This window comes from Lentzea pudingi, assembly GCF_014646255.1.
Lineage (GTDB): Bacteria > Actinomycetota > Actinomycetes > Mycobacteriales > Pseudonocardiaceae > Lentzea > Lentzea pudingi.
Genome location: NZ_BMNC01000002.1, coordinates 949,131 through 1,004,489, shown reverse-complemented (window position 1 = coordinate 1,004,489; position 55,359 = coordinate 949,131). Strand labels below are relative to the sequence as shown.

Here is a 55,359-nt window from a genome sequence, read left to right as displayed (position 1 = left end):
AGGAATTTCAGCGGCCTAAGGTCGTTGACGTGGCAGTGGACATCTCGCTAACCCCACCGCAGTCCCGTCCGAGTGCGGCGGCCATGCGGCGTGCGCTGCGCAGGGCCGCCGACGGTGCCGTGCTCGACGCGACCGAGGCCTCCGTGTTGCTGCACGCGCGCGAGGACGACCTGGACTCGTTGCTGACAGCGGCGGGCAAGGTGAGGGACGCGCACCTGCTCGCCGAGGGGCGTGCCGGGATCGTCACGTACAGCCGGTCGGTGTTCATCCCGCTGACGAGGTTGTGCCGGGATCGGTGCCACTACTGCACGTTCGCGACCGTGCCGCACAAGCTTCCCGCCGCGTTCCTCGAACGCGACGAGGTGCTGGAGATCGCCCGCGCCGGCGCCGCGCAGGGGTGCAAGGAAGCGCTCTTCACGCTCGGCGACCGGCCGGAGGAACGCTGGCCCGCCGCGAAGGAGTGGCTGGAGGCGCGCGGTTACGAGTCCACTTTGGACTACGTGCGGGCCAGCGCCATCGCGGTGCTGGAGGAGACCGGGCTGCTGCCCCACCTCAACCCCGGCGTGCTGAGCTGGGAGGAGCTGACGCGGCTGCGGCCCGTCGCGTCCAGCATGGGCATGATGCTCGAGACCACGGCCGAGCGGCTGTGGAGCGAGAAGGGCGGCCCGCACTACGGCAGCCCCGACAAGGATCCCGCAGTCCGCCTGCGAGTCCTGACCGACGCCGGCCGCGTGAACGTCCCGTTCACCACCGGAATCCTCATCGGCATCGGGGAGACGATCACCGAGCGAGCCGAGTCGCTGCTCGCGATGCGTCAAGTCGCGAAGCAGTACGGGCACATCCAGGAAGTCATCATCCAGAACTTCCGCGCCAAGCCGGACACGGCGATGCGCGGCATGCCCGACGCCGACCTGACCGAGCTCGCGGCGACGATCGCCGTTGCGCGCCTTGTGATGCCGTCGACCGTGAGCGTGCAGGCACCGCCGAACCTCGTCGGCGGCGAGTTCGGCCTCATGCTGCGCGCGGGCGTCGACGACTGGGGCGGCGTCTCGCCGATCACGCCCGACCACGTGAACCCCGAGAAGCCGTGGCCGCAGGTCGACCAGCTCGTCGAGATCACCGGAGAAGCCGGTTTCTCCTTGCAGGAACGGCTGAACGTCTACCCGCGCTACGTCCGCGCGGCCGCGGGGCAGTGGATCGACACCCGGCTCACCGCGCACGTTTCCGCGCTGGCGCTGGAGAACGGCCTCGCGAACCCGGACGCCGCCGTGGTCGGCCGCGAGTGGCAGGAGCCCGACGGCGGGCTCGACACGTTCGGCCGTGCCGACCTCAACACCGCGATCGACACCGAGGGCCGCACGAGCGACCGCCGCGGCGACTTCGACGAGGTCTACGGCGACTGGGACGAGCTGAAGATCCCCGTTGCCCCGCAACGGCTTTCCGAAGACGTCCAACGTGGACTGAAGATCGCGGCGAACGACCCCGGCGCGTTGCTCGGCGACACCGACGCCGCGATGGCGTTGCTGACGGCCGACGGCGAGGCGCTGGAGGAGATGGTCCGCCTCGCCGACGACCTGCGGCGTGAGGTGGTGGGCGACGACGTCACGTACGTCGTCAACCGGAACATCAACTTCTCGAACGTCTGCTACGTCGGGTGCCGCTTCTGCGCGTTCGCCCAGCGCGAGCGCGACGCGGACGCGTTCCGGCTGTCGACCGAGGACGTCGCCGACCGCGCGCAGGAGGCGTGGGACGACGGCGCCACCGAGGTCTGCATGCAGGGTGGCATCGACCCCAAGCTGCCGGTGACCTACTACGCCGACGTCGTGCGCGCGATCAAGAAGCGCGTGCCCGGCATGCACGTCCACGCGTTCAGCCCGATGGAGATCGTCTCCGCCGCGGCGAAGGCGGGCGTGAGCGTCCGCGAGTGGCTCACGGAACTGAAGGAAGCCGGCCTCGACACGATCCCCGGCACGGCAGCCGAGATCCTCGACGACGACGTCCGCTGGGTGCTGACCAAGGGCAAGCTGCCGACCGCGACCTGGCTCGACGTCGTCGGCACGGCCCATGAGCTGGGCATTCGTTCGTCGTCGACGATGATGTACGGCCACGTGGACCACCCCGGCCACTGGCTCACGCACTTCCGGGTGCTCGCGGACCTGCAGGACCGGACCGGCGGGCTGACCGAGTTCGTCGCGCTGCCGTTCGTGCACCGCAACGCCCCGATCTACCTGGCGGGAGTGGCCCGTCCGGGTCCCAGCCGCCGCGACAACCGCGCCGTGCACGCGTTCGCACGGTTGGCGCTGCACGGACGTGTGGACAACATCCAGTGCTCGTGGGTGAAGCTCGGCGACGAGGGCACCGCGGAGATCCTCAACGGCGGTGCGAACGACATCGGCGGCACGTTGATGGAGGAGACCATCAGCCGCATGGCCGGGTCCGAGCACGGATCGGCGCGCACTGTGAGTGAGCTTGAAACCCTGGCATCACTAGCAGGGCGTAACGCGCGTCAGCGGACTACGACATATGGGCGAGTGCGATCCGATCATCCGTGACCGATAGTCTGATTCGGCGCATGAACGCTACCGGCCATCGGTAGCTTGGCGGCCAATCAGTCAGCAAGGTTCACCCGTTCCGGGGTGGGTCTGTGCCTTGGGGAGGCTCGGCAAGTGCACGGCATGAGTCTGGTTCTGAGCGCTGCGGTCGAAAGCAGCATGACCGGCACCGCTGCTGGTCCCGTCGGCCTGATCGCGGTCACCGCGGGCGTCGGCGGCATGGTGTACGGCCTGGTGAAGCGGCGCAAGCCGGCCCCGGTGATCGCTGCGAACCAGCGCATCGACCTGGTCCCGCAGGACACCACGCACAACTGATCCACCCCGGTCTGAGAAGATTTCGTCCGTGTCCACGGAGAACGCGCCTGCAGAGCCCGTAAAGCGCCCCCGCGTCCTGTCCGGCATCCAGCCGACGGCCGGGTCGTTCCACCTCGGCAACTACCTGGGTGCGGTGCGGCAGTGGGTGGCCCTGCAGGAGGCGCACGACGCGTTCTACTGCGTCGTCGACCTGCACGCGATCACCGTGGAGCAGAACCCGAAGGAACTGCGCCAGAACACGCGCGTCTCGGCCGCGCAGCTGCTCGCGCTGGGGATCGACCCGGATCGGGCGACCCTGTTCGTGCAGTCGCACGTCCCCGAGCACGCCCAGCTCGGCTGGATCATGCAGTGCATGACCGGCTTCGGCGAGGCGTCGCGGATGACGCAGTTCAAGGACAAGTCCGCACGCCAGGAGCAGTCCGTCGGCGTCGGCCTGTTCACGTACCCGATCCTGCAGGCCGCGGACATCCTGCTGTACCAGGCGCACTACGTGCCGGTCGGTGAGGACCAGCGCCAGCACCTGGAGCTGACCCGCGACCTGGCGACGCGCTTCAACTCGCGCTACGGCAAGACGTTCCGCCTGCCGGAGGCGTACATCGTCAAGGACACGGCCAAGATCTTCGACCTGCAGGAACCGACCGCGAAGATGAGCAAGTCGGTGCCCGGTGGCGTCGTCGAGCTGCTGGAGGACCCGAAGCGCTCGGCGAAGAAGATCCGGTCCGCGGTCACCGACACGGGCCGCGAGGTCGTCTTCGACGTCGAGAACAAGCCGGGCGTCTCGAACCTGCTGACGATCTACTCGGCGCTGACGGGCCGCACGGTCGAGTCGCTGGTCGCCGACTACGACGGCAAGGGCTACGGCGACCTGAAGAAGGACCTCGGCGAGGTCTTCACCGAGTGGGTCACGCCGGTGCAGGAACGCGTCCGCATGTACCTCGACGACGTGGCGTCGCTGGACAAGATCCTGGCCTCCGGCGCCGAGCGCGCCCGCGAGGTCGCCGCCGGCACGTTGCGCCGTACGTACGACAAGATCGGCTTTGTTCTGCCCGAGTAGTGCAAGTGCACTAGCGTTCTGCGCGTGGACAAGTGGCGGCAGAAGTACGCGTGGCTCGACCACATCTTCCGTGCGTACGAGCGGTTCGACCAGAGGTACGGAACCCAGCACGCCGCTGCGGTCACGTACTTCAGCGTGCTCTCGCTCGTGCCCATCCTGATGATCGGGTTCGCGGTCGCCGGTTTCGTGCTGCAGTCGCAGCCGGACCTGCTGGCCTCGCTGCGGAGCAGCATCGCCGAGGCGGTGCCCGACCAGCAGCTGCGCACCCAGATCAACGAGGCCGTGGACACCGCGCTCGAGTCCAAGGGCACCGTCGGCATCATCGGCCTGCTCGGTGCCGCCTACTCCGGCCTCGGCTGGATGAGCAACCTCCGCGACGCCCTGACCGCGCAGTGGGGTCAGGCGAAGGGGGATCTGCCGTTCCTCGGCACGCTGTGGCGCGACCTGCTGTCGTTGCTCGGCCTGGGGCTCGCGATCGTGCTGTCGTTCGGCATCACGGCGCTCGGCACCGGCTTCGCCGAGCAGGTGCTGGAGTGGATGGGCCTGGCCGAGGCGGGCTGGGCGCACGTCCTGTTGCGCATCGGCACGATCCTGCTGTCGCTGCTGGCGAACTGGATGGTCTTCCTGTGGGTGCTCGCGCGACTGCCGCGCAAGCCCGTGGGGTGGAAGAGCGCGCTGCGCGGCGCGCTGGCGGGTGCGATCGGCTTCGAGGTGCTCAAGCAGGCCGCCACGATCTTCCTGTCGTTCACGACGAAGTCACCGACCTCGGCCGCGTTCGGGTCGGTGATCGGTGTGCTGGTGTTCGCGAACCTCGTGGCGCAGTTCATCCTGTTCATCACGGCCTGGACGGCCACGGCCAGGGAGAACCGCGAGCCCGAGGTGGTGAAGGCGCCGCCGCCCGCGGTGATCCAGCCCGTGGTGTCGGTGCGGCAGGGTCCCTCGCCGTCGCTGATGGTCGGCGCCGGCGCGGTGCTCGGTGCGGTCCTCGGACTTCGGTGGCGCCGCAAGTAGCCCACAGAACGAAGAACGGCCCCAGCGCGCGTGCGCTGGGGCCGTCGTCGTTGGTGCCTCAGAAGCTCTGAGCCGCCTGCTGCGAGGCCTGACGGCGTGCCCTGGCCGCCTTGGCCCGCTTGTTGCGGACGACCAGCACGAGGCCGGCCAGCAGGCCGAGAACCGCGACCGCCGTGATCGGGAGGCCGACGGTGCCGAACGCGGTGGGCGTCGGGCGGCCCGTCTCCGCGTCGGCCGCCACGTCCGGGGAGTTGCTGTTGGAGCTCTGGGTGGGGACGACGTTCTGCTTCGGCTGCGGCGCGCCGTCGACGAGCTTGCCGACACCGCCGGGGCCCATGGCGAAGCCGTAGTCGAGGAGCTTGCCGGCCTGGCTGTCGATGCGCGTGGGCGTCTGCTGACCGCGCAGCAGCACCACGACGAGGCGGCGGCCGTTGCGTTCGGCCGCGCCCACGTAGGTGTGCTGCGAGTCGTCGGTGAAGCCGGTTTTGCCGCCGAGCGAGCCCTGGTAGTTCGTGAGCATGCGGTTGTCGTTCTGAAGCATGATCGTGCCGCCGTTGCGGCCGGGGAACTGCGACTGCTGCAGCTTGATGGCCTGCGCGAACTCGTCGTACTTCATCGCGCCGCGGAAGATCAGGCCGACGTCGTAGGCCGACGTGCTGGTGCCGGGGCCGTCGAGGCCCGACGGGGTCACGGCGCGGGTGTCGAGGGCGCCGAGCTCCTTGGCCATGGCGTTCATCTTGCGCAGGGCGTTCGGCACGCCGCCGAGCTGACGGGCCAGGGTGTGCGCCACGTCGTTGCCGGAGGTGAGCAGCAGGCCGTGCATCAGCTGGCGGACCGTGTACTGGCCGCCGTCCTTGAGGCCGACGCAGGTGCACTCCTGCTGCGTGTCCTCGGCGCTGGCGGTGACGACGAGGTCGCCCCGCAGTTCCTTGGCGACGACCATCGCGAGGAGCACCTTCATGATGCTCGCGGGGCGCTGACGGCCGTGCGGGTCGTACGCGGCGAGGACGGCGCCGCTGTCCATGTCCGCGAGCAACCACGAGGCCGCGGTGATGCCGCTGGGCGGCTGCGCCGAGTTCGGCGGCAGGATCAGGCCGCACTCGCCCAGCCGGTCGCCGCCGATGGGCTTCTCCGGCACCTCGAGCGGCGTCGGGGCCTTCTGACCGGGCGCCGGCTGCTCGGACGTGTCCACCGGTGGCGGCGGGGTCTCGCGGTTAGCGCACTGCGCCGAGCCGGCGGCCTGCTGTGCGGTGCTCGTCGGTGCGGCGAACGCGGCGGTGGCCGTTGCTAGGACCAGGGCGACGATGAGCCGTTTTGGGAAGGGCACACGTTCAGGCTATCCACCCCCGTTTCGCCGCCTGCACGCGCCACGTCTGATACTGGTGAACGTGAAGCTCTCGCGCCCGATGTCACTCTTCCTGGTGGCTTTCGGTGTGTGGTCGTGGGTGATCTGGCCCACGTTCCTCAGGAACATCTGGAAGGACCCGCGTTCGTTCAGCGACGGACCCACGGCCTTCTTCACCGTGCACCTGGTGCTCGTGATCGCCTCGCTCGTGTTCGGCACGGTCATCGGCGTGCTGGGCGTGCGGGGATTCCTCGCCACTCGACGTCGATAAGGAAACGCTGTGGATTTCGTACGGCTGCTGCTGGTGTTCCTGCACCTGCTCGGCATGGGCATGCTGGTCGCGATGATCATGTTGCAGGCGAAGGCCGGCAAGGACGCGCCCGTCAACAAGGGCTGGCTGCACGGTGCGGCTCTGCAACTGCTGACCGGTGTGGCACTGGTCGCCATCGACCCGCTGGTCGACGCGGTGAAGTACGACCACGTCAAGATCGGCGTCAAGCTGCTGGTCGTCGTCGCCATCGCCGCCGTCGTGGCGATCAACGTCGGCAAGCCGAAGGCACCGTCCTGGCTGCTGCCGACGGCCGCGTCGCTGGTCGTGCTGAACGTCGGTGTCGCCGTCTTCTGGACCTGATCGGGCGATGTAGTGATCACGCGCGGGTGACGTGAGCCTGCTTTTCCCCCGACGTGCTGTACCCGCGCGCAACCATCCGTGGCATGTCACGTATCGCCTATATCGGTGTGCTCGCCGCCGGGGCAGTGTTGACGGTCGTCTCACTGCACGGTGCCGCCCCGGAGGCCTCGGCCTCCGGGGATGGCCAGGTGTGCGCCGCTGCGTGGTGCCCGAAAGAACGTCCGGGATGGCGCGCGCCGTCGCCGCGAGGCGAAGAGCCTCCGTCGTCGACCACGACCACCCCGACGACGACCACCACGACTCCGTGCACGACGACCTCGACCACGACGACGACGCCGCCGGTGACCACCACCACGACCGAGTCCACGACAACGACGACTCCGGTGACCACCACCACTGAGTCCACGACCACCACGACGTCCACCCCGACGGACACGACGTCGACCACGACGGACACGACGTCGACCACCACGACCACGCCGACGTCGTCGACCACGACCTCGTCGTCGTCCACCACGACGCCGCCGACCTCGACGACGACGTCCGGCACCACCACGCCACCGGTGACGACCACCACCACGAAGCCGCGGCTCACGACGCCACCGGCGACCACCACCTCGGCCACGCCCCCGGTGCACCAGGACAACCGCCTGGCCAACACCGGCACCTCGCCGGTGTGGACACTGCTGCTCGGCGTGCTGATGCTCGTCGGCGGCTCGATCCTGATGCTGCTCGACCGCGCCAGGCGTCAGCCCAGGCGCTGACCGCCAGGAACTGTCGGTGCTCTTCGTCACACTGATGACGTGCGAATCGAACACCTGCGCGAACGCAGCGATCTCGGCGTCATCAGTGCCGGCACCCTGAAGTCACTGGGTGTCACCAATCCGTGGCGAAGATGCGCCCCGGGCGGGCCGTGGCAGCGCATGCACCCAGGCGTCGTGCTGCTGCACAACGGCCCGCCCACCCCGGACCAACAGCTGACCGCGGCCCTCCTGCGCGCAGGCCCAGGAGCCGTGGTCACCGGTGCCTGGGCCTGCCGCCTGCACGGCCTACCTGCCCGAGGCACCGACATCCACGTCCTGGTGCCGGGCTCGATGCGCGGCACCGGCACCCTGATCCTCGAACGAGCCTCCCCGGTACCCGCCGCCTCCGACCTGAACGGCTTCCCCGTGGTGTCCGCGGCCAGAGCCGTGGTGGACGCGTGCCGCTTCCTGCGCTCCGTGGACGAGGCGACGGCCCTGATAGCCGCCGCCATCCAACGAGGCCGCTGCACGCCCGCCGCACTGGCCTCAGAGGCCCGCACGAACCGCTTCGGCACCAAGCTTGTCCGCACAGTGCTGCGCGAACTGGGCCGCGCAGAATCAGTGGCCGAACGAGACGCCCGCCGCCTCTCCCGCAAGATCCGCCTGACCACCCCGCATTGGAACACCACGATCGCGGGCGCCGACGGCCTGGTCATCGCCAGACCGGACGCCTGGTACGACGACGTAGGGCTGGCGTGGGAGATCGACTCGAAGGCCTTCCACTACGGCCCGCGCGACTACGAACGCACCCTCGCCCGCAACAGTCGTTACGCGGCGGCGGGAATCCTCGTGGTGCAAACGCTTCCGACCCGCCTGCGCGACCACCCGGAGGCGGTGGCGCGAGAACTGAAGGCGGCACACAAGGCAGCAGCGGCAAGGCCACGGCCACCGGTGCACATCGTGGAGGTGGTCTGAGAGAGCATCGCTCATCGGAGAGAAGGGTTGGTCTGGCTGTGTCGATACGAAGCGAGCCGTCTGAGCCTTGAGCACCGGGTGACACCACGCAGTGGCGATGCGAAGCGAGCCGTGTGAGCCTTGAGCACTGGGTCACGCCAAGCAGTGGCGATGCGAAGCGAGCCGTGTGAACCTGTCCTCGATGGGTTCCGGTGGGCCCAGTGAAGGGCGATTGGGGCTTTACCTTGAGGGGGCGGGATGCCACCCTCACGGGCACGGCCGGGCGCTTCTCAGCCCGGCCTTTTTCCGGCCGTCACGCATCCCGCCAGAGGCTCAAGGTCAAGCCCCAATCGCCAGCCCTTGATTCGTCATGACCTGCGCGCCCACGCATGCAACGTGACTCGCCACCACAGCAAGGCGACCACCCCGCTGGAACGCGACAATCCGCACGCAACAGCACCCGAAACACAAAAGCGCCGCGCCCCCAACGGGAACGCGGCGCCTCAATCAGCCAAGCAACCACCCATCAAACGCGCTTGAACAACAACGCCCGCTTGACTTCCTGAATAGCCTTGGTCACCTGAATCCCACGAGGACAAGCATCAGTGCAGTTGAACGTGGTCCGGCAGCGCCACACACCATCGATGTCGTTCAAGATGTCCAACCGCTCCTCAGCCCCCTCATCACGGGAGTCGAAGATGAACCGGTGCGCGTTGACGATCGCCGCAGGCCCGAAGTAAGACCCCTCGGTCCAGTAAACCGGGCAAGACGTAGTGCAGCAGGCACAAAGAATGCACTTCGTCGTGTCATCGAACCGCTCACGATCCGCAACAGACTGGATGCGCTCACGCGTCGGCTCGTTCCCATACGTCACGAGGTACGGCTTGACCGCACGGAACGCCTCGAAGAACGGCTCCATGTCGACGAGCAGGTCCTTGTTCACCGGCAAACCCTTGATGGGCTCGATGGTGATCGTGGTGCGCTTGTCGCCCTTCTCCAACAAATCCTTCAACAGGACCTTGCAGGCGAGACGGTTCACGCCGTTGATCCGCATGGCGTCAGAGCCGCAGATGCCATGCGCACAAGAGCGACGGAACGTGAGCGTCCCGTCCACGTACCACTTGATGTGGTGCAGCAGGTTCAGCACGCGGTCCGACGGCAGCGCCGGGATGTCGAACGAGTCCCAGCGCGGCTCGTCGTCGATCTCCGGGTTGAACCGGCGGATCTTCACGGTGACCGTGACAGCGCCGTCCGGAACCGGGGGCTGCGAGCCGCGCGAGCCGGAAACAGTTTCAGCGGTGGCGGTCATCAGTACTTGCGCTCCATCGGCTTGTACCGGGTAAAGGTCACGGGCTTGAAGTCCATGCGGATGTCCGCGGTCAGACCCTCGCCCTGCTTGTAGAACATGCTGTGGCGCATGAAGTTCGTGTCGTCGCGGTTCGGGTAGTCCTCGCGGGCGTGGCCGCCGCGGGACTCCTTGCGCTGCAGCGCGCCGTGGACGAGCACCTCGGCCAGCTCCAGCAGGAAGCCGAGCTCGACGGCCTCGAGCAGGTCCGTGTTGAAGCGCTTGCCCTTGTCCTGCACGGAGATGTGGGCGTAACGCTCCTTCAGCGCCTGCACGTCGTGCAGTGCCGTCTTCAGCGTGTCCTCGGTGCGGTACACGGACGCGTTGGCGTCCATGGTGGCCTGCAGCTCGGTGCGGATGTCCGCGACGCGCTCCTGGCCGTGCTCCGACAGGGCCAGCGCGACCTGCGCCTCGACGGAAGCGGCCGGGTTCTCCGGCAGTTCGACGTGCGACTCACGCGACAGGGCGTACTCCGCGGCGGCGATGCCGGCGCGGCGGCCGAAGACGTTGATGTCCAGCAGCGAGTTCGTGCCGAGGCGGTTCGCGCCGTGCACGGAGACGCAGGCGCACTCGCCGGCGGCGTAGAGGCCCGGGACGATGTTGTCGTTGTCCCGCAGCACTTCGCCGTGGATGTTCGTCGGGATGCCACCCATCGCGTAGTGCGCGGTGGGGTACACCGGGACGGGCTCGACGACCGGGTCGACCGCGAGGTAGGTCCGCGCGAACTCGGTGATGTCGGGCAGCTTCGTCTCGAGGACCTCGGCACCGAGGTGCGTGCAGTCCAGCAGCACGTAGTCCTTGTTCGGGCCGGCACCGCGGCCTTCGAGGACCTCCAACGCCATGGACCGGGCGACGATGTCGCGCGGCGCCAGGTCCTTGATGGTCGGGGCGTAGCGCTCCATGAACCGCTCACCCGAGGCGTTGCGCAGGATCGCGCCCTCGCCTCGCGCGCCCTCGGTCAGCAGGATGCCGAGACCGGCGAGGCCGGTCGGGTGGAACTGGTAGAACTCCATGTCCTCCAGGGGCAGGCCCTTGCGGAAGACGATGCCCATGCCGTCACCGGTCAGCGTGTGGGCGTTCGACGTGGTCTTGAAGACCTTGCCGAAACCACCGGTCGCGAACACGACGGACTTGGCCTGGAAGACGTGGATCTCGCCGGTCGCGAGCTCGTAGGCGACGGCGCCGGTGCAGACCGGGCCGTTCTCCGTCTCGGTCAGGCAGATGTCGAGCACGTAGAACTCGTTGAAGAACTCGATGCCGTGCTTGACGCAGTTCTGGTAGAGCGTCTGCAGGATCATGTGGCCGGTGCGGTCCGCGGCGTAGCAGGCGCGGCGCACGGCGGCTTCACCGTGGTTGCGCGTGTGGCCGCCGAACCGGCGCTGGTCGATCTTGCCCTCGGGCGTGCGGTTGAACGGCAGGCCCATCTTCTCGAGGTCGAGAACGGCGTCGATCGCCTCCTTCGCCATGATCTCGGCGGCGTCCTGGTCGACCAGGTAGTCGCCGCCCTTGATCGTGTCGAAGGTGTGCCACTCCCAGTTGTCCTCCTCGACGTTGGCGAGGGCGGCGCACATGCCGCCCTGGGCCGCGCCGGTGTGGGAACGCGTGGGGTAGAGCTTGGTGAGCACCGCGGTGCGGGCGCGCTGGCCGGACTCGATCGCCGCGCGCATTCCGGCACCACCAGCGCCGATGATGATCACGTCGTACTTGTGGAACTGCATTGTGGTGGGCTCCCCGCGCGGGTCAGTTCGAGATGTTCGGGTCGAAGGTGAAGATCACGAACGTGCCGAGCGAGATGATCAGGACCATCGACACGTAGAGCAGCATCTTCAACCAGAACCGGGTGGCGTCCTTGCGGGCGTAGTCGTTGATGATCGTCCGGACGCCGTTGCCACCGTGGATCTGCGCGAGCCAGAGCATCGCGAGGTCCCAGAACTGCCAGAACGGCGATGCCCACCGGCCGGCCACGAAGCCGAAGTTGATGCGGTGGATGCCGCCGTCGAGGATGTTCATGATGAACAGGTGGCCCAGCACCAGGATCACGAGCAGCAGCCCGGACAGGCGCATGAACAGCCAGCTGTAGAGCTCGCCGTTGCTGCGGCGGGCCGAGGGGCGGCGCGGCGAGCGGGGCTTGTCGAGTGCGAGCGACATGATCAGTGGCCCCCAACCAGCTCGGAGATCGTGCGCACCAGCATGAAGTAGGCGCCGGGGATCATCACGGCGATCCACACGCCGAGCACGGTCCACAGCATGGCGCGCTGGTACTTGGCGCCCTTCTCCCAGAAGTCCACGAGCATGACCCGGATGCCGTTGAGCGCGTGGTAGAGCACCGCGCCGACCAGACCGACCTCGAAGAGGTTGACGATCGGGTTCTTGTAGGTCTCGATCACCGCGTCGTAGGCGTTCGGGGACACCCGGACGAGGGCGGTGTCGAGCACGTGGGTGAAGAGGAAGAAGAACGTGAGGACACCGGTGATCCGGTGGGCGACCCAGGACCACATGCCCAGATCACCGCGGTAGAGCGTCCCACCCCCTCGGGTGGTGCCCGACCGCTCGGGTGCGCCTGCGCTGGTCATGCGCCGCGGCCTCCAACGTCAGTGGTGGTGTGGTCGGCGAAGAAGTGACTGCTCGTCCGACCATGACCGGAAAATCCTAGTCCCGCACGTTGGAACACTCCCAGCAGGCGCACCCGCTCTGTGATCGATGAGACACGCTGTCGATCGGCCAAGCGGTCTTTATCGATACCGAAATGCGGTCTGCGCCACAAAAACGGCCGACGGCCCGGACCTCCGCCAAGGTCCGGGCCGTCGTTCTCGGCAAGGGCACTTGCCACCTGGAACACGACGGCGGACCGCTCCGGGTTCAACGAAAGGCGGAACTGGGCCGTTTGGACGAAGATGGAGACGGAGAAGTGGCCGAAGGGGACTTTTCGACACGCGCTGAACACGAGTGATCACCACTCGTACGGCCAAAGCGTCGAATGCGTAACCGATAGGGGTCTTTGTAGGTGCTGGCGGCAACGGGGTTGGTTACTAAGAGGTACGGTGCCGCGTCTAGGACCCAACAACGTCGTTGGGGATGAACCTCAGGGAGGAGACGAGCCGTGCGTCGTCGTATGCGTGGTGTCGCGGTTGCCGCGATCGCGTTGACCAGCGTGATGACTATGGCCGCCTGCGCGAAGGACTCGGGTGGCGGCAGCAACAACGCGGGGACCGGTACCGGTGCCGCCTGCGAGTTCGCTGAGGCCCCGACCGCGCCCGCCACCTCGAACACCAGCGCCGCCAACGGTGACAAGGTGGACGCGAGCGCGCTGAAGATCGGCCTGGCCTACGACATCGGTGGCCGTGGCGACGCGTCGTTCAACGACTCCGCCGCCGCCGGTCTGGACAAGGCCATCGCGGACATGGGCGTGAAGAAGGAGAACACGCGCGAGCTGTCCGCCGCCCCGAACGAGGACGAGTCCGCCAAGCAGACCCGTCTGCGCCAGCTGGCGTCCGAGGGCTTCAGCCCGATCATCGGTGTCGGCTTCGCCTACGCCGAGTCGATGAAGCTCGTCGCCGCGGAGTTCCCGAACGTCAAGTTCGGCCTGGTCGACTCGGCCGTCGAGGGTGCCGCGAACGTCACGCCGCTGCTGTTCGCCGAGCAGGAGGGCTCCTTCCTGGCCGGCGTCATCGCCGCGTACCAGAGCAAGAAGTGCCACGTGGGCTTCGTCGGCGGTGTCGAGATCCCGCTGATCCAGAAGTTCGAGGCCGGCTACTTCCAGGGTGCCAAGGCCGCCGCGCCGAAGATCCAGGTCGAGAAGAAGTACATCACCCCGGCCGGTGACTTCACGGGCTTCCAGGACGCCCCGAAGGGCCAGGAAGCCGCGAAGGGCCAGATCGACAAGGGCGCCGACGTCATCTACCAGGCCGCGGGCGCGTCCGGCAAGGGCATCTTCTCCGCCGCCAAGCAGGGTGGCGTGCTCGCCATCGGCGTCGACTCCGACCAGTACAACCAGGCGACCGTCGCCGACACCAAGGACGTCATCGTGTCGTCCATGCTCAAGCGTGTCGACGTCGCGGTCTACGACTTCGTCAAGGCCGTCGCGAAGAACGACATCGCGTCCCTGCCGAAGGTCTTCGACCTGAAGGTCAACGGTGTCGGCTACTCCACGTCGGGTGGCAAGATCGACGCGAAGCTGCAGGGCATCCTCGAGGGCTACAAGGCCCAGATCATCGAGGGCAAGATCAAGGTCGCGGACAAGCCGTAGTCCGAAAGCCGCACGCACACCGGGCCCTGTGAGGTAACGCCCTCACAGGGCCCGGTGCGTGGTAGGAGGAGCACTCGACGATGAGCAGTTCCACGTCCGTTGGGACGGACGAACACCCCGCGGTGGTGCTCACAGGCATCACCAAGCGATTCCCCGGTGTGGTCGCCAACAGCGACGTCCACCTGACCGTCCGCCGTGGCGAGGTCCACGCCCTGTGCGGTGAGAACGGCGCGGGCAAGTCCACCCTGATGAAGATCCTCTACGGCATGCAGCCGCCGGACGAGGGCACCATCGAGGTGAACGGCGAGCAGGTGCGGTTCCGCACGCCGTCGGACGCCATCAAGGCCGGTATCGGCATGGTGCACCAGCACTTCATGCTCGCCGACAACCTCACCGTCCAGGAGAACGTCGTCCTGGGCGCCGAGGCGATGCACGGCATCGGCAAGAAGGCCCGCGCGCGCATCATCGAGCTCTCCGGCAAGACCGGGCTGAACGTCGACCCCGGCGTGCTCGTCGAGCAGCTCGGAGTCGCTGACCGCCAGCGCGTCGAGATCCTCAAGGTGCTCTACCGCGGCGCCAAGGTGATCATCCTGGACGAGCCCACCGCCGTGCTCGTGCCGCAGGAGGTCAACGAGCTCTTCGACACCGTCCGCGGCATGCAGGAGCAGGGCTACACGTTCCTGTTCATCTCGCACAAGCTCGACGAGGTCCGCGCGATCGCGGACTCCGTCACGGTCATCCGCCGCGGCACGACCGTGGGCAGCGCCGACCCGAAGACCGTCAGCTCCCGGCAGCTCGCCGAGATGATGGTCGGCAGCGAGCTCCCCAGCCCGGAGACCCGCGAGTCCACCGTCACCGACACGGTCGTGCTGGACGTCAAGGGCCTCAAGCTCATGACGCCCGACGGCTCGCGCCCGATCCTCGACGACGTCGACATGGTCGTGCGGTCCGGCGAGGTCGTCGGCATCGCGGGCGTCGAGGGCAACGGCCAGACCGAGCTCGTCGAGACGATCATGGGCATGCGCAAGGCCGGCAGCGGCACGATCACGTTGCAGGACAGGGACGTCACCAAGCTCGGGACGCTGGCCCGGCGCGAGGCGGGCATCGGCTACGTGCCGGAGGACCGCCACCGCCACGGCCTGCTGCTCACGCAACCCCTCTGGTACAACCGGATCCTCGGCTACCAGACCCGCAAGCCGACGGCCAGGGGCGTCTGGCTCGACACCGACGGCGCGAAGAAGGACACCGAGCGGATCGTCGCGGACTTCGACGTCCGCACGCCCGGCATCGACGTGCCCGCGGCCGCGCTCTCGGGCGGCAACCAGCAGAAGCTCGTCGTCGGCCGCGAACTGTCCGGCGACCCGGTGCTGCTGATCGCGTCGCACCCGACCCGCGGTGTGGACGTCGGCGCGCAGGCGTTGATCTGGGACGAGATCAAGCGCGCCCGTGCCGCCGGTCTCGCCGTGCTGCTGATCTCGGCCGACCTGGACGAGCTGATCGGCCTGTCGGACACGATCAAGGTCATGCTGCGCGGCCGCCTGGTGGCCGACGCCGACCCGAACACCGTCACGCCCGAGGACCTCGGCAGCGCGATGACCGGTGCGGGCAGCACGAGCGCCGCGGTCCAGGAGACCTCGGTGGTTGAGGAAGGCGAGCACTGATGGGACACCTGCGCGGCAAACTCCTGCCGCCCGCGTTGGCGATCGTCTTCTCGTTGCTGTTGTGCGGCGTGGCGCTCGTCATCTCCGGCGCGAACCCGCTCAGCGCGTTCGGCGCGATGGTGACGCAGGTCGGCAAGGGCACGACCTTCATCGACATCGTCAACTCGACGGGCATCTACTACATCGCGGCGCTCGCGGTGGCGATCGGGTTCCAGATGAACCTGTTCAACATCGGTGTCGAGGGCCAGTACCGCGTCGCCGCCGTCGTGGCGGCCGTGGTCGGCGGCTCGATCGTGCTGCCCACCGGCATCCACACGCTGGTGATCATCATCGTGGCCGCGCTCGCCGGTGCCGCCTGGGCCGCGATCCCCGCGATCCTCAAGGTGACCCGAGGCGTCAACGAGGTCATCTCGACGATCATGATGAACGGCCTGGCGATCGGCCTGTCCGCCTACCTGATCCGCCGCGACGTCTTCGGTGAGCTGCGGGGCAACAACATCCGCACCGCCGAGATCCCGGAGAGCGGCTGGATGCCCGGCATCTCGTTCGGTGGCGGCGGCACGATGTTCGGCTTCATCTTCGTCGCCGTCGCCCTGGGCATCGGCTACTGGGTGATGATGAACAAGACCCGGTTCGGCTTCGAGCTGCGCGCGTCCGGCGAGTCGTCCACCGCCGCGTCGGCCGGTGGCGTCAACGCCAAGAAGATGGTCCTGGTCTCGATGCTGCTCTCGGGCGCCATCGCGGGCCTGATCTCGCTGCCGGAACTGCTCGGCCGCGACCACACGTTCAGCCTGAACTTCACCGCGGGCATCGGCTTCTCGGGCATCGCGATCGCGCTGCTCGGCCGCAACCACCCCGGTGGCATCGCGTTCGGCGCGCTGCTCTGGGCGTTCCTCGACAAGTCGGGTCTCGCGCTCGACAACGTCGGTGTGCCCCGGGAGATCGTCACCATCATGCAGGGCTCGATCGTCCTGTCGGTCGTCGTCGCCTACGAGGTGGTGCGGCGCTTCGAGCTCGCCTCGGAACAGCGTCGCGTCGGCCGTGAGCTCGGAACTGTCGGAGGTGCGGCGTGATCAGCACGATGGAGGAGAAGCCGCACATCCCGGCGGCGCCTCGCAAGCGCAGGGTCCCCGGCTGGGCCGTGGCCATGCTCGGTGTCGCGGGCGCGATCGCGTTGCTGTCGATCACCTCGATGCAGACCGGGTTCCCGCAGCTCACGTCGTCCGGCACGACCCAGACCGCGGTCCGGCTCGGCCTGCCGATCCTGCTCGCCGGTCTCGGCGGCCTGTGGGCGGAACGCGCCGGCGTGGTCAACATCGGCCTCGAAGGCATGATGATCATGGGCACCTGGGGCGCGGCGTGGGCCGGCTACCAGTGGGGTCCGTGGGCCGCCGTCGTCGCGGCCGTCGTGTTCGGATCGCTCGGCGGTCTGCTGCACGCGATCGCGACGGTCACGTTCGGCGTCAACCACATCGTTTCCGGTGTGGCGATCAACCTGCTCGGCGCCGGCCTGACGAAGTACCTGTCGACGCTGGTGTTCTTCCCGCTCTCGAACAACCCGCGCCAGTCGCCGCCGGTGCAGCCGTTCGACACGTACTCGGCGGGTGGCCTCGCGGACTGGCTCGGTGAGCTCGAAGCCGGTCAGCGCCTGTTCATCTCGGACGTCGCGGGCATCCTGCGCGGTCTCGTCACCGGTGTCTCGCCGCTGACGATGCTGGCGATCCTGCTGCTGCCGCTGTCGTACTACCTGCTCTGGCGCACCCGCTTCGGCCTGCGCCTGCGCTCGGTCGGCGAGAACCCGCACGCCGCGGACTCGCTGGGCGTGAAGGTGTACTTCCACAAGTACGTCGCCGTGATCGTCTCCGGTGGTCTCGCCGGCCTGGGTGGTGCCGCGCTGGTGCTCAACCCCGGTCAGCTGTCCTACCTGGAGGGCCAGACCGGCGGACGCGGGTACATCGGCCTCGCCGCGATGATCTTCGGCAACTGGCGGCCCGGCGGGCTGCTGGGTGGTGCGGCGCTGTTCGGGTACGCCGACGGCCTGCAGCTGCGTTCGGGCGGCGAGACGGTGCTGGCGCTGGTCTACGGCGTGGTGCTGCTGCTCGGCGTGATCGTGGTGTGGCAGCTCATCCGCCGCAAGTGGTTCTCCGCGGCGGCGGCGATCTTCGTGGCCGTGCTGATGTACCTGCTGTACATCAGCCTCGACGAGATCCCCAGCGAGTTCGTGTCGTACGCGCCGCACATGGTGACGTTGGCCGTGCTCGCCGTTGCCTCGCAACGCCTGCGGATGCCGGCCGCCGACGGTGTGGTCTACCGCCGTGGCTGAGGTCGACTGGACAGCGTCGATTGATTGGGACCTGCTCCGGGCACGGGCGGTGGAGGCGGCGTCGTTCGCCCACTGCCCGTACTCCGGGCTGCAGGTCGGATCCGCGGCGTTGTGCGACGACGGCCGCATCGTGACGGGGTGCAACGTCGAGAACGCCTCGTACGGCGTGGGTCTGTGCGCCGAGTGCACGATGGCCGGGCAGCTGCGCTTGACGGGTGGCGGCCGGTTCGTCGCGGTCGCCTGCCGTTCCGGTGCCGGCGAACTGCTGATGCCGTGCGGCCGGTGCCGTCAGGTGCTCTACGAACTGGGCGGTCGCGACTGCCTGGTGGACACGCCTTCCGGTGTGTTGCCGATGTCGTCGGTGCTGCCGGACGCGTTCGGACCGGAGGACCTGCCATGAGCTTTTCCGCGGTGGACGTCATCCGCGCCAAGCGCGACGGTGCGGCGTTGTCGGACGCGCAGATCGACTGGGTCGTCGACGCCTACACGCGCGGCGCCGTCGCGGACGAGCAGATGTCCGCGCTGGCGATGGCGATCTTCTTCAACGGCATGACCGCTGCGGAGACCGCGCGCTGGACGCAGGCGATGATCTCGTCCGGCGAGCGGTTGTCGTTGCACGTGGACCGCCCGACGGTCGACAAGCACTCGACGGGCGGTGTCGGCGACAAGATCACGCTGCCGTTGGCGCCTCTCGTCGCCGCCTGTGGTGCTGCCGTGCCGCAGCTTTCCGGTCGCGGTCTCGGCCACACCGGCGGCACCCTGGACAAACTGGAGTCGATCCCGGGGTGGCGGGCCGCACTGTCCACTTCGGAAATTCTGTCTCAGTTGTCTTCGGTGGGCGCTGTGGTGTGTGCTGCCACCGAAGGACTTGCTCCGGCCGACCGCAAGCTCTACGCGTTGCGGGACGTCACCGGCACCGTCGAGGCGATCCCGCTGATCGCGTCGTCGATCATGTCGAAGAAGATCGCCGAGGGCGCCGAGTCACTGGTGCTCGACGTGAAGGTCGGCTCCGGCGCGTTCATGAAGGATCTTCCGTCTGCCCGTGCGCTCGCCGAGGCGCTGGTGGCCATCGGTGTTGAGCACGGCGTGCGCATCTCGGCCCTGCTGACCGACATGTCCGTGCCGCTGGGACGTGCGGTCGGCAACGCGGTCGAGGTGGCGGAGTCCGTGGACGTGTTGCGCGGCGGCGGTCCTGCCGACGTGGTCGAGCTGACGGTGGCCCTGGCGTCCGAGATGTTGTCGCTGGCCGGGATCTCGGCTGATCCGGCCGCCGTGCTGGCTTCCGGTGAGGCTTTCGAGGTCTGGGCGCGGATGATCCGGGCCCAGGGCGGCGATCCGGATGCTTCGCTTCCGGTGGCGTCGCACAAGCACGTGGTGGAGGCCCCTACTTCTGGCGTGCTGTCCACTTTGGACGCTTACGGCGTCGGGGTGGCGGCGTGGCGACTCGGTGCCGGCCGGGCCCGCAAGGAGGACCCGGTGCAGTTCGGTGCCGGCGTGCTCTGCCTGGCCAAGCCCGGCGACGTCGTCGAGGCCGGGCAGCCGTTGCTGGAGCTCTACACCGACACCCCGGACGCGGTGGCCGGTGCGCTGCAGGCGCTGGAAGGCGCCTACAGCGTTTCGGACGCCGCGCCGGAGCGTTCGCCGCTGGTGATCGACACCATCCGCGGCTAGTTCACGAGCGAGCCCGCCAGGGGCGACCTGTCCTGCTTCCACAGCACGCACAGGACCTCCTGGCGGCCCGGCGCGGCGGCGTCGTTGTACGCCTCCCACTCCTTCTGCGTCGGCACGAGCCCGGTGAAGCCGATCGGCTCCTTGATCTTCGGCTCGATGACCTTGAACTGCTCGGTGCAGTAGTTCTTGGCGAAGTCGGCCAGCCACTGCGTGCCGGGGTAGGCGATGTCCTTCGGCTTGTCCCACAACGGGGTCGCGGCCGAGAAGAGCTGGATGCCGTGCGGACCGTTGCACGGCACGTCCTGCCGCACCGGCGAGCCCTGCGTGAGGAAGTCCTTGGCGCACTGCGTGCCCGAGAGGTTCCACTCCGGCACGTCACCACCGCGTCCGAACGTGGCGATGCGCCGTGACGGCAGCGGAGCACCCACGGGCAACGCCGTGGGGTCGGTCCACTCGGTGGAGTTCTCCTGCGTCTGGTTGGTGCTGGTGTTCGGTCCGGCGTTGGTCGTCTCTTTGGGCTTGAGGACCTGGTATCCGGCGAACGCGGCACCGGCGAGCAGGGCGATGCCCACGACCACGGCGCCGACCTTGAGCGCGGTGCCCTTCTTCTTGCCGCCGTTGTTGTTGTGCGGCAGGGAAACCTGCGTGGCGCCCTGGCTGATCGCGGTCAGCATGTGCCGCGCCTGCGGTGCCGTCAGCCGGCGGGCGGGATCGACGGTCAGGAAACCGCGGATCACCTCGGCCAGACCGGGCGAGGCCCGCCGCAGCACGGGCGGCTCGTTCATGACCGCGTGCAACGTCGACGCGGTGGACGTGCGTTCGAACGGGCTGACACCTTCGACGGCGTGCGCCATCGTGACACCGAGCGCCCACAGGTCGGACGCCGGCGAGGCCTCGAACCCGTGCAGGCGGTCCGGCGACATGTACGCGGGCGAGCCGACGATGCCACCGTTGTGCGTGAGGCGCGGGTCGTCCATGGCCTGCGCGATGCCGAAGTCGGTGAGCTTCACCGCGCCGTCCGGCCGCACCATGATGTTGCTGGGCTTGACGTCCCGGTGCACGATGCCGGCCTGGTGCGCGGTCTCCAGCGCGCCCAGCACCTGCAACGCGACGTTCGCCATCCAGGTGGAGTCCCGCGGCCCGTGCCGCTGCACGATGGAGGCGAGGTCGAGCGCGTCGACCAGCTCCATCGCGAGGTAGGTGCGGTCGTTCTCGCGGACGATGTCGTAGACCGTGACCACAGCGGGGTGGTTGAGACGGCCCGCGGTCCGCGCCTCGCGGAGCATGCGCTCCTCGAGCACGTTGCGTTCCTCGGCGGCGATGCCCTGCGGCGGGTGCAGCTCCTTGAGCGCGACGGCCCGGCCGAGCACCTGGTCCTGCGCGCGCCACACGACGCCCATCGCACCGCGGCCGAGCTCGGCGAGCAGTGAGTAGCGGTTGGCGACAACTCGCTGTTGCTGCACGGACTATCCCTCCTGGACGCCCCCAGATGCCGGCGAGCATAACCACGATCGTGTGAGCGCTCTCGTCATGGTCACGTCTGTCGCGCCCGCCGGGTTCAACGCCGGCGAGTTCGACCTCTGCACAGCGAAATGAGACGTGGCACGCGAAACGGCCCCGGAGCAGCAGCTCCGGGGCCGTTCACGGTGATGGGACGAGCGAGGCGATCAGGCGCCCTCGGCCGCCAGGTCGTCGTCGTCCACGTCCTTGCCGCCGTTCGCCGGCTTCGGGCCGCCGTTCTTGCGGGTGCGGCGCTGCGGGCGCGGCAGGGCGGTGGGCGGCGGGGGAGGCGTGGGCGAGCCGCCGCCGAGGATGAGCTCGGCGAAGGTGGCCATGGCCTCGTCCAGCTGGCCCCCGATGCGCAGTTCCGACTCCTGGTTCGACTTGCGGACCAGGGACTGCAGCGAGTCGGTGTCCGGGCGGGCGCCGACGGTCTCGGCGACCTTGGTGAGGCTCGCGTCGACCGTGCCGCCGAGCTCGGAGATGCGGGCGGCGAAGCCGTCCTCGACCTTGTCCAGGCGGTTGGTCATGTTGTCGAGCTGCGAGGTGACGAGCTCCAGGCGGCGGGCCAGGGACTCGAGGCGGTCGGCGGCGTCGACCTGGTCGCGGGACTGCTCGATCGCCGCGTACAGGGCGGTGCGGGCCTCGTCGAGCTTGCCGTTGACGACGTTCTGCGTGTCGGCGACGGCGGTCGCGAGCTCGGTGCGGGTCTCGGCGAGCGAACCGGCGAGGGAGTCGCGGGTCTCGTTGAGGGAGCCGGCGAGCGATTCGCGGGTCTCGTTGAGCGAACCGACGAGCGACTCACGGGTCTCGTTGAGCGAACCGGCGAGGGAGTCGCGGGTCTCCGCCACGACGCCGGCCAGTTCGCCGCGGGTCTCCGCCACGGCGCCGGACAGCTCGGAGCGGGTCTCGCCGAGGGCGGCGGCCAGCTGGTTGTGGCGCTCGGTCACCGCGGTCACGACCTCGGTGCGGCTGTCGGCCACGGCGGACGTCAGCGCGGCGCGGCTCTCGGCGACGGCGGACGTCAGCTCGGCGCGGGCGGCGGCGAGGGCGTCACGCTGCTCGTCGGCGCGGCCGTGGACGCTCGAGAACGACTCGGCGAGGATCTTCTGCAGCGCCTCGCGGGTGCCGTCGAGGTGCTCGTGCACGCCCTCGTCGACCTCGTCGAGACGGCCGCGCAGCGCGGCTTCGAGGGCCTCGACGCGCTCGCGCAGCGGGTTGGTGACGGCGGCGGGGATCGCGTCGACCTTGCCGTCCTGCTTGTCCAGGTGGCCGTCGAGGTCGTCGATGCGCTTGTGGATGCTGGAGAGCTTGTCCTCCAGGCCGTCCATGCGGCCCGCGACCCCCTCGAAGCGCCCGGCGACACCGTCGAGACGGCCGTCCAGCTGGGCGAAGGGCTTGGCGAGCTTGTCCACCAGGGCGTCGACCGCACGACCGATGTCGGCGACGGCGGTGTCCTGGGCCTCCAGCTTGGCGAGGGCCTCGTCCAGGCGCTCAGCGAGAACGCTGACCTCGGTGCGGTCCGGCAGCTCCGACAGGCGCTTGCGAACCGAACCCAGCGACTCCAGAGGCGACATCCGGGCGTGGATCTCGTCCAGCGCGTCGAAGATCTGCTGCTGCTCGCTCTCACGGATCTCCGCGGCGCGCGTGAGCATGTTGCGCATCCGATCGAAGGACATCGTGGAGTTGTTGTTCTCTGTCACGGCTGAGTGCCTTCGTCCAGGGGAGGGGGAGACCACGGGAGCCTATCCGCGTCACGGGACGTCGCTGTACCACCCCCGCCAGAGAATGGCCGGGTACGGACGGGCAACTAACCCGATCAGGTTACCCGACTACTCTGAACGCCAAGTGCCTGCCTGGAAGCGCGCAGTAGTCACCGATGATGTTCCTACCTTGGGGTGACTCAAGCCTCGCGTTGGTTGCAGAAAGTTGCTGATCACGGATCTGCAACGACGTTGATCCAGCAAATGATCATATCGGTTGCAAGATCGTTTTGGGTGGTGGTGGGGCGGCGTGTCGTCGCGTTCCACCCGGTGGTGGAGGGTTGGCGGATGCCGCGCCATGCCGGGGGGCTTGCAGGCGGGTGCTGGTGCATGCGGGTGCTGTTGCGGGCGGGTGGTCGCGTTCCAGCGGGGTTGGTCGCGTACCTGGGGCACGGTTGCCTTGCGAGGGTGCTTGCGCGGGTCATGACGGATCAAGGGCTGGCGATTGGGGCTTGACCTTGAGCCTCTGGCGGGATGCGTGACGGCCGGAAAAAGGCCGGGCTGAAAAGCGCCCGGCCGTGCCCGTGAGGGTGGCATCCCGCCCCCTCAAGGTAAAGCCCCAATCGCCATGTGAGGCGCCCACCGGAACCAAGGTGCACGAGGTTCACACGGCTCGCTACGCATCGCCACGCCAGGACTCGTAGATGGCTGGCTTGCATTGCTGGCTGACCGGTTGGCACCGCGCGCCGGGCTTGCGTCGAGGTCGGCTGCGTTGGCGAGTGCGGGTGGTGGCGCGCGCCGGGCCTGGTCGGGGGTCGCCTTGCGTTGGCGAGTGCGGGCGGTGGCCCGGGCCTGGCTTCGTCCGTGGTGCCATGCGTTTGCGGCTCTCGGTTGGCACCGCGCGGCCCCTCGGTCGGACCCGCCGCTTGGAGTAACGTGTAGCAATGTCCACGCCGCTTACCTTGGAGTCCATCCGCAGCGCGCCGAAGGTGCTGCTGCACGACCACCTCGACGGTGGCCTCCGCCCGCAGACGGTGATCGAACTCGCCGATGCCACCGGCTACCAGGGCCTGCCCACCACAGACGCGGGCGTCCTCGGGGGTTGGTTTCGAGACAACGCCAACTCCGGCTCCCTGGTGCGCTACCTCGAAGGTTTCGCCCACACGTGCGGTGTCATGCAGGACGAGCCGTCGCTCGTTCGCGTCGCCGCCGAGGCCGTGGAGGACCTGGCCGCGGACGGTGTCGTCTACGCCGAGATCCGGTACGCGCCCGAGCTGAACACCGAGAAGGGTCTCTCGCTGGAGCAGGTCGTCGAGGCCGTCCAGGAGGGTTTCCGGATCGGCGAGCAGCGCGTCGCGGCGACCGGTCGCAAGATCCGCGTCGGCACCCTGTTGTGCGCCATGCGGCAGAACGAGGGCTGGCTGCGCATCGCCGAGTTGGCTGTCCGGTATCGCGACCTCGGTGTCGTCGGGTTCGACATCGCGGGGCCCGAGGCCGGGTTCCCTCCCACCAGGGGGCTCGACACGTTCGAGTACCTGCGCCAGCAGAACACGCACTTCACCATCCACGCCGGTGAGGCGTTCGGGCTGCCGTCCATCTGGGAGGCGATCCAGCACTGCGGTGCCGAACGCCTCGGTCACGGTGTGCGGATCGTCGACGACATCAAGGTCTCCGGCGACGGCACCGTCCAGCTGGGACGGCTGGCCGCGTACGTCCGCGACCGCCGCATCCCGCTGGAGATGTGCCCGACGTCGAACCTGCAGACCGGTGCCGCGCCGACGCTCGCCGACCACCCGATCGGCCTGCTCGCGAAGCTGCGGTTCCGCGTCACCGTCAACACCGACAACCGCCTGATGAGCGACTGCACGCTCTCCAGCGAGTTCGCCGCGCTGGCCGAGACGTTCGGCTACGGCTGGGCGGACCTGCAGTGGTTCACGATCAACGCCATGAAGTCGGCGTTCCTCGGGTTCGACGAGCGGCTGGCGATCATCAACGAGCTGGTCAAGCCGGGTTACGCGGCGCTCACCTCGTCGTAGCCCATGCGCTCTCGTCGATCGCGCTGAGCTGCAGCAGCGGTTCCCACCACGCGCGGTTGGCCGCGTACCAGCGGATGGTGTCCCGGACACCGGCCTCGAAGCCGATCTCCGGGCGCCACCCCAGTTCGCGGCCGATCCGCGTGGAGTCCAGCAGGTAGCGGCGGTCGTGGCCGGGGCGGTCGGCGACGATCGACTTCCGCGACTGCGGCAGCCCCAGTTCGTCCAGCACCAGGTCGGCGATCTGGTCGACGCTCGCCTCGACGCCCGTGCCCACGTGGTAGGTCCGGCCGAGGACACCCTCCTGCAGCACGGCGTCGATCGCGCGGCAGTGGTCCAGCACGTGGATCCACTCGCGGCGGTTGTCGCTCGACGCGTAGACGGGCAGCTGTTCGCCGTTCAGCGCGCGGGTCGTGAACAGCGGCAGCACGTTCTCGGGGAACTGGTTCGGGCCGTAGTTGTTGGCGCAGTTGGTGATCGTCACCGGCAGGTCGAACGTCTCGAAGTACGAACGCACGGCGTGGTCCGAGCCGGCCTTCGACGCGTTGTAGGGCGTGCGCGGCCGGTAGGGCGACTCCTCGTGGAAAGCCTCGGTGGCGTCCAGGGACAGATCGCCGTAGACCTCGCACGTCGAGACGTGGTGGAAACGCCTCACGCCCGCGCGGTGGCACGCCTCCAGCAAGGACTGCGTGCTCAGCACGTTGGTGCGGAAGAAACGGGCAGGGTCCAGCACTGCCAACGAGTTGTGCGACTCGGCCGCGAAGTTCACGACGACGTCGACGCCCTCGACGTCGGCTTCGGCGATGTCCGCGTGCACGAACTTCGCGTCGGCGGGCACGTTCGCGAGGGTGCCGCGGTAGGTGAGCGCGTCGAGCGCGATCACCTCGTCCGCCGGGTGTTCGCGCAGCCAGTAGCGGGTGAAGTGCGAGCCGATGAACCCGGCCGCGCCGGTGATGAGCACGCGCATGGTCAGTCCTCCGAGGGAATCGCGGCGACGCCGGGAGGTTCCGCGCCGGGCCAGCCGCGGAACTCGACCTCCAGCTGGAACCGGTGGCCCAGGTAGTGGTGCTCGGACAGGGCGATCGGCTGCTCAGCGGTGTCCAGCGCGACGCGGCGCACGAGCAGCACGGGGGTGGCGGCGGTGACGCCGAGCAGCGTTCCGAGGTCACCGGCGGCGACGGCCGCGATGCTCTGCCGGACGACGGCGATCTGGTTTCCGTTGCGCCGCAACGTCTCCCAAGTGCCGGGCTCCTCGGCGTCGGCACGGCTGACCGGTGCGGCCAGCGCCAGCGGCACCCACTCCGTGACGACGTCCAGTGGCGTGTCTCCCGTGCGTCGCAACGAACGCACGCGCAGCATCTCGCCGGAACCCAGCGTGGACGCGACACCGGCAGAAGCTGCCTGGTACCCGTACTCGAGAACGGTCCGCACGAGCGAGACACCTGCTTCGGCGACCGCCGACTGCGCGTGCTGGAACGTGCCGAGCGCCAGTGGCTGCGCGAACGACACCACGTACCAACCGGCGCCCTTGCGCGACGCCAGCAGCCCCTCGTCGCGGAGCTGTTCCAACGCGCGGCGCACGGTCACGCGGCTGACCTCGTAGCGGCGGCCGAGTTCGGCCTCGCTCTCGATCGAACCGGCCGGGCCGTAGTCGCCGAGCGTGATGCGCCCGCGTAGGTCGGCCGCCAGCCGTTGAGACCGGGAACCTGTCATAAACCTGTATCATACAGATGAGTCAAGTGTTCCGGCGCAACGCGAAGGGGCCGCTCGCGCGATGCGAACGGCCCCTTCGGCGTGCCAGAAGATCAGTTGGTGTTGAGCCGGTCCTCGAACGAGGCCTGCAGCGTGCGGAACGCGGCCACCTCGGCGTCGTACGGGGCGGACGGCGCGAGACGCGTCGGGTCCGGCGACACGACGAACGACACGAGCCAGCCCAGCGACTCGGACGAGGCGAGCGCGTTCTTCACGGACTCGTCCTCTGCCCACTCGGCCGCGTCCTCGAACAGTTCGACGGCGAGGTCGAGCTGCTGCGGGTCGAGGGAGTCGGGGCCCTCCTCCATGTCCTCGGCGATGCCGGTGAGCACGTAGACGTTGTCGTCCTCGACCTCGACGTCGAGCTCGCCCGCGGTGGCCTTGACCTTGATGTCGTTCCAGGTCTCGACCTCGGCCAGGTCGTGCTCGTCGTTCTCGGCGACGAAACGGCTCAACGCGCGCGGCGAGCCGAAGACCTCGATCTTGCCGCGGCGGCCCAGGAACACCGGGTCGTCGCCGAGGTAGCAGCGCAGCGTGTAGAACTCGCCGGCCGACGTGATGATCTTGATCGGGTCGACGCCGACCTCGGCCCAGAAGCCCGTGGGCTCGGCCTTGTCCTCGTCGTCGGACTCGTCGGGGGAGTCGACGGCGGCGGCGGCCGTGGCGGCCTCCAGCGCGGCGAGTTCCTCCTGGGCGACCGCGAGCTCCTTCTCGGGGACCTCCGGCGTGTTCACCACGCTGTCGATCGCGTCGAGGACCTCGTCCCACTTCTCGGAGACGACCTCGGACAGCTCGCCCCACAGCTTGCCGCCGTCACGGCCGCTGAACGGCAGCGTGCCCTGCGGCAGCAGCGAGAAGCCCTCGGCGCTGTCGAGCACCTCGTGGACCTTCTCCAGGTCGCAGACGTCCGCGAGGGCGCGCACGATCGCGACGACGTCGGCGAGCTCACCGATCGTCCACGTGTCCGGGTCCTCCGCGACGAGCTCGGGCACGCCGACGAGGTCGAACTGGTGGTTGTCGTCCGGCGAGAGGTCCGCCACGCCCAGCGACGGCACGACCGGCCACGCGGGGTGGTCAGTCAGGTCGTGCTCCTCGGCGGTGCGCACGAACGCGGCGAGGTGCGCGGCGTCGGGGAAGACGAACAGGTCCTCCTCGTCACCGAGGAACGCCTCCCACTCCTCGCCCTTCTCGCGCCAGCGGGGTGCCCACAGCGTGACGACGTCACCCTGCGTCAGCCCCAGCTCGATGGGGACGATGTCCTGCGCCATCCTGACCTCCCGGTCATGCCTGCCTGATGCCGTCGAAGAGCCTAACGGTGCTGATCACCGGAGCCACGAGGGGTTGTCGAAGAAGGCGTCGTCGTCCGCGTCCTCGGCGCGCGGAGCCCTCTGCCGGCGCTCCGGCGGTGCCTGCTCAGCAGGCGCTTCGGGTGGCACGACGGGGTTCCAGGTCGACCGGAAGGGTGAGTCGCCGGCGATGGACTCGACGTCGATCGCCATCCCGTCACCGAGCGCCAGCGCCATCTTGTTGAAGCTGACCTGCACGGCCGCGTTCGTGGCGAGCCTGACCGTCTCCGTGACGACCTGGCCGACGGCCCGCGCACCCTGGTTCAGCAGCGCGGGGTGCAGGTGCAGGGCCTTGATCTCGCCCTTCGGCGAGGCCGTGACCGTGCACATGCTGTTCGGGTGCTCGACCGTGGCGGTGAGGGCGCCGAGCTCGCGCTGGAGCTGCTCGGTGGCCTGCAGGCGTTCCTCGTTCACCGCCGCCACCCGAAGTCGTCCTCGTCCTGACCGCGTTCGACGCCCAGCGCGGTGAGCTCGCGCGGGTCGACCACGCGTTCCAACGTCTGGTGCAGGCGGGTGTTCGCGGAGCGCTGGGCCTTCTCGGCGACGCGCATGATCTCGGCGGCCAGCCCGTGCGGGCCCATCCGCAGCGCGGCCGCGCTCACCGCGATCTCCCGCGGAGGACCGCCGGGGGTCGCGACCACCGTCACCGCGCCGTCCGGAGAGGACGCTCGTCCCGTGATGGGACCACTGCGCGTGACGTGCTCCGACACGGCCTGCTCGACATCGCGCACCTTCCGCGCGGCGCGCTGGACGTCGTCGTCCACTTCGATCACCCCCTGCCGGGGACAGTGTGCCGCATGCCGTGTTCCTCGGTGTGAAGTCAGCCGGTGGGCCGGTAGAAGCCGTAGAACGACATCCCGCTGTTGGTCGTGCGGATCGGCTGCACCTGCACCGGGTCGCCTGCCTCGACCATCTGGCCGTTGCCGATGACCATCGCCACGTGCCCGTCCCACACCACCAGGTCGCCGGGCAGCAGCTGGTCCGCCGGCACCGAGGCGCCCATCGCCTGCGACGAGGCCGGGCGCGGGATGTCGAAGCCCGCGCCGCCGTACGCCCACTGCGTGAGGCCCGAGCAGTCGGTGCCCGAGGGCGGGTTCGCGCCGCCCCACACGTACGGGGTGCCGAGCGCCGACAACGCGTTGCGCACAGCCTTGGCCGCGGTCTCGTTCGGTGCCTCGGCGCTGCTGCCGTCCGGCAGGTTCACGCCGACACCCTCACCAGGCTGCGGCGGGATCGCGACGGGCAGGCGCGGGCCGGAGCCGCCGCCACCTCCACCGCCACCTCCGCCGCCCGAACCGCCGCCACCGCCGCCGCCGGAGCCGCCGCCACCGCCCGAACCCGAGCTGCCGGAGTTCGAGGCGGGACCGGACTCCTGCGGCTTCTTGGTGTCGGTGGCGCCCGAGGTCGAGGTGGTGCCCTCGTCACCGCCCAGCGGGTCGCCGAGCTTCCCGAGCGCGCCGGCGTCGGGCTTCTGCAGTCCGTTGAGCTGGCCGACGAGCTGCGTGAGCTGGTCGCGCACCTTCTGCAGCTCGGCCGCGGTCTTGGCCTGGTAGCCGGAGGCCATGCCGGCGAGGTCCGCGACGGCCGCCAGCACCACGCCGGGCCCGGCCACCAGGGACAGGGCGAGCGCGGCGGAGAGCTTCGGGGTCGCCTTCGACGTGAACTCGTCGATGAGGCCCTGGATCGCGGTGCGGCCGCCGGTCACCGCGGTCACGCCGGTCGAGGCGGCGGTCTTGAGCGCGGAAGCGTTGGAGGACAACAGGTTCGTGGCCGAGGCGAAGGTGGAGACACGGGCAGTGAAGGCGTTGGCCTTGTCGCCGGTCCACGAGTTCAGCACGGCGGTCGAGGCCGAGGCGTGCCGCGTGCCGAGGTCGGTCATCGCGGTCTGCGCGCGGCCGAACGCGTCCCCCGCCCGCGTCGCGCCGCCGGTGTCGCCGTCGAGCTTCGCGAGGTTCTCCTTCATGGGCGCGATGAACTGGCTCAGCAGTCCCTCGACGCTCATACCTGCGCCGCCTTGGTGAGCGACGCCTTGTGCGCCTCTTCCTGCGCGATGTAGGACTCGCGCGCCTTCGAGACCGCGGTGCCGAGACCCGCGAGGCCCGTGGACGCGGCCTTGAGGGCGTCGATTTGCGCCTGCGCGGCCGCCTGGAACGCGGCGTTGAGCCCCACCTCGTTGCCGATCTTGCCGAAGCAGTCGCCCGGCAGGCTCGTGGTGCCGTTCAACGTGCCGGTGCCGACGGTGCCGACCTCGCTCGCGAGACCGCTCACGGCCGACGCGTATCCGGTCAAGGCGTCGAAGTCGACCTTGAGGCCTTGTTCCGCCATCTGAACGCTCTTCCCCCAGTAGTGACGTGTTCGCGTTGATCCTGCCCCGATGGGCGGTACCTCGCCCGACGTTCCGCCAAGATCATGGGGCGGTGGGTGTGATCGAGCACTGGAACCGGATCCTGGCATGGCTGGCGGAGCACGCTCCGGCCACCCGTGCCGTGTTGCGTCCGAGGTATGACGCGCTGCCGGATCTTCGGGTTCCGATCGATCTCCAGCTGTGGTGGAGCGTCTACGGCGGCACCGAGGAGGGTCTCTTCGCCGAGATCCTGCCACCCTTCTACACGCCGCTGGGCGCCGACCGCGCGTTCGTGCTCAGGGAGACCCACGTGAGCAAGCCCGTGGACTCCTCGGAGGCGGGTGCGCCGACGAGCGGGTTCCACCCCGAGTGGCTCCCGATCGCGTTCGACGGCACCGGTGACGTGCTCGCCGTGGACCTGCGCCCCGGCGTGCTGCGCGGCTGCGTGGTCGAGTGGGACCAGGAGCGCAACGAGATGGTCAAGCCGGAGTGGACGTCGATCGCGGAGATGTTCGACCAGGTCGCGACGGCCCTGGAGACGCGCAGCGGCGTCGGGCACTGCTTCCCGGAGGTCAACACCGCAGGCGAACTCGGCTGGCGCACGAACTAGACCCGTTCGAGGATCCCGAGCGTGATCAGACCTTCGACGATCTGGTCCACGCCCAACGCCGCGAGCAGCACGCCGAGCACCCGCACGAGCACCCACGCGTAGGTCATCTTGACCCAGCGCAGCAGGATGCCGAGCACCGCGATGGCGGCGAGGTCGAGCGCGATCACCGCCGCGAACCCGCCGGCCAGCACGAACGTCGTCTCGACCGACTTCGTGTCCGAGAGCAGGAACAGGTAGGCCAGCGCCACCGGGTTCGCGTAGTAGGCGGTCGCGAGCTCGTGGGTGCCGCGGGTCTCGTCGTGCAACGGGTCCGTCTTGCGGCCCAGCACGAGGTCCAGCGCGTGCACGAACAGGATCACGCCGCTCGCGAGGTACAGCGCGCCCTCGCTGATGTGGAAGAGCGAGAGCAGCACCCGCCCGGCCACGACGACGAACAGGCCGACGCCCAGCGCGATCGCGGTGGAGGTGAGCGCCACCCGCCACCGCGTCCGCGAGTCGGCGCCCTCGGTGTCCATCAGGAACGCCAGGAGGATCTTCGGCGGCCCGACCACGGCGACCAGGATGCTGAACGCCTCCACGAACTTCATGGCCGCCATGGTCAGGGCGAGGGCCCGGCGGCGCGCGTCACCTCACGCCGCCGGGTGAACGTGGGGTCAGACGTCCGGGGTGTCGCCGAGGTACACGCCCTTGGCGTAGCCGGTCGCGTCCGCCTTCGGGTTGAACGGGAAGCTCTGGCCGAAGCACACCGACCAGCTCTTCGTGGCGACGCCGGACGAGGCGCAGTCCCACTCGCCCAGCACGACGGGCTGCTTGTTCCACACCGTCACCGACGCCGAGGTGGAGAAGAGGGCGTTGGTGTTGTTGCGGACGATCACCGCCCCCTGCACGAGCTTGCCGTTCTCGGACCGGATCACGCAGACCTGGGCCAGCACGTTGGTGGAGATGACCTTGCTGGCGTCGCACTTCCACGTGTGCGGGCTGGACGTGATGGGGTTCGTGTTGCCGTACGCCTTCCAGCTGCCGGTAGCGGCGGACGCGGATCCGGCGGTGACCAGGCTCAGCCCGAGCAGCGCCAGGACGGCGACGAGTCCGGCGATCATCCGATTGGCTCGCATGTGGTTCCCCCTCAGGAACGATGTGCAGTGCCGAGCCAGGATGTGCGGTCGATCGTGTGGTCTTCTTGCAGGTTTCTGGAATCCGCAGGTCAGCGCGCGCTGACGAGCTCGCGCTGCGGCGCCGCAGCGGCCGTCACGCGGGTGTAGACCTTCACGGCGGCCAGCGCGCCGAGCCAGCCCAGCGTGGTGCCGGTGGTGTTGGTGATCAGGTCGTCGACGTCGAAGATCCGGTTGGCCCACATCAGCTGCGAGCCCTCGATCAGCAACGAGACGCCGTAGCCGATCAGGGCGGTCTGGCCGATCGTGCGCCTGCCCCAGAACATCAGCATCGCGCCGAGCGGCACGAACAGCAGCACGTTCAGCGTCATCTGGTCGAACGCGATCTGCCCGTCGCGGAACGTGTCGGCGATCCACTGGAACGGGACCAGCTGCACGGACTGGCGTGGCGCCACGGTCTGCATGGGCAGGAACGTCGCCGAGAACAGCATGCTCGCGTAGACGGTGATGGTGGCACCGCGGAAGGTCAGCTGGCGGAAGAACAGCTGCGGGAGCAGGAAGACGACCGAGAGGAAAACGCCCCATTGGATGCTCGCGAGCTGTGCATTCGTCATGAATCAAAGGTATGGAAACGGCCCTCCGCGCACATCGCGCTGAGGGCCAGTTCCACTCTCGTACTTCCGGCCGAGTGTTACTCAGCCGCGTAATCCCTCGGGCTGATGCCGCGTAGTACCGGACCGCACGCCAGGGCTGCTACCAGCGCGACCACGACGCCGACGCCCACCGGTGCGATGACCCACGGCGTGATCGGCATTTCGCCGTGACCCACCAGTCCGCGCGCCAGAGTGAGCAATCCGAGACCCACGACAATTCCCGCGCCGCACGCTGCGATTGTGACGGCGAACACCGGAAGCATTACTTCGCGGCGCAATGCGTGACCCAGCACACGAATCGGCGTGCCGGCCGCGATCAACGCGCCGAAAGTGCGCCTGCGGTCGATCACCGACCCGGCCGCGGCCACCGCCGCGCCGATCCCGCCGAGCACCGCCGCGATCGAGAGGCCGATGATCGTGGCCCGCTGCAGGTCCGCCATCAGCGTGTCGCCGTGGATGCCCCGCTGCTCGCCGTCCACCAGCCGCACGCCCGGCAGCGTGCCGACCAGCGCGGTGTGCACGGCGTCGCGGTTCTCCGGTGTCGTCGGCACACCGACCATCGACACCTCGCCCGCGACCGACGGCAGCAGGGCGCGGTCGATGACCGCGCTCACCTGGCCGCTGCCCTGGAAGGGCCGCGTCTCGTACCGCGCCGGCAGCTGCGCGGTCAGCTCGTCCTTCCTGCCGATCGACTTGAACTCCTTGCCCTGCAACGGTCCTGACGAGTAGACGGCGGGCCCGTCCTGGCAGCGCAGCCCGGCCAGCACCTTCGCCACGTCAGCGCAGTCGCCGACGATGACGTACGTGCCGTAGTCGCCGCTTCTGATCGTGCCGTCGAGCATCGTGACGATCGGCGCCGAGGTCGCGAGGCGCACCGGCGTGACGTCGTGCGTCACCTGCTCCGCCACGATCGCGTTCTCCAGCCACGTCGAGTCGCGGTACGGGACCTGGCTCTCCAGTCCCGGCAGCATCGTGAGCGCCATCGAGCCGGTGAACACGGCGATCACCACGCCCGCCGAACCGCGGAACGCCGCCACCGGGTCACCGGCGAGCCTGCGCCCGGCGAGCAACGTCGACGGCCTGCGCCACCTGCCGACGAAGAACCTGCCGACCCACGCGGTCAGCACGGGTCCCGCCAGCACCAGCGCGAGCGCCACCGCGCCGAGACCGAGGAGCACGACGGTGAACTGGCTGTCGCCGCTGGCCTCCTGCGCGTACAGGATGCCGAGGAAGAACAGGCCGAGTGCGCCGGCGATGGTCAGCAGCCGCCACGACCGGACCGTCCGCTTCGCCTCCGCCGCGAGGGGCTGGTTCACGACGCGCCGCAGCCCCAGGACCGCGGCCCCGATGACCAGCAACGGCGCGAGCACGGCCACCGCCGCCACGACCGCCGGTTCCGGCACGAAGTCGCCGGGGAACCAGGTGCCGCCCTCCCACGGGACCTTCGCGGTGATGTGGCTGAACGGCTGCGCCAGCACCACGCCCAGCACGCTGCCGACGACCGCGCCGATCGCGGTCTCGACGGCGGTCATGACCACGACCTGCCGGGGACTGGCGCCGGCGAGCCGGAGCGCGGCGAGGCGCCGTTCCCGTTTCGCCGCGGTCAGCCGGGCCGCCGAGGCGACCAGCACCAGGCACGGCACCACCAGCACCACGAGCCCGACGCGCGTGAGCAGGTAGAGCATGCCGTGGTAGTCGTCGCGGTACGAGCCGGCGCCGCCCCGCAGATCGGCTGCGGGATATCCGTTCGCGACCTTCTCGTGGCCGACGATCGCCACGAGCTCGCCGGGGAACTCGAGCGCCTCCGGGCCCAGTTCCGCGATCATCGTGCCGGGGAACCGGTTGCCGAGCTTCTCCGGCGGCGTGGCGCGGACCAGCTCGGCTAGCGCGGGGGACAGCAGCACCTCGCCCGGTTCCGGGAACCGGGCGATGCCAGCCGCGACCGGGACGGTGCCCTGGTCGACGCGGGCGACGTCGAAGCGTTCGACGAGCTTGCCGTCGTAGGGATCCCGGTTCGCGGCAACGGAGATGGCGCCGTTGTCCGTCTGTCCGATCCCGTCGCGCCACGCCGTGCGGTCGGCACGCGCCTGCAGGCCGTTCGGTGCGGCGAGCAGCCACAGGACCAGCGACACGGCGATCATCACGCCGAGTGCGACCAGCACGGTCGCGATCTGGCTGCGGCGGTCCCTGCGCAGCACCGCGAGAGCGATCCTCACGCGGACACCCCCGCGGCGATCTTCCCGTCCTGGATCTCGACGACGCGCAACGCCCGGTCCGCGATCGCCTTGTCGTGCGTGACGATGACGACAGCCGCGCCCGTCTCCTCCGCCGCCTGCAACAGGGCGGTCATCATCTCCTGGCCGGTGCGGGTGTCGAGGGCGCCGGTCGGTTCGTCGGCGAAGATCACCCGCGGCCGGTGGGCCAGCGCCCGCGCGATCGCGACCCGTTGCGCCTGCCCGCCGGAGAGCTGGCTCGGCAGCCGCTTCTCCAGGCCCTGCAGGCCGAGCCGAGCGAGCCACAGCTTGGCCGCGCCGAGCGCCTCCTCCCGCGAGCCGCCGGCCAGCAGCATCGGCAGTGCCGCGTTCTCCTCGGCGGTCAGCTCGGCCACGAGCATCCCCGACTGGAACACGAACCCGAACGCCGTGCGCCGCAACGCGCTGCGCCCGGTCTCGTTCAGCTCGCCGATCGCGCGCCCGTCGAGGAACACGTCGCCGCCGTCGGAGCGCAGGATGCCGGACAGCACGTGCAGCAGCGTCGTCTTGCCGGAGCCGGACGGACCGACGACCGCCAGCACGTCCCCGGCCTTGATGTCGATGTCCACCCCGGCGAGCGCGTGCACGTCGCCGTAGGTCTTGACCAGGCCACGAGCGGCCAGAACCGAATTCATGTTCCTCAAGGTGCCGTGCGCCGGGCTGGAAAACCTCAGCCTTGACGACACACCGGATCAGCCGGATGACCGAGGCCGGAGAGGTCTGGTGGTCCTACCGTTGTCCCCCGTGGACAGTCATCGGGGCCAATGGCCGATCGCCGCCGTTCTCGCCTTGCTGATGGTGGGCGAGCTTCTGATCATGGGCGAGCCCGGCAGGGCCGGAGCGCTGGTGTGGCTGCTGACGGTGCCGGTCTGCATCGCGGCCGTGACCTCGTTCAAGTCGCGGGCCTTCACCATCCCCGTGGCGGTGGTGTCGATCTTCCTCGCGTCGTTCGTCATCGCGTACTTCCAGGTGAACGTGCCGACGATCCTCAGCCCGCTGACCATCGCCGAGACCGCCGCGTGCCTGGTCATCACGGCCGTCGTCGTCCGCGAGGAACCCCGCCGCGCCGCCACGTGGTCCGTCGGCTCGCTGATGGCCGTGAGCTTCTTCGCCGCGATCGTCCGCGACAACTGGCTCTCGGGCAGCAACTACAACGAGATGCTCGGATCGCTGGTCCTGGGTTTCACGGCGGTCGGCACCGGCCTCTACTTCCGCGCCCGCGACACCGAGAGCGGCCGCCTGATCGCCGCCGCCGTCACCGACGCGCAGAAGGAAGAGCGCATCGCCCTGGCCCGCGAACTGCACGACGTCGTCGCCCACCACGTGACGGGCATGCTCGTGCAGGCCCAGGCGGCGCTGGAGGTCTCCGACGACGACCCGCGCGCCGCCCACCGGTTGCTGCCCGGCATCGTCCGTTCGGGCACGGAAGCCCTCGGTGCGATGCGCCGGCTCGTCGGCACGCTGCGCCAGGGCGAGAACGAGGCCGCCACCACCGACCTCGCCGCCGACGTCATCGCGGCCGTCGAACGCACCCGTGAGCTCGGTTTCGAGACCCGCCTGCGCATCGACCTGCCCGACGTCGTGGCCCCCGAGCTCGGTCGTTCGGTGTTGCGCCTGGTCCAGGAGTCGCTCACCAACGTGCACAAACACGCCGTCCGCCCCACCATGATCGACGTGGAGATCTCCCGGACGTCCGCAGGGGCGTTGCGCGTGATCGTGGCCGACGACGGTCAGCTGCACGAGCTGAACCAGGGTGGCTACGGTCTCGTGGGCATGCGTGAGAGGGTCGACCTGCTGGGCGGCCTGTTCTCTGCGGGTCCGCGAGAGAACGGCTGGCAGGTGCTCGCCGAGCTACCCCTGGAAGGGACCAAGTGATCTCGGTTCTCATCGCCGACGACCAGGAGATGGTGCGCGTCGGTTTCCGGATGATCCTGGAGAAGCAACCGGACATCACGGTCGTCGCGGACGTCCCCGACGGGATCTCGGCCGTCACCGCCGCTCGCGAGCACAACCCCGACGTGGCGTTGCTGGACATCCGCATGCCGGGGCTCGACGGGCTCGAGGTCACCAAGAAGCTGTCGCCCACGACGAAGGTGGTCGTGGTGACGACGTTCGACCTGGACGAGTACGTGCACACGGCGCTGGAGAACGGCGCGTCCGGGTTCCTGACGAAGGACGCCGGTCCGGCCCTGCTCGTCGAGGCCGTCCGGGCCGCCGCGGCGGGGAACGCGCTGATCTCGCCGCAGGTGACGGTGCGGATGCTGGAGCACTTCGCTCGACCGGCTCAGCGGCCTGACCTGTCGCTGCTGACGGCGAGGGAGCAGGACGTGGTGCGGGAGGTGGCGCGCGGGCTCTCCAACCAGGAGATCGCGTCGTCGCTGTTCCTGTCGCTCTCGACGGTGAAGACGCATTTGGCTTCCGTGCAGACGAAGCTGAACGTGAAGAACCGCGTCGGGATCGCGTCGTGGGCGTGGCGGGCCGGGCTGGTGAACTCGTGACGGAGTTCCCGCGCACCATCGGCAAGGTCGCGGCCCGTGAGCTGGCCGCGCACGGCTACACGACGTTCGACTCGTTGACCGCGGTGTCCGCGAAGGAACTGCTGAAAATCCACGGTGTCGGCCCGAAGGCCATCAGGATCCTGGGGGAGGAGCTGGCGGCGCAGGGCAAGGCCTACGCCGCCGACTAGGGCCTCACACACCCATCGGGTGCCAGACCGTCTTCGTCTCCAGGTACGCGCGCAGGCGGGACATGTCCGGCGTCGCCGTGAAGTCCTCGCCGGCCTTATTGCGCAGCACGCGCTTCACGGTGCCCGCCGCCGACCGCTCCAGGTCCGCGCGGATCGACTCCGGCGCACCGGTGAGGTCCAGCGCGTTCACGTCACCGTGCGAGGCGAGCCACGGCGCGATCTCCGCCGTGCGGCCGGTGATGATGTTGACGACGCCGCCGGGGACGTCGCTCGTGGCCAGCACCTCCGACAGCGTGATCGCGGGCAGCGGGCGGTCCTGCGAGGTGATGACCACGCAGGTGTTGCCGGACGCGATCACCGGTGCGATCACCGAGATCAGGCCCAGCAGCGACGACTGCTGCGGCGCCAGCACGGCGACCACGCCCGTCGGTTCCGGGGTGGAGAACGAGAAGTACGGGCCCGCCACCGGGTTCGAGGAACCCAGCACGGCCGCGATCTTGTCGGTCCAGCCCGCGTACCAGACCCAGCGGTCGATCGCGGTGTCCACCAGGGACTGCGCCTTCTTGAGCGCGACGCCCTCGGAGCCGGCGACCTCGGTGATGAACTGCTCGCGGCGGCCTTCCAGCACCTCGGCCACCCGGTACAGGACCTGGCCGCGGTTGTAGGCCGTCGTGCCCGACCAGCCACCGAAAGCCTTGCGGGCGGCGGTGACCGCGTCGCGGGCGTCCTTGCGGGAACCCTGGGCGGCGTTCGCGAGGAACGCGCCCTTGGTGTCGGCGACGGGATAGCTGCGGCCCGACTCGGAGCGCGGGAACTTGCCGCCGATGTAGAGCTTGTAGGTCTTCGCGACCGTGATGCGATCAGACATCGAGGTAGGCCTCCAGACCGGTGCGGCCGCCCTCACGGCCGAAGCCCGACTCCTGGTACCCGCCGAACGGGGCCGTCGGGTCGAAGCGGTTGAACGTGTTGGACCAGACGACGCCGGCGCGCATCCGTTGTGCCATCCAGAGGATGCGCGAGCCCTTCTCGGTCCAGATGCCGGCGGACAGGCCGTACGGCGTGTTGTTCGCCTTGGCCACGGCCTCCTCCGGCGTGCGGAACGTGAGGACCGACAGCACCGGGCCGAAGATCTCCTCACGGGCGATGCGCATCGCCTGCGACACCCCGGAGAACACGGTCGGGGCGAAGAAGAAACCCTTGTCCGGCAACGGGCACGACGACGTCCAGCGGGTGGCGCCCTCGGCCTCGCCCGACGCGGTCAGCTCCTGGATCTTGGTGAGCTGCTCGCGGGAGTTGATCGCGCCGACGTCGGTGTTCTTGTCCAGCGGGTCGCCGACGCGCAGCGTGGACACCCGTGCGTGCAGCTTCTCGAGCAGCTCGTCGGCGATGGACTCCTGCACCAGCAGGCGGGATCCGGCGCAGCAGACGTGGCCCTGGTTGAAGAAGATGCCGTTGACGATGCCCTCGACGGCCTGGTCGAGCGGCGCGTCGTCGAACACGATGTTCGCGGCCTTGCCGCCCAGTTCCAGCGTGAGCTTCTTGTTCGTGCCCGCGAGCTGGCCCTGGATGACCTTGCCGACGTCGGTCGAGCCGGTGAAGGCGACCTTGTTGACGTCCGCGTGCCCGACCAGCGCGGCGCCGACGTCACCGGCGCCCGGGATGATGTTCACGACGCCCGGCGGCAGGTCGCACTGCTGGATGATGTCCGCCAGCACCAGCGCCGTCAGCGGGGTGGTCTCGGCGGGCTTGAGCACGACGGTGTTGCCGCACGCCAGCGCCGGCGCGATCTTCCACGCGGCCATCAGCAGCGGGAAGTTCCACGGGATCACCTGTCCCGCAACGCCCAGCGGCCTCGGGTCCGGCCCGTAGCCCGCGTAGCCGAGCTTGTCCGCCCAGCCCGCGTGGTAGAAGAAGTGCGAGGCCGCCGTCGGGACGTCGGTGTCGCGCGACTCCTTGATCGGCTTGCCGTTGTCGAGCGACTCCAGCACCGCGAGCTCACGGCCGCGTTCCTGGATCTGCCGCGCGATCCGGTAGATGTACTTGGCCCGCTCGGATCCGGGCATCTTCGACCACACACGGTCGTAGGCCTTGCGCGCGGCCTTGACGGCGGTGTCCACATCGGACTCCGACGCCGTCGAGACCTCGGCGAGCACCTCCTCGGTGGCCGGGTTGATCGTCTTGAGCGGCTCACCGGTGCCCTCGACGAACTCGCCGTCGACGAACATCTTGTAGTTCGGCTTGAGGTTCGCGATGTCCCGCGACTCGGGCGCGGGGGCGTATTCCCACATGTCTTCAGTCCACCGTCACGTAGTCCGGGCCGCTGTAGTGGCCGTCCAACTGGGTCCGACGCTGCATGAGCAGGTCGTTGAGCAACGTCGACGCGCCGAACCGGAACAGGTGCGGATCGAGCCACTCACGCCCGGCCACCTCGTGCACGGCCACCAGGTACTTGATCGCGTCCTTGGTCGTGCGGATGCCACCGGCGGGCTTGACCCCGCGCAGCTCACCCGTCTGGTCCTTCCAGTCCCGCACGGCCTGCAGCATCACGTGCGTCACCGGGAGCGTCGCGGCGGGCTGCACCTTGCCGGTCGACGTCTTGATGAAGTCACCACCAGCGAGCAGCGCGAGCCACGACGCGCGGCGCACGTTGTCGTACGTCACGAGCTCGCCGGTCTCGAGGATGACCTTGAGGTGCGCGTCCCCGCACGCCTCCTTGATCTTGACGATCTCCTCGAACACCTGTCCGTAGCGGCCACTCAGGAACGCACCGCGGTCGATCACCATGTCGACCTCGGACGCCCCCTGCTCGACGGCGAACCGGGTGTCGGCCAGCTTGATGTCCATCGTGCTGCGGCCACTGGGGAACGCGGTCGCGACGCTGGCGACGTTGATCCCGGTGCCCACCAGGTCGTCGGCCGCCGTCTTCACCATGTCCGGGTAGACGCAGACCGCCGCGACCTGCGGCACGTCCGGTCGGTCGGGGTCGGGCCTGCGGGCCTTCGCGGCGAGCGAGCGCACCTTGCCGTGGGTGTCGGCGCCTTCGAGCGTGGTGAGGTCGACCATGCTGATCGCCAGGTCGATGGCGTGCAGCTTGGAGGCCTTCTTGATGCTCCGCGTGCCGAGGCCCGCGGCTCGTTGCTCGACGCCGACCTGGTCGACGCCGGGGAGCCCGTGCAGGAAACGCCGCAGCGACGATTCGTCGCGCGTGGCGTCAGCCAGGGCCGACGGCAGTGTCGTTGGAGCAGCCATGGCTGGGAGTCTAGGCGGAATGGGACGCCCGTCCTAAGTGACGAAGTTCGCGCAGCTCAGAGGGCAGGTGAGGCCGGTCTGAGGGTCTGTTCGCCAGTGCTGTCGACAACGATGATCGCGCCCTCGCGGCCGAGCTGCTCGTAGTGCTCGGCGAACTCGTCGAGGTCCTCGATCTCGTCGTCCAGCCACGACCACTCGCCCGGCAGCGCCGACAGCTCGTCCCGCACGATCCTGACCACCTGGTCGAAGCGGTTGACGTCGCGCCGGTACCGGAAGTCCGCGTCCGGACAGGAGAGGAGCACGGTCCACCGGTGGGTCGCGCGTTCCCCGTCCATCTTCAGCCACACGGACACCCCGGCGAACCCCGCGAGCTCGACGAGGTCGGCGAACTGCATCACTCGAGCAGCTCGCGCAGGATGCCCTTCTTCTTTTTCTTGGGCCCCTTCACCTCGACGGCGCCCATGATCGCGAGCCCGGTGATCCGCACGGTCGGCGCGCCCGGGACGTGCCGGCGGCTCGCGAGCTGTTCTTCGAAGGCGCCCATGAACCCGAACCCGTCCACCTTGACGTTGATGTCGTCGGGCACCCGGATCTCCACGCCGCCCCAGAACGCGAAGCAGCTGATCGTCACCTCGCGCTCGGCGAAGTTCGCGTGGGTCAGGTCGATCTCGATGCCGCCCATGATCGCGACGGCGTTGTGCATGCGCGGGACGACCCAGCCGCCCTTGCGGTTGACGCCCGACCAGAAGGCCACCGACACCGCGCTGCCCGGCTCGCCGCCGACGCGGTTGCTCACCGCCGGTTGGTACTGCGGCACGGCGGGGGTGTGCGGCAGGCCGCTCAGGACCAGGTCCGCGGTGATCGGGACGAGTTCGCCGTACGTCTTCGCGGCGTAGACCGCCACCAGCCGCTCGTCCAGTTCGTGGATGTCGAGGCGGCCTTCGGCGGTCGCCTGGTGCAGCACCTGCGCGATCCGTTCCCGGTCCGCGTCCGAGGCGCGCATGTGACTCTGGTCGGCGGGTACCAGCTCGTCGCTCACCCGATCGAGTCTAAAGCTCTCACTTGCGGTTCGGTGCGAACTTGACGGTGATCGCGAAGATCACCACCAGGAGTGCCGCGAGCGCCGCCGCGAGGGCCGGGCTGTGGCCCCACGTCAGCGGCAGCACGCCGAGCAACACGGCGAGTGATCCCGAGACACCCATGATGACCAGGGGGGATTCACACCACTGCTGGACGGGCTTCTGTTCGGTCGTCACCGTGCGCACCTCCGCGTCTCAACTGGTCATGAGACTTTTCGGAGCCGCGGCGACGGTTCTGTACTCCCGGATCGGGTTGTGCGGCCCCCTGATCAGGTGGTCATCGGAACCGGTTCGTGACCTGGGTCAGGGGGTCGGCCGGCGCAGCGGCAGGCCGGCGGCCCGGTAGATCGAGTCGATCACCGTCATGTTCCGCACCGCGTCGTCCGCCGTGGTCGGGAACGGCTTGCCGTGCAGCACGGCGTCGGTGAACGCGTCGAGCTGGTAGGCGTAGGTCGGGCGCTTCCCGAAGGTCTCCACCGACTTCTTGTCCTTGAGCCGCAACGACAACCGGTGAAGGATCTGCGGGCCGAGCGGGTTGAGGACGCTGAGCGTGCCGTTCTCGCCGATCGCCTTCATCGACAGCTTCAACACTGTCGACGACCACAGCGACGCGTGCACGGAACCCGTGTGGCCGGAGGGAAAGCGCAGCGACGCACGCATTGCACGGTCGATGGAAGGCCCGCGCAGCAACGCTTTGGCCGACTTCACCTGAGGCTCCTCGCCGCCCAGCAACCGTGCCATGTGCACGGCGTAACAGCCGGCGTCCATCATCGCGCCACCCGCGAGCGAGTAGTCGTACCGGATGTCGGAGAACCGCGGCAACGGGAACGCGACGGTGGCCTCGACGTGCCGCAACGGGCCGAGCACGCCGGAGCTCATGATCTCGGCGACGCGTACGGCCAGCGGGTGGTAGCGGTAGTGGAACGCCTCCATCACCACCAGTCCGGACGCGCTGGCCGCCGCAGCTACTTCGGACGCTTCGGCGGCGTTCGCGGTGAACGGCTTCTCGCACAGCACGTGCTTGCCGGCTTCCAGTGCGGCCAGCGTCCACTTGCCGTGCAGACCGTTGGGCAGCGGGTTGTACACGGCGTCGACCGCCGGATCGGCCAGCAGGTCCTCGTACGAACCGTGCACGCGCGCGATGCCGTGTTTGTCGGCGAAGGCCTGAGCCCGGTCGGCTGACCGGGCGGCGACCGCGACCACCTCGGCGACCGTCGAGGAACGGGCCGGGCGGATGACAGCGGTCGGCGCGATCATGGCCGCGCCGAGGACTCCGATGCGCACGTGGTCGGTCACCCGGCCGACCCTACACCTGTTCGGTTAACGGTGTTTACTCCACGAGGTCGGTCTCTCGCGCCGGGAAGAACGGGATCTTCTCGATCGGCGCGGGGTCGGACCAGTTCCACGATTCCATCTGACGGCGCGACCGCCGGCCGAAGAACGCGCGCCACAGTTCGTAGCCCTCGACCTCCACGGTGATCGGGCCGTCGCCCAGGTCGCCGAACTCGGTCTTCACCGTCACGCCGGTCAGCCTGCGCGGCGCCATCCACACCAGCGTCGGCTGCCACACGGTGTCCGGCAGGCGTTCCCGGCCGAGCGCCGCACGCAGGTCGGTCTCGTGCGTGATGGCGTCCAGTGCCAGCTGGAACGGGAGGCGTGGCATCTCGGCGAGCTTGTCGCCGAAGGCGTTCCACTGCTCCAGCAGGTCCTCCACGGGCACGTCCACGCGCTCGGCGACGTGCCGCGCCGTCCACTCGTCCGACGGTGCGCCCTCCATGCGGCCGCTGACCAGATCGGACGCCTCGCCGGACAGGTGCGCGACCACCTGGTGCACGGTCCACTCAGGACAGGCGGGCACGGTTCGTGCGAGCTCGTCGGCGCTCAGGCCCATGGTCAGGCCGACGATGCGCTGACGTGCCTCGCGGTAGATCTCTTCGAACACCCTTTGCTCCTCCCAGCGGGTTACGGTGTCGAGCATGGACGTCCTGGTCGTCGATCATCCACTCGCCAAGGCGAGACTCACAACGATGCGTGACGCGCGCACGGACAATGCCGCATTCCGTGCCGCGCTGCAGGAACTGACCGTGATGCTGGTCTACGAAGCGACGCGCGAGGCGCCGCTGAAGGAAGACCGCACGCACACCCCGGTAGCTCGTACCACCGGCTACAAGCTCGCAAACCCGCCGTTGCTCGTCCCCGTGCTGCGGGCCGGGCTGGGCATGGCGGACCAGGCGCACAAGCTGATCCCGGACGCCCAGATGGGGTTCGTCGGCCTGGCGCGCGACGAGGAGACGCTGCAGCCGACGCCGTACATGGAGTCGCTGCCGGAGAACCTCGCCGGACGGCCGGTGTTCGTGCTCGACCCGATGCTCGCCACCGGCGGGTCGATGGAGTACACGATCCGCCTGCTGACCCAGCGCGGCGCGACCGACGTGACGGCGATCTGCGCGCTCGCGGCGCCCGAGGGGATCAACCACCTCGAGGACTCGAAGCTCCCGTGCCGTCTCGTCACGGCCTCGGTCGACGAGCGGTTGAACGACTCCGGCTTCATCGTGCCCGGGCTGGGCGACGCCGGTGACCGTCTGTACGGGGCGGTTTAGGACATACCTCCGATCGGACGTAGCAGTGGTCTAGACCTCAGGCCTATCGTGCTGTGGACCACATCGCCGCTGCCGCGAACGATCAAGGAGACTCATGTCCAGACGGAGATGGGGTGTCGCCGCTCTCGCGGCCGGCGCCCTGTCCGCGTCGCTGGCCGTTGCGCCCGCGAACGCCGACGTCGAGACCAATGGGCACCACGGTTACTCGAAGACCCGCACCGTCGGGTACTTCATCCAGTGGGGCGTGTACGACCGGAACTTCCGCGTCAAGAACCTCGTGGACAGCGGGGCCGCCGCGCGGCTCACGCACCTCAACTACGCCTTCGGTTTCCTCGACGAGGCCGGCAAGTGCGTCAGCGCCGACCCGTGGGCGGACTGGCAGATGCCGCACACCGCGGAGCAGTCCGTGAGCGGCAAGGCCGACGAGGCCGGCCAGGTGCTCGCGGGCAACCTGAACCAGCTCAAGCAGCTCAAGGCCAAGTACCCCAAGCTGAGGATCAACATCTCGCTGGGCGGCTGGACGGGCTCGCGCTACTTCTCCAACGCCGCGCTGACGCCCGAGTCGCGTGCCGCGCACGTCAAGTCGTGCACCGACATGTGGATCAAGGGCAACCTGCCCGGTCTGCCCGAGGGCGCCGCGAAGGGCGTCTTCGACGGCATCGACCTCGACTGGGAATGGCCCGGCAGCAACGGCAACATGGTGCCGCCGAACGTCGTGCGCCCCGAGGACAAGCAGAACTTCACCAAGCTGCTGGCGGAGTACCGCAGGCAGATGGGCTGGAACCGCGACCTGACCGCGTTCCTGCCGGCCGACCCCAAGCAGGTCGACGCGGGCTTCGAGGTCTCGAAGGTGTTCTGCTACCTCACCTTCGGCACGCTGCAGGGCTACGACTACCACGGTGCCTGGGACGCCGCGGCGAACCAGCAGTCCGCGCTGCGGGTGCCCAAGGGCGACCCGTCGGAGTTCGAGTTCAGCACCGAGGTGACGGTCAACGCGTGGCTCTCGCGCGGTGCCCCGCGGTCCAAGGCCGTGCTCGGCGTCCCGTTCTACGGCCGCGGCTGGGACGGCGTCGCCCCCGGCACGCGCAACGGCCTGTTCGGCACCGGTGTGCCGGCGCCCGCCAAGTACGAGGCCGGTTACGAGGACTTCCACCGCATCAAGGCGAAGCTCTCCGAGCCCGGCAACACGTACAAGATCTACCGCGACGAGCGCGCCGGCTTCGCGTGGATCTACGACGGCAAGACCTGGTGGACCTACGACGACGCGACCGAGATGAAGCGGAAGGCCCGCTACATCAACGACCGCAGGCTCGGCGGCGCGATGATCTGGTCGCTCGACGGCGACACCGCCAACGGCGAACTGATCAAGGCGCTCGACGGAGCCCTCAAGTGAGGCCGCACCACCGAGACGGACTGTCCTAACCGGACAGTTCAGCGGGTCCGGGGAGGTTTCGCGGCGGCCGCCTCCCCGGATTCCGTGGTGCTCACAGGGTTTTCCCGGGCTCCGTCCGCCAGCCCCTGCCGTGCGCGCGCAACGCCAGTTCGTACGTGGCGGCCGCGTCGACGCCGGGCGGCAGGTTCCCGTTGAGCTCCAGGCTCACCAGGCCGTGCGCGACGCCCCACATCGACATCGCGATCTGCTCGGGGTCCTCGGCGAGGTAGACCCCCTGCTCCACCGCGCGCCGCACCGCGTTGATCACCGGCGCGAACGTCCTGCCCGCCGCGCGGCTCATCTCCTTCGTCGGTTCGACGACCTTCGAGTAGAGCACCGAGTAGAACTGCGGGTCCTCCAGCGCGCTGCGCCGGTACGCGAGCCCGATCCGCAGCAGGTCCTCCGCAGGGTCGTCCGTGACGGGCACCGCCGCGAGGCTCGTGCCGAACTGCGTGAACGCCTCGTCGTAGAGCGCTTCGAGCAGCGCCGGTTTTCCGCCGAAGAGGGAATAGACCGCCGTGGTCGACGTGTTGACGTCGGTGGCGATCTTGCGCAGGCTGACCGCGGCCGGGCCCTCGGTGCTCAGCAGTTCGCCCGCTCGTTCGAGCAGACGCCGTCGCAGAGCGTCGTCGTGGGTCTTGGGCCTGGGCACCACGCAATCCTAACGGCCGCTGGCCGCAGTGGTATCAGGTTGATACCGTCGCGGCATGGCGATGACCTTGCGGTTGACCGAGGAGGAGAACCTGCGGCTCGCTGAGCTGGCGCAGTCCGAGGGTCGCTCGAAGCAGGAGGTCGTGCGGCTGGCGATCGCGGACCGTTACCAGCGCATGCAGCAGGAGGAGAAGCTCGGCGAGGTACTTGGCCGGGTTCTGCCCAAGTACCGAGGTCTTTTGGATAGGCTCGGTTCTTCCTGAAACTGTCAGACCTCTGTGATCAACTGGGTGCCGTGATCTCCTACCTCGACGCCGGGGACCTCTTGGTGCTGGCCACGGCCGTGACCGGTGGCGATCTCCTCGTCCGGGACATCGGCCTGCTGGACACGGCGGCTTATCGTCCCCGTGCGACCGTGCTCGGCGTGGAGGCCTACGACACGCTGTGGCTGAAGTCCTCCGCTCTGCTCGATTCCATCGTCCGCACCCGCCCTCTCGTCGAGGGCAACTGGCGGCTCGCCTGGGTCGCGGCCGTCACGATGTGCGACATCAACGGCTACTGGATCGACGCCGCCGAGGACGACGCGCTGGACCTCGTGCGCGCGCTCGGCCGCGACAAGATCGACGTGGCGGAGATGGCCGGTCATCTCGAAGCGTGGGGAATCTCGAAGGATTCCGCTTGACCTAGAGTGCACTCCAGGTCTTAGCGTCGAGTCCGTGAGTTACTCGATAGCCCAAGCCGCGCAGCGCAGTGGGTTGTCCATCGACACCCTGCGCTACTACGAACGAATCGGGCTCGTCGACCCGCCCGCGCGGGACTCGGGCGGCCGTCGCAGCTACTCGGAAGCAGACCTCGGCTGGCTGGCCTTCGTGACGCGCCTGCGCACGACCGGCATGCCGATCCGCATGATGCGCGAGTTCGCGCAGCTGCGACACCGCGGCGACCTGACGGCAGGCCGCCGCAAGCAGATCCTCGTCGAGCACCGCAACGACGTCCGCGCCCGCATCGCGGAGCTGCAGACGTCCCTCGAGGTGCTCGACTACAAGATCGACCACTACGCGGTGGTCGAGCGCGACTTGGAGGCGACGGCGTGAGCCGTTCATTGGGATCGTTGCAGGTCGGGCCGCAGGGCCTCGGCTGCATGGGAATGTCGGAGTTCTACGGCGCCGGCGACGAGGCGGAGTCGGTCGCGGTGATCCACCGGGCCCTCGAGCTCGGCGTCACGCTGCTCGACACGGCCGACATGTACGGGCCGCACGTGAACGAGGAACTGGTCGGCCGCGCGATCGCCGACCGCCGTTCCGACGTCGTGCTGGCCACGAAGTTCGGCATCGTGCGCGACGGCGGAGGCCGTTCGATCCGCGGTGACCGCGAGTACGTGCGCGCCTCGGTCGAGGGCTCTCTGAAGAGGCTCGGCACCGACGTGATCGACCTGTACTACCTGCACCGGGTGCCGGCGGACACGCCCATCGAGGAGACCGTCGGCGCGATGGCCGAGCTGGTGACCGAGGGCAAGGTGCGCCACCTGGGCCTGTCCGAGGCAGGCGCGGAGACCCTGCGCCGCGCGCACGCCGTGCACCCGATCACGGCGCTGCAGAGCGAGTGGTCGCTGTGGTCGCGGGACATCGAGGCCGAGATCGTGCCGACCGCCCGTGAGCTGGGCATCGGCCTCGTGCCGTACTCACCGCTCGGCCGCGGCGTCCTGACCGGCCGGTTCGCGTCCTCCGCCGACTTCGGCAAGGGCGACTTCCGGGCCGTGAACCCGCGGTTCTCGGGGGACAACCTCGACGCGAACCTGAAGATGGTCGCCGAGCTCCGCGCGCTGGCCGAGGCCCGCGGGGTCACCGCTGGCCAGCTGGCCCTGGCGTGGGTGCAGCACCGCGGGTCCGACGTCGTGCCGATCCCGGGCACCAAGCGGATCAAGTACCTGGAGGAGAATGTCGCGGCGGCCTCGCTGGAGCTGTCCGACGACGACCTCGCCGCGATCGAGGCGGCCGTGCCCGCGTCGGCCGTGGCCGGTGACCGGTACCCCGACATGAGCTCGATCGGGCGTTAGAACATACGTTCGAATCTATCCCCAGAGTTGTCCACAGGTTGGGGACAACAGGCTGTGGACAACCCTGGGATTCATGTGGACAACTGGGCCGCAACGGTGGCCCCGAGCTCCCAGCACGCCTGGAGATCGGTCTTGGCCGGCTCACCCGTGACGACCACGTGCTGCGCCGCCTTCTCCCAGCCCAACCCGGTCGTGGCGGTCTCCACGCTGCGCACCGCCCCGGTCGTGTCGTTGTTGCCGTGCACGTAAAGCCCGAACGGCCGGCCACGCGTGGAATCGAGACACGGGTAGTAGACGGTGTCGAAGAAGTGCTTCAACGCGCCGCTCATGTAGCCGAGGTTCGCGGGCGTGCCCAGCAGGTAGCCGTCGGCCTCCAGGACATCCACAGCGGTTGTGGACAACGCGGCACGGCGGACGAGTTCGACGCCCTCGATCTCGGGAGTGGAGGCGCCGGCGAGCACGGCCTCGAACATCGCCTGGAGAGCGGGCGACGGCGTGTGGTGGACGATCAACAACCTGGACACGCCGAGCAACATAACGTCCGTGACCCGCGCCTCCTACGACCTCGTCGCCGCTGACTACGCCCGCCTCATCCCGGACGCGCACGACGGCCGCCCGCTCGACGCCGCGATCATGCGCGCGTTCGCCGAGCTCACGGAGGGCCCGGTGGCGGACATCGGCTGCGGAACCGGCCGCATCACCCAGCACCTCCACGAACTGGGCCTCGACGCCTCAGGCGTCGACCTCTCCGACGGCATGCTCGACCAGGCGAGAAAGCTGTACCCGCACCTCACGTTCACCCAGGGCGACATGACGAACCTGGACCTGGAGGACGACAGCCTCGGCGGCGCCGTCGTCTGGTACTCCACGGTCCACATGCCCGCCCGAGACGTGCCGTGGCAGGAGTTCTTCCGGGTCCTCAGGCCTGGCGGACACCTGTTGCACGCCTTCAAACTGGGTGACCAGCAGAAACGCCTGACCTACGCGTACGGCCACGACGTGGACCTCCACGTCCACTGGCACGACATCGACGAACTCGTGACCAACGCGACCGAGGCCGGGTTCAACGAAGTGGCACGGTTGCAACGTCAGAAGGGTGTGGACGAAGGCGGGCCGCAGGCTTTCTTGTTGATGAGCAAACGGAACCCTGCTGCCGGAAGCGCGTCCTGAAAGGTGTACACAGGAGGGACCATGAAGACCACCGCCCTAATGCACACCAGTCCTCGTCAGCGCCGCATCACCTGGGGTTTCGGCCTTGCCGTCGCGATCGGGATGATCGGGATCGGACCTCTGTTCGCGTCCGTGTGGCCGGGGTTCGACCACAGCCCGTGGGACGTCAACACGATGTTGTTCGGACTCGGTGTGGGGCTCTGCGCGATCGCGTACATCTTCGGGCGGATCGCCGTCGCGGCGGTCACCGAGGGGCGCCGCAACGCGGTGTCCCCGCCGACCAGAAGGGCCTACTTCGTGGCCGGCGGGGGTTTTGTCCTGGCCGCGCTGTGCCTCGCGATCGCTGTCGCTAGCTGACGAGCGCGGTCACCCGTTCACGCAGTTCAGCCAGCCGGGCCCGGCCTGACGCACGGGCGGACTCCAGTCCGTCCGTGACCGGCTCGACGACCTCGAGGTACGCCTTGAGCTTCGGTTCGGTGCCGGACGGGCGCACGATCACGCGCATCCCGCCGGCCGTCCAGCGCAGCACGTCCGCGCCGGGCAGCAGGTCCTCGGACGCGAAGTCCGCCGGCGGGTTCGCGCGCAGGCGGGCCATCGTGGCGCCGATCAGACTCAGATCGGTGTACCGCAAGGAGACCTGGTCCGTCAGGTGCAGGCCGTGGTCCGCCGCGAGCTGGTCCAGCGCGTCCAGCAACGTGCGCCCGGACGCCTTCAGCCCGGCGGCCAGGTCAGCGGCGACGACGGCGGCCGAGATGCCGTCCTTGTCGGCGACGTGCTCCGGGTCGACGCAGTTGCCGAGCGCTTCCTCGTAGGCGAACACCAAGCCCTCGCCCGCGCGTGCCAGCCACTTGAAGCCCGTGAGGGTCTCCGCGTACCGGGCACCGTGCGCGGCCGCGATCGACTTCAGCAGCGACGACGACACGATCGTCGTTGCCACCAACGGATCCGTGGACTCCGTAGTCGACAGCACGAGCGAGCCGAGCAGCACGCCCGTCTCGTCGCCGCGCAGCATCCGCCACGTGTCGCCGTCGCGAACGCCCAGCGCGCACCGGTCCGCGTCCGGGTCCAGCGCGATGGCCAGGTCCGCGTCCACCGACGCCGCAAGGGCGAGCAGCTCGTCGGACGCGCCGGGCTCCTCCGGGTTCGGGAACACCACGGTCGGGAAGTCCGGATCCGGCACCGCCTGCGACCGCACCACGTGCACGTCGGTGAAACCCGCGCGCCGCAACGCTTCCACGGCGAACGCGCCGCCCACGCCGTGCATCGGCGTCAGCGCGATCTTCAGCTCCCGCGAGTTCCCGCGCGGCAGCGACGCCACCTGATCCAGGTACGCGTCCACCTCGGCGTCGGACACCGTGGTGTAGGTGAAGTTCCGGGGCACCGACACCGCGGCCGGCACCGCCTCGATCGCCTTCTCGATCTCACCGTCCGAAGGCGGCACGATCTGCGATCCACCGGTCAGGTAGAGCTTGTACCCGTTGTCGGCGGGCGGGTTGTGCGACGCGGTGATCTGGATCCCCGCCACCGCACCATGTGCGCGCACGAGGTAGGCAAGCACCGGCGTCGGCAACGGCCCCGGCAGCACCCGCACGTCGAACCCCGCGGCCGCCATCACCTCGGCCGCCGCGGTGGCGAACTCCTCCGAGCCGTGCCGCGCGTCGCGCCCGACGAACACCAGCCCGGGGGACCCGAGCCACGCCGCCACCCCGGCGGTCGTGCGGACCACCGTGGCGACGTTCATGCCGTTCGTGCCCGCCCGCACCGGCCCGCGCAGCCCGGCAGTGCCGAACGTCAGCGGACCGGCCATGCGGTCTTCGAGGTCCTCCAACGCGCCGGCGTCGCCGCCCATCGCCCGCGCCAGCACGCCCTGCAGTTCGGTGCGCGTCGCGTCGGACGGGTCGTCGGCGATCCACCGGAACGTCGCGTCGCGCAGGGCCGGCGTCAGGCTCATGCCCTGTCCACCAGCTCGCGCAGCAGCGTGCCCATGCGCTGAGCGGCGGCGGCACCGGCCTCCAGCACCTCCTGGTGGTTCAGCGGCTCACCGGTGATGCCCGCCGCGAGGTTCGTGACCAGCGACAACCCGAACACCTCGACGCCCTCGGCCCGCGCGGCGATCGCCTCGTGCACCGTCGACATGCCGACCAGGTCCGCGCCCATCGTGCGCAGCATCCGGATCTCGGCGGGCGTCTCGAAGTGCGGCCCCGGCAGCCCCGCGTACACGCCCTCCTCCAGCGAGGAGTCGATCTCCTGCGCGACCTTGCGCAGCCGCGGCGAGTACAGGTCCGTGAGGTCCACGAACCGCGCGCCGACCAGCGGCGACACCGCGGTCAGGTTGAGGTGGTCGGAGATCAGCACCGGCTGCCCGACGGACATGCCCTGCCGCAGCCCACCGGCCGCGTTCGTCAGCACGACGCTCGACACGCCCGCGGCAGCCACGGTGCGCACGGCGTGCACGACCTTCTGGACGCCCTTGCCCTCGTAGCCGTGGGTGCGGCCGAGGACGACGAGGACCTTCTTGCCACCGACCTCGACGGAACGGATGGTGCCGCCGTGGCCGAGCGCGGTCGGCGCCTCGAAGCCCGTCAGCTCGCCCACCGGAATCTCGGTGACCGGTTCGCCGATCACGTCGGCGGCGGGTCGCCAGCCGGAGCCCAGCACGATGGCGATGTCGTGCTTCTCGTTGCCGGTGCGGCTCTGGATCTCTTCCGCGGCCTTGCCGGCCAGCTCTTCTGGAGTCACCGCGAGAGCTTAAGCCGTGTCCTGAGGGTCTGTCCGATGAGAGTCACGTCCGAAACCCTCTCGGGCGCGGCTATCGCTGACGGACCCTCGGGACACGGCTTACACCGGGGCGAAGGTGGAGGCGATCGCATCGAAGAGGCGGGCTCTCGCCTCGTCCTCCTGCTCGGTCGGCACCACGACCTCCACCACCCACAGGTCGTTGCCGTAGGGCAGCACGCGGGAGAAGTGCGACCGGCGCAGCGCCGTGGGTTCGTCGCCCTCGACCGTCTTGTAGATGAACTGGACGCTGGCCTCCTTGCGCGGCCCCGCCAGGTCCGGCGTCGGCACCATCTCGCCGCCGAAGAACCTGCCGGGCCAGCGCCCCTGCACCCCCGCGGTGTACAGCTTGATGTCGCGCTTCGGGTAGTACTCGGGGAACCGCTGCACCGTCACCTCGTACGCGCCGCTCCCGGACACGAAGTGCACCATCGCCGAGGCCGGCAACCGCTGGTCGCCCGCGCGCTGCTCGGCGTAGGTGGACCAGCTCTTCTCGACGTGCAGCGTGAACTTGCCGCCCTGCTCGCCGTTCGCCAGCACGGCCGACGCGGTGCGGGGCTCGAGCGTCGCCGAGGTGGGCAGGGTCGGCAGGGTGGGCAGCGTCTGCTCGGTCGGCGGCAGCAGGGACGCTCCCGCGGCGTACCTGGTCAGCGCGAACCCTCCGCCCGAGCCCGCGATGAACAGCAGTGCGGCCGCGACCAGCACGAACGCCGTGGCCACCCGGCCTCGGCGGGCAGGGGGAGCGGTCGGCCTCGTCACGAGGAACGGCAGCGGGCCCGGGTCGTCGGCCAGCGGCGCGTCCGGTTCGATCTTCGGCTTGGGGCGCACGACGATCGGCACCTGCACCGACTCGCGGATCTCGAACGCGTCCGTGCCCGGCTCCGGCAGCAGCGGGTAGACCTGCTTGCGCACGTCGACGAGCGACAGCCGTTCGGTCGGGTCCTTGCGCATCAAACCGCTGATCACCGGTGCCAGCCGACCGGCGCCCGCGGGCACCGGGACGTCGCCGTTGATCACCGCGTTGATCGTTTGCATGACGTTCTTGCCCACGTACGGCGGTTCGCCGGCCATCGCGGCCCACATCGTCGCGCCCAGCGACCACCTGTCCGCGGCCGCCGACACGTCCCCGCCCTGCGCCACCTCGGGCGCGATGTAGGCGGGCGTGCCGAGCGTGATGCCGCGCGCGGTCATGGTGGCCTCGGCGACGTTGCGCGCGATGCCGAAGTCGGTGAGCTTGACGCGGCCGTCGTCCGCGATGAGCACGTTGCCGGGCTTCACGTCGCGGTGCGTGATGCCGGCCCGGTGCGCCGAGGCCAGCGCCGCCGCGATCGCGTCCAGCACCGCAGCGCCCTGCTTCTCGGTGAGGCAGCCCTGTTCCTGCAGCACCTCGCCGAGGCTGCGTGACGGCACGATCTCCATCACGACGTACGGGTCGCCTTCGTGCTGCACGACGTCGTAGAGCGTCACGAGGTTCGGGTGGGAGAGCGCGGCGACGGCACGTGCCTCGCGCATCGTCCGTTCGCGCAACTGCTCGGCCTCGGCGTCGGGCATGCCGGGCGGCCGGAGGATCCCCTTGACCGCGACCTGGCGGCGGAGCACCTCGTCGTGGGCGGCCCAGACCGTGCCCATCGAGCCCTGACCCAGCAGGTGCAGCAGCCGGTACCGAGCCGCGATCAAGCGATCCTGGCCAACGTTCTCCACGTTCCCATTCTTCCTGACAGATCGGGGTGCACTTCTTTGGTCCCGCCGGCCGCGGTCGGGGACACTCTCCCCGTCGGACCCCGACTGCATCGTTAACGGCGGTGAACCTCACATAGCCGTGTCGGTACCGGTCGGTAACACTGCAACGCATGATGGAGTTGGCATTGACCGCCGAATTCCGCCCGAACGAGTTCCCCTCGGCGTCGAGGGAACAGTGGCGTGAGCTGGTCGACGCCGTCCTCCGCAAGACCGGCGCGAGCTTCGACTCGCTGGTCACGAAGACGTACGACGGCATCGAGCTCCAGCCGCTCTACACCCTCGACGACGCCCTCGAGCCGTACGCGCTCGCCCCGGTGAAGCAGGGCTGGGACGTCCGGCAGCGCCACGCCGTTCCCGATCCGGTCGCCCTGATGAACGACCTGGAAGGCGGCGTCACCTCCCTCTGGCTCGCCGTGCCGGCCGCGTCACTCGAACGGTTGCTGGAAGGCGTCTACCTCGACCTCGCACCGATCGTGCTGGACGGCTCGGTGGACGCGGCGCGCGCGATGCTGCGGATCTACGACCAGGCGCCGGTGCTGGCATCCGAAGTGCGCGGCAACCTGGCTCTCACACCTTTCGGTGACGCGCTGGACGTCATCAAGCAGGCCCACTCAGCTTTTCCGGGGCTTCGGACCGTAATGGTGGACGCGCTGCCGTTTCACGACGCCGGCGGCTCCGACTCCGAGGAACTGGGCGCCTCTCTCGCGCTGGCGGTGTCGTACCTGCGCGCCTTGACCGAGGCTGGCCTGCCGGTCGGTTCGGCTT

60 protein-coding genes and 1 pseudogene (1 of these 61 cut by a window edge) are annotated in these 55,359 nt (G+C 69.2%); 28 read left to right on the top strand and 33 right to left on the bottom strand.

Translation table 11 applies throughout. The features are described 5' to 3' along the window. Window positions 1–29 precede the first annotated feature (29 nt). The 4 genes from IEY88_RS10610 to yhjD all read left to right on the top strand — a co-directional run bounded on the left by IEY88_RS10610 (window position 30) and on the right by yhjD (window position 4,932). On the top strand, window positions 30–2,552 hold the full coding sequence (locus IEY88_RS10610; RefSeq protein ID WP_189154420.1) for a bifunctional FO biosynthesis protein CofGH: 2,523 nt from the start codon (window positions 30–32) through the stop codon (window positions 2,550–2,552). A gap of 123 nt (window positions 2,553–2,675) precedes the next feature. Further along, on the top strand, window positions 2,676–2,867 hold the full coding sequence (locus IEY88_RS10605) for a hypothetical protein (RefSeq protein ID WP_189154419.1): 192 nt from the start codon (window positions 2,676–2,678) through the stop codon (window positions 2,865–2,867). Between the two features lie 28 nt (window positions 2,868–2,895). Continuing rightward, entirely contained in the window at window positions 2,896–3,921 is a 1,026-nt protein-coding gene (gene trpS / locus IEY88_RS10600) for a tryptophan--tRNA ligase (protein ID WP_189154418.1), read from the top strand. A 24-nt stretch (window positions 3,922–3,945) separates the two neighbouring features. Then, window positions 3,946–4,932, top strand: a complete 987-nt coding sequence (yhjD, locus tag IEY88_RS10595) for an inner membrane protein YhjD (protein ID WP_229693237.1) — start codon at window positions 3,946–3,948, stop codon at window positions 4,930–4,932. Window positions 4,933–4,990: 58 nt separating this feature from the next. Here the strand turns inward: yhjD and IEY88_RS10590 are convergent, their stop codons facing one another. After that, a complete protein-coding gene (locus IEY88_RS10590) occupies window positions 4,991–6,259 on the bottom strand; it encodes a D-alanyl-D-alanine carboxypeptidase family protein (protein WP_189154417.1) in 1,269 nt (422 codons plus the stop codon). Window positions 6,260–6,320: 61 nt separating this feature from the next. On the opposite strand from IEY88_RS10590, the gene IEY88_RS10585 reads away from it, so the two are divergent. Together IEY88_RS10585 and IEY88_RS10580 are read left to right on the top strand one after the other, a co-directional pair. Further along, window positions 6,321–6,548, top strand: a complete 228-nt coding sequence (locus tag IEY88_RS10585; protein WP_189154416.1) for an SCO4848 family membrane protein — start codon at window positions 6,321–6,323, stop codon at window positions 6,546–6,548. Window positions 6,549–6,557: 9 nt separating this feature from the next. After that, window positions 6,558–6,908: a hypothetical protein gene (locus IEY88_RS10580; RefSeq protein ID WP_189154415.1), complete on the top strand. Its 351-nt coding sequence runs from the start codon at window positions 6,558–6,560 to the stop codon at window positions 6,906–6,908. 97 nt (window positions 6,909–7,005) lie between these two features. Here the strand turns inward: IEY88_RS10580 and IEY88_RS10575 are convergent, their stop codons facing one another. Continuing rightward, complete coding sequence (locus IEY88_RS10575; protein ID WP_189154414.1) at window positions 7,006–7,503, bottom strand: hypothetical protein; 498 nt, start codon at window positions 7,501–7,503, stop codon at window positions 7,006–7,008. Here IEY88_RS10575 and IEY88_RS10570 point away from each other — a divergent pair. Together IEY88_RS10570 and IEY88_RS10565 are read left to right on the top strand one after the other, a co-directional pair. After that, window positions 7,472–7,672 carry an LPXTG cell wall anchor domain-containing protein gene (locus tag IEY88_RS10570; RefSeq protein WP_189154413.1) on the top strand — a complete coding sequence of 67 codons (201 nt, stop codon included), beginning with the start codon at window positions 7,472–7,474 and terminating at the stop codon, window positions 7,670–7,672. The two genes, IEY88_RS10575 and IEY88_RS10570, sit on opposite strands and share 32 nt — an antisense overlap. A gap of 39 nt (window positions 7,673–7,711) precedes the next feature. After that, window positions 7,712–8,626, top strand: a complete 915-nt coding sequence (locus IEY88_RS10565) for a hypothetical protein (RefSeq protein ID WP_229693236.1) — start codon at window positions 7,712–7,714, stop codon at window positions 8,624–8,626. 505 nt (window positions 8,627–9,131) lie between these two features. On the opposite strand, the gene IEY88_RS10560 is transcribed toward IEY88_RS10565, so the two are convergent. Genes IEY88_RS10560 through sdhC form a run of 4 tightly spaced genes read right to left on the bottom strand, consistent with a single transcriptional unit; the run spans window position 9,132 to window position 12,523 of the window. Continuing rightward, entirely contained in the window at window positions 9,132–9,914 is a 783-nt protein-coding gene (locus IEY88_RS10560; protein ID WP_189154412.1) for a succinate dehydrogenase iron-sulfur subunit, read from the bottom strand. Continuing rightward, the gene (gene sdhA, locus IEY88_RS10555) at window positions 9,914–11,668 is read right to left on the bottom strand and encodes a succinate dehydrogenase flavoprotein subunit (protein WP_189154411.1); all 1,755 of its coding nucleotides are present in this window, start codon (window positions 11,666–11,668) and stop codon (window positions 9,914–9,916) included. Before sdhA ends, IEY88_RS10560 begins: the two co-directional genes overlap by 1 nt. Before the next feature lie 22 nt (window positions 11,669–11,690). Next, the gene (locus IEY88_RS10550; RefSeq protein WP_373294059.1) at window positions 11,691–12,098 is read right to left on the bottom strand and encodes a succinate dehydrogenase hydrophobic membrane anchor subunit; all 408 of its coding nucleotides are present in this window, start codon (window positions 12,096–12,098) and stop codon (window positions 11,691–11,693) included. A 2-nt stretch (window positions 12,099–12,100) separates the two neighbouring features. After that, window positions 12,101–12,523, bottom strand: coding sequence for a succinate dehydrogenase, cytochrome b556 subunit (gene sdhC, locus IEY88_RS10545; protein WP_189154410.1), 423 nt, complete (start codon window positions 12,521–12,523; stop codon window positions 12,101–12,103). 539 nt (window positions 12,524–13,062) lie between these two features. On the opposite strand from sdhC, the gene IEY88_RS10540 reads away from it, so the two are divergent. From IEY88_RS10540 to IEY88_RS10515, 6 genes are all read left to right on the top strand, one after another. Further along, window positions 13,063–14,196 carry a BMP family lipoprotein gene (locus IEY88_RS10540; RefSeq protein ID WP_189154569.1) on the top strand — a complete coding sequence of 378 codons (1,134 nt, stop codon included), beginning with the start codon at window positions 13,063–13,065 and terminating at the stop codon, window positions 14,194–14,196. An 80-nt stretch (window positions 14,197–14,276) separates the two neighbouring features. Continuing rightward, complete coding sequence (locus IEY88_RS10535) at window positions 14,277–15,857, top strand: ABC transporter ATP-binding protein (RefSeq protein WP_189154409.1); 1,581 nt, start codon at window positions 14,277–14,279, stop codon at window positions 15,855–15,857. Further along, window positions 15,857–16,930 (top strand): ABC transporter permease, encoded by a 1,074-nt coding sequence (locus IEY88_RS10530; RefSeq protein WP_189154408.1) that lies wholly within the window; start codon window positions 15,857–15,859, stop codon window positions 16,928–16,930. The genes IEY88_RS10535 and IEY88_RS10530 overlap by 1 nt, the downstream gene beginning before the upstream one ends. 8 nt (window positions 16,931–16,938) lie before the next feature. Continuing rightward, window positions 16,939–18,180 (top strand): ABC transporter permease, encoded by a 1,242-nt coding sequence (locus tag IEY88_RS10525; protein ID WP_189154568.1) that lies wholly within the window; start codon window positions 16,939–16,941, stop codon window positions 18,178–18,180. Continuing rightward, window positions 18,173–18,580, top strand: coding sequence for a cytidine deaminase (locus IEY88_RS10520; RefSeq protein WP_229693235.1), 408 nt, complete (start codon window positions 18,173–18,175; stop codon window positions 18,578–18,580). The genes IEY88_RS10525 and IEY88_RS10520 overlap by 8 nt, the downstream gene beginning before the upstream one ends. Beyond that, on the top strand, window positions 18,577–19,851 hold the full coding sequence (locus IEY88_RS10515) for a thymidine phosphorylase (RefSeq protein WP_189154407.1): 1,275 nt from the start codon (window positions 18,577–18,579) through the stop codon (window positions 19,849–19,851). Before IEY88_RS10520 ends, IEY88_RS10515 begins: the two co-directional genes overlap by 4 nt. Here IEY88_RS10515 and IEY88_RS10510 read toward each other — a convergent pair. Together IEY88_RS10510 and IEY88_RS45725 are read right to left on the bottom strand one after the other, a co-directional pair. After that, a complete protein-coding gene (locus IEY88_RS10510; protein ID WP_229693234.1) occupies window positions 19,848–21,314 on the bottom strand; it encodes a serine/threonine-protein kinase in 1,467 nt (488 codons plus the stop codon). The two genes, IEY88_RS10515 and IEY88_RS10510, sit on opposite strands and share 4 nt — an antisense overlap. Window positions 21,315–22,510: 1,196 nt before the next feature. Continuing rightward, window positions 22,511–23,030: pseudogene (locus tag IEY88_RS45725) on the bottom strand (hypothetical protein); the annotation flags it as partial. A gap of 968 nt (window positions 23,031–23,998) precedes the next feature. Here IEY88_RS45725 and IEY88_RS10500 point away from each other — a divergent pair. Beyond that, complete coding sequence (locus IEY88_RS10500) at window positions 23,999–25,090, top strand: adenosine deaminase (protein WP_189154405.1); 1,092 nt, start codon at window positions 23,999–24,001, stop codon at window positions 25,088–25,090. On the opposite strand, the gene IEY88_RS10495 is transcribed toward IEY88_RS10500, so the two are convergent. From IEY88_RS10495 to IEY88_RS10465, 7 genes are all read right to left on the bottom strand, one after another. Then, a complete protein-coding gene (locus IEY88_RS10495; RefSeq protein ID WP_189154404.1) occupies window positions 25,077–26,054 on the bottom strand; it encodes a dTDP-glucose 4,6-dehydratase in 978 nt (325 codons plus the stop codon). The genes IEY88_RS10500 and IEY88_RS10495 overlap by 14 nt on opposite strands. A 2-nt stretch (window positions 26,055–26,056) precedes the next feature. Then, complete coding sequence (locus IEY88_RS10490) at window positions 26,057–26,800, bottom strand: GntR family transcriptional regulator (RefSeq protein WP_189154403.1); 744 nt, start codon at window positions 26,798–26,800, stop codon at window positions 26,057–26,059. Between the two features lie 92 nt (window positions 26,801–26,892). Continuing rightward, window positions 26,893–28,107, bottom strand: coding sequence for a SatS C-terminal domain-containing protein (locus IEY88_RS10485; protein WP_189154402.1), 1,215 nt, complete (start codon window positions 28,105–28,107; stop codon window positions 26,893–26,895). Window positions 28,108–28,161: 54 nt separating this feature from the next. After that, window positions 28,162–28,599, bottom strand: a complete 438-nt coding sequence (locus IEY88_RS10480; protein ID WP_189154401.1) for a YbaB/EbfC family nucleoid-associated protein — start codon at window positions 28,597–28,599, stop codon at window positions 28,162–28,164. Next, on the bottom strand, window positions 28,596–28,949 hold the full coding sequence (locus IEY88_RS10475) for a YbaB/EbfC family nucleoid-associated protein (protein ID WP_229693233.1): 354 nt from the start codon (window positions 28,947–28,949) through the stop codon (window positions 28,596–28,598). The genes IEY88_RS10480 and IEY88_RS10475 overlap by 4 nt, the downstream gene beginning before the upstream one ends. 56 nt (window positions 28,950–29,005) lie before the next feature. After that, window positions 29,006–30,187, bottom strand: a complete 1,182-nt coding sequence (locus tag IEY88_RS10470) for a C40 family peptidase (protein WP_189154400.1) — start codon at window positions 30,185–30,187, stop codon at window positions 29,006–29,008. Further along, window positions 30,184–30,510, bottom strand: a complete 327-nt coding sequence (locus tag IEY88_RS10465) for a type VII secretion target (RefSeq protein ID WP_189154399.1) — start codon at window positions 30,508–30,510, stop codon at window positions 30,184–30,186. The genes IEY88_RS10470 and IEY88_RS10465 overlap by 4 nt, the downstream gene beginning before the upstream one ends. A gap of 92 nt (window positions 30,511–30,602) precedes the next feature. Between IEY88_RS10465 and IEY88_RS10460 the strand changes: the two genes are divergently transcribed. Beyond that, window positions 30,603–31,139, top strand: a complete 537-nt coding sequence (locus IEY88_RS10460) for an SMI1/KNR4 family protein (protein WP_189154398.1) — start codon at window positions 30,603–30,605, stop codon at window positions 31,137–31,139. Here the strand turns inward: IEY88_RS10460 and IEY88_RS10455 are convergent. The 5 genes from IEY88_RS10455 to IEY88_RS10435 all read right to left on the bottom strand — a co-directional run bounded on the left by IEY88_RS10455 (window position 31,136) and on the right by IEY88_RS10435 (window position 35,791). Then, window positions 31,136–31,726: a MarC family protein gene (locus tag IEY88_RS10455; RefSeq protein WP_189154397.1), complete on the bottom strand. Its 591-nt coding sequence runs from the start codon at window positions 31,724–31,726 to the stop codon at window positions 31,136–31,138. The genes IEY88_RS10460 and IEY88_RS10455 overlap by 4 nt on opposite strands. 66 nt (window positions 31,727–31,792) lie before the next feature. Beyond that, window positions 31,793–32,254: a hypothetical protein gene (locus tag IEY88_RS10450; protein WP_189154396.1), complete on the bottom strand. Its 462-nt coding sequence runs from the start codon at window positions 32,252–32,254 to the stop codon at window positions 31,793–31,795. Between the two features lie 89 nt (window positions 32,255–32,343). Then, the gene (locus IEY88_RS10445) at window positions 32,344–32,865 is read right to left on the bottom strand and encodes a VanZ family protein (protein WP_189154395.1); all 522 of its coding nucleotides are present in this window, start codon (window positions 32,863–32,865) and stop codon (window positions 32,344–32,346) included. Window positions 32,866–32,942: 77 nt separating this feature from the next. Then, window positions 32,943–35,120 carry an FtsX-like permease family protein gene (locus tag IEY88_RS10440; protein ID WP_189154394.1) on the bottom strand — a complete coding sequence of 726 codons (2,178 nt, stop codon included), beginning with the start codon at window positions 35,118–35,120 and terminating at the stop codon, window positions 32,943–32,945. Further along, the gene (locus tag IEY88_RS10435) at window positions 35,117–35,791 is read right to left on the bottom strand and encodes an ABC transporter ATP-binding protein (RefSeq protein ID WP_189154393.1); all 675 of its coding nucleotides are present in this window, start codon (window positions 35,789–35,791) and stop codon (window positions 35,117–35,119) included. The genes IEY88_RS10440 and IEY88_RS10435 overlap by 4 nt, the downstream gene beginning before the upstream one ends. A 109-nt stretch (window positions 35,792–35,900) precedes the next feature. Between IEY88_RS10435 and IEY88_RS10430 the strand changes: the two genes are divergently transcribed. From IEY88_RS10430 to IEY88_RS10420, 3 genes are read left to right on the top strand one after another with little or no spacing between them, the layout of a single operon-like run. Beyond that, window positions 35,901–37,031, top strand: a complete 1,131-nt coding sequence (locus IEY88_RS10430; protein ID WP_189154392.1) for a sensor histidine kinase — start codon at window positions 35,901–35,903, stop codon at window positions 37,029–37,031. Continuing rightward, entirely contained in the window at window positions 37,028–37,654 is a 627-nt protein-coding gene (locus IEY88_RS10425) for a response regulator transcription factor (protein WP_189154391.1), read from the top strand. Before IEY88_RS10430 ends, IEY88_RS10425 begins: the two co-directional genes overlap by 4 nt. Beyond that, complete coding sequence (locus IEY88_RS10420; protein ID WP_229693232.1) at window positions 37,651–37,842, top strand: helix-hairpin-helix domain-containing protein; 192 nt, start codon at window positions 37,651–37,653, stop codon at window positions 37,840–37,842. Before IEY88_RS10425 ends, IEY88_RS10420 begins: the two co-directional genes overlap by 4 nt. A gap of 4 nt (window positions 37,843–37,846) precedes the next feature. Here IEY88_RS10420 and IEY88_RS10415 read toward each other — a convergent pair whose 3' ends face one another. From IEY88_RS10415 to IEY88_RS10380, 8 genes are all read right to left on the bottom strand, one after another. Next, on the bottom strand, window positions 37,847–38,710 hold the full coding sequence (locus tag IEY88_RS10415) for an aldehyde dehydrogenase family protein (RefSeq protein WP_189154389.1): 864 nt from the start codon (window positions 38,708–38,710) through the stop codon (window positions 37,847–37,849). Continuing rightward, on the bottom strand, window positions 38,703–40,130 hold the full coding sequence (locus IEY88_RS10410) for an aldehyde dehydrogenase family protein (RefSeq protein ID WP_189154388.1): 1,428 nt from the start codon (window positions 40,128–40,130) through the stop codon (window positions 38,703–38,705). The genes IEY88_RS10415 and IEY88_RS10410 overlap by 8 nt, the downstream gene beginning before the upstream one ends. A 4-nt stretch (window positions 40,131–40,134) precedes the next feature. Continuing rightward, window positions 40,135–41,091, bottom strand: a complete 957-nt coding sequence (gene deoC / locus IEY88_RS10405) for a deoxyribose-phosphate aldolase (RefSeq protein ID WP_189154387.1) — start codon at window positions 41,089–41,091, stop codon at window positions 40,135–40,137. Window positions 41,092–41,147: 56 nt separating this feature from the next. Further along, complete coding sequence (locus IEY88_RS10400) at window positions 41,148–41,486, bottom strand: hypothetical protein (RefSeq protein WP_189154386.1); 339 nt, start codon at window positions 41,484–41,486, stop codon at window positions 41,148–41,150. Continuing rightward, window positions 41,486–42,130: a DUF1707 SHOCT-like domain-containing protein gene (locus IEY88_RS10395; protein ID WP_229693231.1), complete on the bottom strand. Its 645-nt coding sequence runs from the start codon at window positions 42,128–42,130 to the stop codon at window positions 41,486–41,488. Before IEY88_RS10395 ends, IEY88_RS10400 begins: the two co-directional genes overlap by 1 nt. Window positions 42,131–42,149: 19 nt before the next feature. Further along, window positions 42,150–42,347 carry a hypothetical protein gene (locus IEY88_RS10390; RefSeq protein ID WP_189154385.1) on the bottom strand — a complete coding sequence of 66 codons (198 nt, stop codon included), beginning with the start codon at window positions 42,345–42,347 and terminating at the stop codon, window positions 42,150–42,152. Window positions 42,348–42,473: 126 nt separating this feature from the next. After that, a complete protein-coding gene (locus tag IEY88_RS10385) occupies window positions 42,474–43,466 on the bottom strand; it encodes a Gfo/Idh/MocA family protein (protein ID WP_189154384.1) in 993 nt (330 codons plus the stop codon). Window positions 43,467–43,500: 34 nt separating this feature from the next. Beyond that, complete coding sequence (locus IEY88_RS10380) at window positions 43,501–44,112, bottom strand: maleylpyruvate isomerase N-terminal domain-containing protein (RefSeq protein ID WP_189154383.1); 612 nt, start codon at window positions 44,110–44,112, stop codon at window positions 43,501–43,503. 34 nt (window positions 44,113–44,146) lie between these two features. Here IEY88_RS10380 and upp point away from each other — a divergent pair, with 34 nt between their 5' ends. Together upp and IEY88_RS10370 are read left to right on the top strand one after the other, a co-directional pair. Further along, complete coding sequence (upp, locus tag IEY88_RS10375; protein WP_189154382.1) at window positions 44,147–44,770, top strand: uracil phosphoribosyltransferase; 624 nt, start codon at window positions 44,147–44,149, stop codon at window positions 44,768–44,770. Window positions 44,771–44,864: 94 nt separating this feature from the next. After that, the gene (locus tag IEY88_RS10370; RefSeq protein ID WP_189154381.1) at window positions 44,865–46,163 is read left to right on the top strand and encodes a glycoside hydrolase family 18 protein; all 1,299 of its coding nucleotides are present in this window, start codon (window positions 44,865–44,867) and stop codon (window positions 46,161–46,163) included. 91 nt (window positions 46,164–46,254) lie between these two features. On the opposite strand, the gene IEY88_RS10365 is transcribed toward IEY88_RS10370, so the two are convergent. Next, window positions 46,255–46,854 carry a TetR/AcrR family transcriptional regulator gene (locus IEY88_RS10365; RefSeq protein ID WP_189154380.1) on the bottom strand — a complete coding sequence of 200 codons (600 nt, stop codon included), beginning with the start codon at window positions 46,852–46,854 and terminating at the stop codon, window positions 46,255–46,257. Window positions 46,855–46,909: 55 nt separating this feature from the next. Between IEY88_RS10365 and IEY88_RS10360 the strand changes: the two genes are divergently transcribed. From IEY88_RS10360 to IEY88_RS10345, 4 genes are read left to right on the top strand one after another with little or no spacing between them, the layout of a single operon-like run. Continuing rightward, complete coding sequence (locus IEY88_RS10360) at window positions 46,910–47,116, top strand: YlcI/YnfO family protein (protein WP_030478506.1); 207 nt, start codon at window positions 46,910–46,912, stop codon at window positions 47,114–47,116. 32 nt (window positions 47,117–47,148) lie between these two features. Beyond that, window positions 47,149–47,535, top strand: a complete 387-nt coding sequence (locus IEY88_RS10355; protein WP_189154379.1) for a type II toxin-antitoxin system death-on-curing family toxin — start codon at window positions 47,149–47,151, stop codon at window positions 47,533–47,535. 34 nt (window positions 47,536–47,569) lie between these two features. After that, window positions 47,570–47,947, top strand: coding sequence for a MerR family transcriptional regulator (locus IEY88_RS10350; protein ID WP_189154378.1), 378 nt, complete (start codon window positions 47,570–47,572; stop codon window positions 47,945–47,947). A gap of 47 nt (window positions 47,948–47,994) precedes the next feature. Continuing rightward, window positions 47,995–48,909 (top strand): aldo/keto reductase, encoded by a 915-nt coding sequence (locus IEY88_RS10345; RefSeq protein WP_189154563.1) that lies wholly within the window; start codon window positions 47,995–47,997, stop codon window positions 48,907–48,909. 71 nt (window positions 48,910–48,980) lie between these two features. Here the strand turns inward: IEY88_RS10345 and IEY88_RS10340 are convergent, their stop codons facing one another. Then, on the bottom strand, window positions 48,981–49,433 hold the full coding sequence (locus IEY88_RS10340) for a flavodoxin family protein (RefSeq protein WP_189154377.1): 453 nt from the start codon (window positions 49,431–49,433) through the stop codon (window positions 48,981–48,983). A 19-nt stretch (window positions 49,434–49,452) separates the two neighbouring features. Between IEY88_RS10340 and IEY88_RS10335 the strand changes: the two genes are divergently transcribed. Continuing rightward, window positions 49,453–50,079, top strand: a complete 627-nt coding sequence (locus tag IEY88_RS10335; RefSeq protein WP_229693230.1) for a class I SAM-dependent methyltransferase — start codon at window positions 49,453–49,455, stop codon at window positions 50,077–50,079. Between the two features lie 21 nt (window positions 50,080–50,100). After that, window positions 50,101–50,436, top strand: a complete 336-nt coding sequence (locus tag IEY88_RS10330) for a hypothetical protein (protein ID WP_229693229.1) — start codon at window positions 50,101–50,103, stop codon at window positions 50,434–50,436. Here IEY88_RS10330 and IEY88_RS10325 read toward each other — a convergent pair. The 3 genes from IEY88_RS10325 to IEY88_RS10315 all read right to left on the bottom strand — a co-directional run bounded on the left by IEY88_RS10325 (window position 50,429) and on the right by IEY88_RS10315 (window position 54,555). Next, window positions 50,429–52,030, bottom strand: coding sequence for a phospho-sugar mutase (locus IEY88_RS10325; RefSeq protein WP_189154376.1), 1,602 nt, complete (start codon window positions 52,028–52,030; stop codon window positions 50,429–50,431). The two genes, IEY88_RS10330 and IEY88_RS10325, sit on opposite strands and share 8 nt — an antisense overlap. Further along, complete coding sequence (locus tag IEY88_RS10320; protein ID WP_189154375.1) at window positions 52,027–52,818, bottom strand: purine-nucleoside phosphorylase; 792 nt, start codon at window positions 52,816–52,818, stop codon at window positions 52,027–52,029. Before IEY88_RS10320 ends, IEY88_RS10325 begins: the two co-directional genes overlap by 4 nt. A gap of 99 nt (window positions 52,819–52,917) precedes the next feature. Next, window positions 52,918–54,555, bottom strand: coding sequence for a serine/threonine-protein kinase (locus IEY88_RS10315; RefSeq protein WP_229693228.1), 1,638 nt, complete (start codon window positions 54,553–54,555; stop codon window positions 52,918–52,920). A 149-nt stretch (window positions 54,556–54,704) separates the two neighbouring features. Between IEY88_RS10315 and IEY88_RS10310 the strand changes: the two genes are divergently transcribed. After that, window positions 54,705–55,359: the start of a methylmalonyl-CoA mutase family protein gene (locus IEY88_RS10310; protein ID WP_189154373.1), read on the top strand. The gene runs 1,319 nt beyond the window's last position; the window shows 655 of its 1,974 coding nt (coding positions 1–655); its start codon is at window positions 54,705–54,707; its stop codon lies beyond the right edge, outside the window.

What these genes read in the sequence shown, in the direction of transcription:
- IEY88_RS10445 (WP_189154395.1), bottom strand. Translation starts at nt 32,865, where the DNA reads ATGACGAATGCACAGCTCGCGAGCATCCAATGGGGCGTTTTCCTCTCG.
- IEY88_RS10605 (WP_189154419.1), top strand. Translation starts at nt 2,676, where the DNA reads ATGAGTCTGGTTCTGAGCGCTGCGGTCGAAAGCAGCATGACCGGCACC.
- IEY88_RS10490 (WP_189154403.1), bottom strand. Translation starts at nt 26,800, where the DNA reads ATGACAGGTTCCCGGTCTCAACGGCTGGCGGCCGACCTACGCGGGCGC.
- IEY88_RS10495 (WP_189154404.1), bottom strand. Translation starts at nt 26,054, where the DNA reads ATGCGCGTGCTCATCACCGGCGCGGCCGGGTTCATCGGCTCGCACTTC.
- IEY88_RS10550 (WP_373294059.1), bottom strand. Translation starts at nt 12,098, where the DNA reads ATGTCGCTCGCACTCGACAAGCCCCGCTCGCCGCGCCGCCCCTCGGCC.
- IEY88_RS10410 (WP_189154388.1), bottom strand. Translation starts at nt 40,130, where the DNA reads ATGTGGGAATACGCCCCCGCGCCCGAGTCGCGGGACATCGCGAACCTC.
- IEY88_RS10515 (WP_189154407.1), top strand. Translation starts at nt 18,577, where the DNA reads ATGAGCTTTTCCGCGGTGGACGTCATCCGCGCCAAGCGCGACGGTGCG.
- sdhC (WP_189154410.1), bottom strand. Translation starts at nt 12,523, where the DNA reads ATGACCAGCGCAGGCGCACCCGAGCGGTCGGGCACCACCCGAGGGGGT.
- IEY88_RS10485 (WP_189154402.1), bottom strand. Translation starts at nt 28,107, where the DNA reads ATGGCGCAGGACATCGTCCCCATCGAGCTGGGGCTGACGCAGGGTGAC.
- IEY88_RS10330 (WP_229693229.1), top strand. Translation starts at nt 50,101, where the DNA reads ATGAAGACCACCGCCCTAATGCACACCAGTCCTCGTCAGCGCCGCATC.
- IEY88_RS10450 (WP_189154396.1), bottom strand. Translation starts at nt 32,254, where the DNA reads ATGCGAGCCAATCGGATGATCGCCGGACTCGTCGCCGTCCTGGCGCTG.
- IEY88_RS10345 (WP_189154563.1), top strand. Translation starts at nt 47,995, where the DNA reads ATGGGAATGTCGGAGTTCTACGGCGCCGGCGACGAGGCGGAGTCGGTC.
- IEY88_RS10435 (WP_189154393.1), bottom strand. Translation starts at nt 35,791, where the DNA reads ATGAATTCGGTTCTGGCCGCTCGTGGCCTGGTCAAGACCTACGGCGAC.
- IEY88_RS10500 (WP_189154405.1), top strand. Translation starts at nt 23,999, where the DNA reads ATGTCCACGCCGCTTACCTTGGAGTCCATCCGCAGCGCGCCGAAGGTG.
- IEY88_RS10325 (WP_189154376.1), bottom strand. Translation starts at nt 52,030, where the DNA reads ATGAGCCTGACGCCGGCCCTGCGCGACGCGACGTTCCGGTGGATCGCC.
- IEY88_RS10530 (WP_189154408.1), top strand. Translation starts at nt 15,857, where the DNA reads ATGGGACACCTGCGCGGCAAACTCCTGCCGCCCGCGTTGGCGATCGTC.
- IEY88_RS10360 (WP_030478506.1), top strand. Translation starts at nt 46,910, where the DNA reads ATGGCGATGACCTTGCGGTTGACCGAGGAGGAGAACCTGCGGCTCGCT.
- IEY88_RS10535 (WP_189154409.1), top strand. Translation starts at nt 14,277, where the DNA reads ATGAGCAGTTCCACGTCCGTTGGGACGGACGAACACCCCGCGGTGGTG.
- IEY88_RS10540 (WP_189154569.1), top strand. Translation starts at nt 13,063, where the DNA reads ATGCGTGGTGTCGCGGTTGCCGCGATCGCGTTGACCAGCGTGATGACT.
- IEY88_RS10415 (WP_189154389.1), bottom strand. Translation starts at nt 38,710, where the DNA reads ATGTCTGATCGCATCACGGTCGCGAAGACCTACAAGCTCTACATCGGC.
- IEY88_RS10525 (WP_189154568.1), top strand. Translation starts at nt 16,939, where the DNA reads ATGGAGGAGAAGCCGCACATCCCGGCGGCGCCTCGCAAGCGCAGGGTC.
- IEY88_RS10400 (WP_189154386.1), bottom strand. Translation starts at nt 41,486, where the DNA reads ATGCAGTTCGCCGACCTCGTCGAGCTCGCGGGGTTCGCCGGGGTGTCC.
- IEY88_RS10470 (WP_189154400.1), bottom strand. Translation starts at nt 30,187, where the DNA reads ATGAGCGTCGAGGGACTGCTGAGCCAGTTCATCGCGCCCATGAAGGAG.
- IEY88_RS10370 (WP_189154381.1), top strand. Translation starts at nt 44,865, where the DNA reads ATGTCCAGACGGAGATGGGGTGTCGCCGCTCTCGCGGCCGGCGCCCTG.
- IEY88_RS10465 (WP_189154399.1), bottom strand. Translation starts at nt 30,510, where the DNA reads ATGGCGGAACAAGGCCTCAAGGTCGACTTCGACGCCTTGACCGGATAC.
- IEY88_RS10455 (WP_189154397.1), bottom strand. Translation starts at nt 31,726, where the DNA reads ATGAAGTTCGTGGAGGCGTTCAGCATCCTGGTCGCCGTGGTCGGGCCG.
- IEY88_RS10560 (WP_189154412.1), bottom strand. Translation starts at nt 9,914, where the DNA reads ATGACCGCCACCGCTGAAACTGTTTCCGGCTCGCGCGGCTCGCAGCCC.
- upp (WP_189154382.1), top strand. Translation starts at nt 44,147, where the DNA reads ATGGACGTCCTGGTCGTCGATCATCCACTCGCCAAGGCGAGACTCACA.
- deoC (WP_189154387.1), bottom strand. Translation starts at nt 41,091, where the DNA reads ATGGCTGCTCCAACGACACTGCCGTCGGCCCTGGCTGACGCCACGCGC.
- sdhA (WP_189154411.1), bottom strand. Translation starts at nt 11,668, where the DNA reads ATGCAGTTCCACAAGTACGACGTGATCATCATCGGCGCTGGTGGTGCC.